The sequence below is a fragment of the Kumtagia sp. genome (genome assembly GCF_059502445.1).
Genome location: NZ_JCACER010000076.1, coordinates 114,026 through 171,287, shown reverse-complemented (window position 1 = coordinate 171,287; position 57,262 = coordinate 114,026). Strand labels below are relative to the sequence as shown.

Sequence of the window (57,262 nt, the reverse complement as noted above, 5' to 3'; positions counted from 1 at the left end):
ATCAGCCGATCGAGCATCTGGCGTCGCTGCGCGCCATTCCCGGATTGAAGGTCTACCGGCCGGCGGACAGCGTCGAGGCGCTGGAATGCTGGTACGACGCCGTCGCCGGCCAGTGCCCGAGCGTCATGGTGGTGGCCCGCCAGAAGGTGCCGCAGGTCAGACTCTCCTTGGCCGAAGGCATGCCGGCGCGGCGCGGCGCCTATCTGCTCGCCGGCGGCGCCGAGCGCGACCTCACGCTGCTCGCCTCCGGCTCGGAGGTCAGCCTGGCGCTGGAGACGCGCGAGCTGCTGGCCAAGCACGGCCTCGAGGCGGCGGTGGTGTCGATGCCCTGCTGGGAGGTCTTCGCCCGCCAGGACAGCGCCTACCAGGCCGCCGTGCTGGGGGATGCCCCGCGCTTCGCCATCGAGGCGGCGTCGCCGTTCGGCTGGGAACGCTACACCGGGCGCTCGGATCACATCTTCGGCATTTCTACCTTTGGCTTCTCGGCGCCGGGCGCGGTCGTCTATGGGCATTTCGGCTTGACGCCCTCGGCGATTTCCGAACAGATCCTCCGTCTCACCAGCACCAAGCTCAAGAAGGCGGTGTGATCATGGACACGGCCAATCTCGCGTCTGCCCAGGCGAGGAACGAAGGCATGCCGCTGCGCCTCGACCTCGTCGAGGACCAGCGCGCCAATCTGAGCGCCATCGAGCGCCGTGCCGCCACGTTGGCGCCGCGCCGCAGCGTCAAGAAGGAATGGCAGGCGGCGTGGCTGGTGCGCGCCATCGGTCTGATCGACCTGACCACGCTGTCGGGCGACGATACGCCGGAACGGGTGCGCCGCCTCTGCGCCAAGGCGCGCAACGCGCTGCGGCAGGACCTGGTCGAGGCCCTTGGGCTTTCCGGACCGGTGACGACGGGTGCGGTCTGCGTCTACCCGACCATGGTGTCGACGGCGGTGAAGGCGCTGGACGGTTCGGGTATTCCGGTGGCCTCGGTGGCGACCGGCTTTCCCGCCGGGCTGATGCCGCTGAAGCTGCGGCTGGAAGAAATCCGCTACTGCGTCGCGGAGGGCGCCGGCGAGATCGACATCGTCATCAACCGGGCGCTGGTGTTCGACCAGGACTGGCTGGGGCTTTACGACGAGGTGCGGCAGATGCGCGAGGCCTGCGGCCCGGCGCATCTCAAGACAATCCTGGCGACCGGCGACCTGAAGACGCTGCGCAACGTGGCGCGCGCCTCCATGGTCTGCATGATGGCCGGCGCCGACTTCATCAAAACCTCGACCGGCAAGGAAGGCGTCAACGCCGTGCTGCCGGTCGGTCTGGTGATGACCCGCGCCATCCGCGCCTATGAGGAGGAGACCGGCGTCAGGGTCGGCTTCAAGCCGGCCGGCGGCATCTCCGGCGCCAAGGATGCGCTCACCTGGATGACGCTGATGAAGGAGGAGCTGGGCAATGCCTGGCTGAAGCCGGACCTGTTCCGCTTCGGCGCCAGCTCGCTGCTCGGCGACATAGAGCGTCAGATCGAGCATTTCGTCACTGGCCGCTATTCGGCGGCGATGCGCCACGCCGTGGCGTGAGGAGACCGGCCATGCCCTCCGTCAGCGAGATCCTTGAGACCATGGACTACGGCGTCGCGCCCGAACAGAACACCGAGGTCAAGGCGTGGCTCGCCGCGCATGCCGGCGGCTTCGGCCATTTCATCGGCGGCGCCTTCACCGCGCCGGCCGCCGGCGCCAGCTTCGAGGTGCTGAACCCGGCGACCGGCGCCGTGCTCGCGGCCTGCGCCGAAGGCTCGACGGCCGATGTCGATGCGGCGGTCGCCGCGGCGCGCAAGGCGCTTCCGGGCTGGTCGGGCCTGCCGGGCCATGTGCGCGCCCGCCACCTCTACGCCATCGCCAGGCTGATCCAGAAGCGCGAGCGCTTCTTCTCCGTGCTGGAGACCATGGACAACGGCAAGCCGATCCGCGAGAGCCGCGACATCGACGTGCCGCTGGTCGTCCGCCATTTCTACCACCATGCCGGCTGGGCGGAACTGATCGAGACCGAGTTTCCCGGCATGGCTCCCGTCGGCGTCTGCGGCCAGATCATCCCGTGGAACTTCCCGCTGCTGATGCTGGCCTGGAAGGTGGCGCCGGCGCTCGCCGCCGGCAATACCGTGGTGCTGAAGCCGGCCGAGTTCACGCCGCTGACGGCGCTCGCCTTCGCGGAAATCTGCCGGGAGGCGGGCCTGCCCGCCGGCGTCGTCAACATCGTCACCGGCGCCGGCGAGACCGGCGCCGCAATCGCCGGTCATCGCGGCGTCGACAAAATCGCCTTCACCGGCTCGACCGAGGTCGGCCGCATCATCCGCGAGGCGACCGCCGGCACCGGCAAGAAGCTGTCGCTGGAGCTCGGCGGCAAGTCGCCCTTCATCGTCTTCGACGACGCCGACCTCGACAGCGCGGTGGAGGGCATCGTCGATGCCATCTGGTTCAACCAGGGGCAGGTGTGCTGCGCCGGCTCGCGGCTGATCGTCCAGGAAGGGATTGCCGCCCGCTTCCTCGCGAAACTCAAGGCGCGTGCCGAAAAACTGCGGGTCGGCGACCCGCTCGACAAATCGACCGACATCGGTGCCATCGTCGCCGAGGTGCAGCTGGAGCGCATCCGCGCGCTGGTCGAGGAAGGCCGGCGCGAGGGCAGCGAATGCTGGCAGGCGTCGGCGCCGCTGCCGGGGCAAGGCTTCTTCTTCCCGCCGACCATCTTCACGGCGCTGGCGCCGGCCTCGCGGCTCGCCCAGGAGGAGATTTTCGGGCCGGTGCTGGTCTCCATGACCTTCCGCACGCCGGAAGAGGCGGTGATGCTCGCCAACAATTCGCGATACGGGCTCGCCGCCTCGGCCTGGTCGGAGAACATCAACGTGGCGCTCGACGCGGCCGCGAAGCTGAAATGCGGCGTGGTGTGGGTGAACTCCACCAATCTGTTCGACGCCGCAGCCGGCTTCGGCGGCTATCGCGAGAGCGGTTTCGGCCGCGAGGGCGGGCGCGAGGGGCTTTACGAGTATCTCGTCGCCACGCCGGCCAAACGCACTCGCAAGGTCACTCCGACCGTCCAGCCGGACTTCTCCGCAGCGCCGGCTGCCGGCCAGGTGGCGGAGAACGATGTCGTGCGGCTCGATCGCACTGCAAAGCTCTATATCGGTGGCAAGCAGGCGCGGCCGGATTCCGGCTACAGCTACGCGGTGCGCACCGCCGACGGGCGGCTGGTCTCGCAGGCCGGGCTCGGCAACCGCAAGGACATCCGCAACGCCGTCGAGGCCGCGAACAAGGCGACGGGATGGGGCGGCAATTCCGGCCACAACCGCGCGCAGGTGCTGTTCTATCTCGCCGAGAACCTGGAGGCGCGCAGCGCCGAGTTTTCAGCCCGCATCGACAGCCTGACCGGCGTGGGCGCGGAAGCCGCGGCCGAGGAGGTGCGGCTCTCGATCCAGCGCCTCACCTATTACGCCGCGCAGGCCGACAAATATGACGGCCAGGTGCACTCCACCCGCGCCCGCCACGTCACGCTCGCCATGAACGAGCCGTGGGGCACGATCGGCATTTTGTGCCCGGACGAGGCGCCGCTGCTCGGCTTCGTGTCGCTGGTGGCGCCGGCGATCGCCATGGGCAACCGCTGCATAGTCGGTCCCTCGCAAATCCATCCGCTGGTCGCCACCGACCTCTACCAGGTGCTCGACACCAGCGACGTGCCGGGCGGCGTGGTCAACATCGTCACCGGCGAGCGCGATCTGCTGGCGAAGACGCTGGCCGAGCACGACGAGGTGGCGGCGCTCTGGTATGTCGGCACGCCGGAGGGCGCCGCACTCGTGGAGAAGGGCTCGAGCGGCAATCTCAAGGCGACCTGGGCGGTCGACCAGACTGCCATCGACTGGCGCGACGGCAGCCAGGGTTTCGGCAGGGCGTTCCTGCGCCGCGCGACACAGGTCAAGAACATCTGGATTCCCTACGGGGACTGAGTGGCTGGAAAACCGGTTGAAGTCTCGTTCGCCCGACAAGGAATCCGGTCGCTAAAACAGGATTTTCTGATAAGCACCTGACGGGACACTTGAAGCACGTCGACGTTGTCGACGACATTTTCTACCGGTGAGCCGATGTATCTCGGGATCGATCTCGGAACCTCCGCCGTCAAGGTCGTGCTGGTCGACGACGCGCAGACGATCACAGGCTCGGCCGAGGAAGCGCTGGCGCCGGCTCGGCCAAAGCCGTCCTGGTCGGAGGACGATCCGGATTCCTGGATCGCCGCGGTGGAGCGCGCGCTCTACCGCCTGCGCGCCGAGCATCCGGCCGCCGTTGCGGCGACGCGCGCCATCGGCCTGTCCGGCCAGATGCATGGAGCGCTGCTGCTCGACGCGGGTGACCGGCCGCTGCGTCCGGCGATCCTGTGGAACGACGGCCGCGCGGCGGCTGAGGCGGCCGAGCTCGCCGCTCATTCGGCCGCTCTCAACCGCCGGCTCGGCGTCGCCGCAATGGCCGGCTTCACCGCGCCGAAGATCGTCTGGCTCGCCCGCCACGAGCCGCAGGTGCTGGCGAAGACCCGCCGGCTGCTGCTGCCCAAGGATTTCGTCCGCCTGCATCTGTCGGGCGACTTCGTTACCGACGTCTCGGACGCCGCCGGCACCTGGCTGCTCGATCAGCAGGCGCGGCGCTGGGACCACGAGGCGGGGGCGCTGTGCGGCGTCGATCCGGCCTGGCTGCCGCCGATTCTCGAATCGCCGGCACCGGCCGGCCGGCTGCGCTCCGGGCTCGCCCGCCGCTGGGGCATGCGCGACGACGTGGTGATCGCAGCGGGTGCCGGCGACGTGGCGGCCGGCGGCCTCAGCATCGGCGCGATCCGGCCGGGCGATGCCTTCATCTCGCTCGGCACCTCGGCGCAGTTTTTCACCGTCGCTTCGGCGCACCAGCCCGACCCGGAGCGGGCGGTCCACGCCTTCTGCCACGCCCTGCCGGCCACCTGGTTCCGCATGGCGGCGCTGCTCAACGGCGCCAGCGTGCTCGCCGCCGCGGCGCAATGGACCGGTGGGGCGGACATCGGCGGGTTGCTGGAAGAGACGGAGAAGACATTTACCGGCCCGTCGCCGCTGCTGGCGCTGCCCTACCTGTCGGGCGAGCGCACGCCGCACAACCGGCCCGACCTGCGCGGTGCGATCATCGGACTGGACGCAACGACGCGACCGACCGACATCGTGCAGGCAATGCTGGAGGCGGTCGCCTTCAGCCTGGCCGATGCGCTCGATGTGTTGCGCGGCGCCGGCTCCACCGTTGAAACCGCTGGATTGATCGGAGGAGGGGCACGCTCCACCTTCTGGGCGAAGCTGATCGCGTCGGCCACCGGCGTCGAGCTGGTGAAATACGAGGCCTCCGACCGCGGCCCGGCCTATGGCGCCGCACGCCTGGCGCGGCTGTCCGTCAGCGGCGAGGACGCATCATCCGTTGCCGTGGTGCCGCCGATCGAGCGCATCGTAAAGCCCGAGGCGGCGCTGGCCGATGCCTATCAAGGCCGGCTCGAGGCGTTTCGCTCGCTCTATCGGGCGCTTGCGCCGGAGTTTTCGCGTCAGTCCTGACCGCCGCACAAGGCAGACGCCGTCTCCGCGTCGGTGCCGAGCGCGTTGACGATCCTGCCGCGCATGGCGGCGCGGATCGCCGGCACCTTTTCGGTGCCGAGCGCCACGGCGATGCGGAAGGCGACGTTGGAGAGCGCGTCGAGCGACAGCGAAAGCGTGCGCGCCTCTACGTCCGAATGCAGCACCTGACCGTCGGCGTTGTAGAAGCGGCCGCAGATCGAGCCGACGGCGCCGCCGGCGATCATCTGCTGCAGCCGCTCGTCGGTGAACAGACCGTGCCGGAAGGTGGACGTGCCGGGCATCATGGCGCCGATGCCGACGACGGCGATCGACAGGCGGTCGATCAGCTCGAACACGTCGCGTACGCCGGAGGTGGAGCGCAGCGCCTCGGCCGCCTCGGCGGTATCGACCACCGCCGGCACCGGCAACACCCAGGCCCGCGCGCCGATGCGTCGCGCCAGCGTGCGGCAGACCTCGCCGGTCTGGCTCGCCTCCTCGGCCCGGCCGATGCCGCCGATCAGCGTCACCACCGACAGGTTTTCGGCGCGGATGAGCCGGCCGGCCGCGGCGACGCCGGCTACCGTCTCGCCATTCGAAACGCCGATGACCGTGTCGTTGATCACCAGATCCTCGATGCCGCGGAAGACGGCATTGCCGAGCAGTTGCACGATGGCGCCGTCGTTGGGGCGCCGATCGACGACGATCGCCGTGGCGAGGCCGAAGCGCTGCATCAGCCGCGCCTCCAGCTCCTTGTTGCGGAAGGCGCGGGTGGCGACGCGGATCTCGACGATGCCGAGCTCCATGGCGAGCTTGAGATAGCGGCTGACCGTCGCTTCGGACATGCCGAGGCTGCGCGCGATCTCGTTCTGCGCCATGCCGTTCTCGTAGCGCATCTGCGCCACGCTGATCAGTGCCTGCTCGTGCGGCTTGGGTCTCGACATGGATCCCCCGATGGCTTCAACAGGGGCGGCACGGTTACGAGCGCCCGCCGCGAATAGACATCGGCGCGCCATGACAAGCAATGAATTTCGTTAAGCCGGGTTAAGGAACTTTGTTCCTTAATGGTCCATGCCGGCGCCGGCGGAACCGCCGGCGCCGGCATGGGCAGAGATCATCCGTGCTCGATATAGACGGTCTGCGTCTCCATGTATTCGTAGAAGCCGTGCTTGCCGTCGGCGCCGCCGATGCCGGACTTCTTGCGGCCGGCGTGAAAGCCCTGATAGGCCTCGCCGTTCTCGCGGTTGACGTAGGTCTCGCCGAACTGCAGGGCGCGCGTCACCCGCATCGCCTTGCCGAGGTCGCGCGTGTATAGCGAGGAGGTGAGGCCGTACTCTGTGTCGTTGGCGTGGTGCACCGCCTCCTCGGCGCTGTCGACCACCGCGATCGGCGCGACGGGCCCGAAAATCTCCTTGCGCATGATCTCCATGTCGGGGCGGCAGTCGGTCAGCACCGTCGGCTCGTAGTGATGGCCGCGGTTGCGCTCGGCGACCTTGCCCCCCAATGCCACCTTGGCCCCGTCGCTCTTGGCGCGCTCGACCATGCCGGCGACCTTGTCGAGCTGCGTGGCGTTGACCAGCGGTCCCATGTCGAGGCCGCTCTCGGCAAGGGGATCGCCGTAGCGGACCTTGCCCATCGAGGCGACGAACTTTTCGGTGAAGGCATCCGCCACCTGCCGCTCGACGAAGATGCGCTCGGCGCAGTTGCAGACCTGGCCGGTGTTGTTGATGCGCGACTGGGTGATCGCCCTGACCGCGAGGTCGAGGTCGGCGTCGGCGAGCACGATCGCAGGCGCCTTGCCGCCGAGTTCGAGATTGACGCGGGTGAGGTTCTTCGCCGCCGCCTGCATGATCGCCGTGCCGGTCGGCACCGAGCCGGTGAAGGAGACCAGGTCGATGCCGGGTTGGCCGCTGAGTGTGGCGCCGGTGGTGCGGCCGCGGCCGCTGACGAGGTTGAACACGCCGGCCGGCAGGCCGGCCCGACTGGCGAGCTCGGCGAAGATGAAGGCGTTGAGCGGGGTCTCCTCGCTCGGCTTGATGACGATGGTGTTGCCTGCGACCAGCGCCGGAGCCAGCTTTCTGCCGATCAGGTAGAACGGAAAGTTCCACGGCAGGATGCCGGCGACCACGCCGATCGGTACGCGATGCAGGAAGATGCTCTCGCCCTTGCGATCGCTGGCGATGATCTCGCCCTCGATGCGGCGCGCCCACTCGGCCATGTAGTCCATGAGCCCGGCCATGCCGAGCACCTCGCCGCGAGCGAGATCGAGGATCTTGCCCTGCTCGCGCGAGATGGTCTCGGCGAGCGTATCGACGTTGGCGCGGATCTTTTCGGCGATCGCCTTGACGTAGCCTGCCCGCTCGATCGCCGGCAGGGCCGCCCAGGCCGGCTGCGCCTTGCGCGCGGCGGCGATCGCCTCGTCCACGGTGGCGTTCGACGCCTCCGGCACCTCGGCGATGCGCTCGCCGGTCGCAGGGTTGAACACCTCGATGCGCTCGTTTCTGTCGTCGACGAAGCGTCCGTCGATGAAATGCTGGAAGGTGGCCATGTTCGTCCTCCTCTTTCGGGATCTCGGTCAGGCGGCGCCGATGCGGGCCACGATCTTGCCGGTCACTTGGCGGCGGCGCAGCCGCCACAGCGCGTCGGGAATGTCGGCGAGGCCGATCACCTCCTCCACCATCGGGTCGAGCTTTCCGGCGGCGAGCCGCGCCATCAGGTCGTCGCCGATGACCTTGAAGTCGCGCTGCGTCGGCAGGTGGCCGGCGAAATAAGCACCGCCGAACGCCACCTCATGCACGGAGGCGGCGTAGGTGTAGGACGGGACGTCGGTCATCACCGGCAGCGGGTCGATCGAGACGAGATGGCCGTTGTAGTGGATGAAGGCGAGCGACTTCCGTGCATCGCCGGGATTGGCAACCTCCAGCACCACGTCGACGCCGTAGCCGCCTTCGGTCTCGGCGCGTACCTTGGACAGAAGATCGGCGTCGCGGTAGTCGAAGACGATGTCGGCGCCGAGCTCGCGCACGGTCGCGTGGTGTTCCGGCTTGGCGAGCGCGATAACCTTGGCGCCGGCCTGTCGGGCGAGCTGGACGGCAAAACCGCCTACGCCGCCATTGGCGCCCTGGACGAGGATGGTCTGGCCGGCCTCCAGCCGCGCCTTGCGGAATAGCGCCTGGTAGGCGGTGTAGCCGGCGCAGGGGATCGCCGCTGCGTCGGTGAAGGAGACGTTTTCGGGCAGGCGGCTGGTCACATGCACCGGTGCGATGCAGAACTCGGCGAAGACGCCGGGCCTCCACAGATTGTGGTGCAGCACGGCGCGGTCGCCGACGCTCCAGCCATCGACACCGGGCCCGACCGCGTCGACCACGCCGGCGGCATCCAGCCCGAGCACATGCGGAAATGTCCATTCCGGCTTGTTGTCGACGGCGACCTTCCAGTCGACCGGATTGATCGACGCCGCCTCGACGCGCAGCCGGAGTTCGCCCGGGCCGGGCGAGGGGACGGGTATGTCGGCAAGCTTGACGGATTCCAGTCCGCCGCCGGCCTCGGGAACGACGATTGCTTTCATGACGTCCTCACGTGATCAGATAGCCGCCGTCGATGACGAGCACGGCGCCGGTGACGAAGCTGGCGAGCGGCGACGACAGGAAGAGTGTCCCGCCGGCGAGTTCGGACGGCTCGCCCCAGCGCTTCATCGCCGTCCGGCCAGTGATCTGAGCGTCGCGGACGGGGTCTTCCCTGAGCGCCCGGGTCAGCGGCGTGGCGATCCAGCCCGGCGCGATGGCATTCACCCGGATGCCGTCCCCGGCATAGGCAATGGCGAGCGATTTCGTGAGCTGCGCGATGCCGCCCTTGGAGGCCGAATAGCCGGGAACCAGCCCGCCGCCGAAGAAGGAGAGCATCGAGGCGGTGTTGACGATGGTGCCTCCGCTCTCCGCCAGCCGGGGCCTTGCTGCCGCGCAGATGCGCATGGAGCCGTTGAGGTTGATGTCGACGACATCGGCGAAGACGTCAGGTTCCAGCTCTTCGCCGCGGCGGATCACGCCGGCGCAGTTGACGACATGGTCGAGCCGCGGCAGGGATGCGACGAGGTCGACGACGGCCTTGCCGTCGCGCACGTCGAGTTTTGCGAACCGCGCCCGAGTCAGGCCGGGCACCTTCTTCGCCGATTCGATCTCGCCGTCGGTGACGCCGGTCGCCAGCACCTCGGCGCCGAGCGCAAGAAAGGCCTCGGCGATCGCCGCGCCGATGCCCGACGTACCGCCGGTCACCAGCACCTGCCGGCCGTCGAACAGCCCCGGCCTCAGATAGTCGGCGGCGCTGCGGAAAATGTCAGCGGATGAACTGGTCGACATAGTCCGCGCCCAATCCAATTTTGCTGTAGTGGTCCCGGCACATGTCGATCTTGGTGAACACGTCCTCGAAGCCGAGCGGTTCGCCATAGGCGTCGACGTAGTACATGATGCCGTTGACCTGGAAGTAGGTGATCATCTCCTCGACGTCGTCGGGGACGACCAGCGTGTGCGTCTCGCCCGGCGGCTCGAACACATAGCCGCCTTCCTCCGCCACCCAGTCGTGCTCGAGATAGTGCCAGCGGCCCTTGAGCACGAAGCCGTGCACGGCCTGCGGGTGGCGGTGGCGGCTGAGCACGCCCGACTTGCGGACCTTGAGCAGGTTCATCCAGTAGCCTTGCGAGCGATTGAGGCAGAGCGGGCGGAACCAGACGTTCTCGCCCTGCGGCACCCAGACGCGCTCGTCGGTGGGGATGGCGTCCGGGATGACGATGTCCGGTAGCGTCTCCTTCGGCATCGGATGCTGGTAGGGCATGCGCGGATTGGGATCGATCTTCATCGGAGGCATGGATGTGGCTCCTAGGCTGACTGCAAGAACGGCTGCGCCGCCTTGCCCGGAGCGGCAGCTGGCCGCCGGGCGCGACCGGTGACGAACTCAACCGCCTTGTCGGCAATCACCAGCACGGCGGCGTTGGTATTGCCGCTGACGATTGACGGCATCACCGAGGCATCGGCGACGCGCAGTCTTTCAACGCCACGGACTTTCAGGTCGGTGGTGACAACGGCGTTCGCATCGTCCTCGCGGCCCATGCGGCAGGTGCCGACGGGATGGTAGACGGTTTTCACGAAGCGCTTGGCATGGGCCGCGAGGTCTTCATCGCTGACCTTGTCCGGGCCCGGAAACACTTCGCCCGCGATCATCGAGCGCAGCGGCTCCTGAGCGAGAATCTCGCGGGCGCGGCGCACGCCGCCGATCGACAGCCGCAGGTCCTCCGGATCGGCGAAATAGTTGGGATCGATCAGCGGCTGCTCGCCGGGATCGGCCGACGCCAGCCGGATCGAGCCGCGCGAGCGCGGCCGCGCCACGCAGGAGTTCAGCGTGATGCCAAAACTCGCCTTCTGGTCGGTGTGGTCCTTGTCCAGGTAGACGCTGGGCACGCAGAACTGCTGGATTTTGGGCGCGCCGGAAAGGTCGTCCGGGTCGAAGAAGGCGCCGGCCTCGACGCCGTTGGAGGTTACCGGCCCGGTGCCGTTCAGCAGGTATTCGAGACCGTTGCGAATCTGCTTCCATCCGCGGTCATGGCCGAAATAGCCGTAGGGGCCGTTGCACAGCGCCACCACCGGCGTCTCGGTGTGGTCCTGGAAATTGGCGCCGACGCCGGGCAGGTCGACCAGGGTGCGGATGCCATGCTCCGCCAGATGATCGGCTGGCCCGATGCCGGACAGCATCAGCACTTTCGGAGTGGCGATGGCGCCGGCCGCCAGGATGACTTCCGCGCCGCAGCGGGCCTCGCGGAGCGCGCCGTTGTCGACGTAGCGCACGCCGGTGGCACGGCCGTTCTCGACGATCACCGAATGCACCAGGCAATCGGTCTTCACTTCGACGCGGCCGGTCTGCATCGCCGGCCGCAGGAAGGCGTCGACCGCCGAGCAGCGTTTTCCGCCGCGAACGTTGACCTGATAGGCGCCGACGCCGCGCTGGGTGACGCCGTTGAAGTCGCCATTGTGCGGCAGGCCTGCCGCCTGCGCCGCCAGCACGAAGGCGCGCGACAGTTCGGAGATGTGCCTGAGGTCCGAGACCTTCCACGGGCCGCCGACGCCGTGGAAACGGTCGTTGAGGCGGTCATTGTCCTCCATGCCGGTGAAATAGGGCAGAAGCGCCTCGTAGCTCCACTGGTCGTCGCCGGTCGTCTCGGCCCAGCCCTCGTAGTCAGCCGGCTGGCCGCGCATATAAACCATGGCGTTCACCGACGAGCCGCCGCCGAGCACGCGGCCCTGCGGCACGATCGGCGTGCGCCCGCCGAGCCGCTGCTGCGGCACCGACTTGTAGAACCACATGTATTTCTCGACGCCGAGCAGCTTGACGAAGCCGGCCGGCATGCGGATCAGCGGGTTTTTGTCGCTCGGGCCCGCCTCGATCACCAGCACACGCGCGCCATGCTCGCCGGCGAGCTTGCCGGCGACGATACATCCCGCCGTGCCGCCACCGACGATGATGTAGTCGCGACTCATGCGGCGAGGTCCTCGAACTTCCGCGCCTCGCTGCGCGGAAAGAGCAGCAGGTGCTCGGGGTCGATGGAGACCGTCACCGTCTCGCCGCGCCTCGGCGTGACCGTGGGATGTGCGACCAGCGTGAAGCGCGTGCCGCCGACATCGACGAAGATCAGATTCTGGTCCTGCAATTCTTCGGTCACGAACACCTTGCCCTGCAGCGTCAGCGGGCTGGTGTCGCCGAGCGACAGGAAATGCGGCCGGATCGCCGCCAGGCCTTCGCCGCCGATGCGCTCGGCCGCTTTGGAAAGCCGTTCCGGCAGGGCGAGGCGCTGTCCCTCGAAGCTGACGGTCCAGCCGCCGGTGCCGTTCTCGACATGGCAGTCGACAAAATTGATAGGCGGCTCGCCGACGAAGCCGGCGACGAAGGCATTGCGCGGCCTGGCATAGACCTCGTCCGGTGTCGCCATCTGCTGGATCTCGCCGTCGCTCATCACCATCACCCGGTCGGCCAGCGCCAGCGCCTCCTCCTGGTCGTGGGTGACGTAGATCATCGTATAGTTGAATTCCTGATGCAGGCTCTTGATGAAGCGGCGCATGCGGTAGCGCTGGCGCGTGTCGAGGTGCGAGATCGGCTCGTCGAGCAGAAACACAGCCGGCTTCCGCACCAGCGCGCGGGCGAGGCCGACGCGCTGCGCCTGGCCCGACGACAGGCCTTGCGGCTTCTGCGCAAGCAGCGCCGTCAACTCCATCTTCCCGGCGATGTCGCGCACCCGCCGGTCGATCTCGGCGCCTTCCATACCGGCGGCGCGCAGCGGGAAGGCGATGTTCTCGTAGATCGAGATGGTCGGATAGAGCGCGTAGGATTCGAACGACATCGCCACGTTGCGGTCGCGGGCGCGCACATCGTTGATCCTCTTGCCGTCGAAATAGATGGCGCCCTCGCTGATCGGCTCCAGGCCGGCGATCATGCGCATGGTCGAGGATTTGCCGCAGCCCGACGGCCCGAGGATGGCGACGAACTCGCCGTCGGCGATCTCGAAGTCGATGCCGTGGACGGCTTTCACCGCACCGTAGCGCTTGACGAGGTTTTCGGCCCGGATCGAAGCCATGGTTCTTCTCCTCAGGCGGACGGCGCGGCGTGGACGACGGCGCGCGCGTTCTGGAACAGGTGGACGGCGTCGCGCGGGAAGGCGATCGCCACCGTCTCGCCGACCGAGAGCCGCCTGCCGGTCGGGAAAGACACGGAGACCTGGTCCGAACCGATGCCGACCAGCGCGATCTTCACGTAGCCGAGGTTCTCGATGACATCGACGCGGCCGCGCAGCGTGCCGGGGTCGCCCGCCTCGGCCAGCCGCACCTCGTTGGAGCGGAAGCCGACCTGGATGGTCGAGCCCGGCTCGTCGCGCAGGCCGGCGACCGCATCGGTGGCGAGGGCGGCGACCGGCATGCCGTCCGGCGTCACGAAGGCGACGCGGTCGCCGCCGCGCCGTGGCTCGACCGAGATGAAGCTCATCGGCGGGTCGCCGACGAAGGAAGCGACGAAGGCGTTGGCCGGGCGATGGTAGAGGTCGGCCGGCGTGCCGATCTGCTCGATGCGGCCGGAATTCAGCACGGCGACGCGGTCGCCGAGCGCCAGAGCCTCGCGCGACGAGGTGGTGGTGAACACGACCGTCGCCGACAGGTCCTCGGCCAGCGCCTTCAGTTCGGCGCGGATCTTGTGGCGCAGCTTTGCGTCGAGATGGCCGACCGGCTCGTCCAAGAGATAGATGTCGGCCGGCCGGATGATGGCGCGGCCGAGCGCCACGCGCTGCCGCTGGCCGCCCGACAGGAAGCCCGGCCGCCGGTCGAGCAGGTGGCCGATGCCGAGGATGCCGGAGATGCGCTTGACGCGCTGGTCGATGTCGGCGCGGCTCATGCCGCGCGCATGCAGCGGAAACGCCAGATTCTCGCCGACGCTGATATGCGAATAGAGCGCGTAGTTCTCGAAGGCCATCGCCGCGTCGCGTTTTTCCGGCGGCACGTGCATGATGGACTCGCCGTCGCGCAGCACGTCGCCGCTGGTCGGCCTGGCGATGCCGGCGAGGATGTTGAGGATCGTGCTTTTTCCCGCGCCGGCCGGGCCGTAGATCACCAGGAACTCGCGATCTCGCACGGTGAGGTCGATCTTGCGCAGCGCCACCTTGGACAGGCCGTAGCGCTTGTGGACGCTCTTCAGTTCATACATCAGATCTGCTCCTCGACGAGGGCCCGGACCTCGGCCTCGGCACGCGCCCGCTCGGCCACGGCGCGGCGGCGCGCCCTGAGGAAGAAGGCGACGGCTATGGCGACGGCCACGACGTTCATGACGACCACGGAGGTCGACTGGCTGGAGAAAAGGCCTTCGATCAGGCCGAGCCAGACGTAGACGATGCCGACATAGAGCAGGAGGGCGCGGAAACCGGCGTCCCAGGCTTGGCTGAAGCTCATGACGTCACCCCCTCACCGCGCCGAAGGTCAGGCCGCGCACCATGTAGCGCTGCATGGCGAGCACGAAGACCATCATCGGCAGGACGCTGATCGTGGCGGCGGCCGCGACCGGGCCCCACAAAATGCCCTGCAGCGTGAAGAAGGATTCGACGCCGACCGTCACCGTGCTCGCCGCCTTGCGGGTGAGGATGTAAGCGAACAGGAACTCGTTCCAGCAGAAGATCAGCGTGAACACACCGGTCACCGCTATGCCGGGAGCGGCCAGCGGGAACACCACCTTGCGCAGCACCTTCAGCCGCGACAGTCCGTCGAGCCGGGCGGAGTGCTCGAGCTCGCGCGGGATGTCCTGAAAGAAGGAGACCAGCAACCAGATGGCGAAGGGCAGGTTGAACATCGTGTAGGAGATGATCAGCGCGCCCGGCTGGTCGAGGCCAATGCCGAGGAAGCGGCCGGCGCCGGTCTTGCCGATATCCCGGAAGATCAGGAAGTAGGGCAGGATGACGGCGATCGCCGGAAACATTTTTGTCGACAGGATGAAGAACAGGATGTGCCCGTCGCCGACATTGTAGCGGGCGAAGCTGTAGGCGGCGAGCGAGCCGGCGACGACAACCAGAATCGTCGACGCTACGGAGATGAACAGCGTATTCTTGATGTAGAACAGGAAGTTCTTGTCGTAGATGGCGTGATAGTAGTTTTCGAGCGTCGGCGTGAACAGGAAGCGCGGCGGCGACACCATGATGTCGGCGGCCGGCTTGAACGAGGTCACGATCATCCAGAAGATCGGGAAGACGATGAAGCCGAGCACCAGCACGATGAGGCCGTAGCGCAGGGCTTCCTTGGCGAAGCTGGAATCGCGTTGCAGCATGGTCTGTCCTCAGCCTTCGGACGCACGGTTCGAGAATTGCTTGAGCAGCGGGGTCAGCGCGAACAGGCTGGCGACGAGCATGGCGTAGAGGAAGAAGATCGCCATGGTCGAGGCATAGTCCATCCGGAACAGTTTCAGCCCGGTGCGGTAGAGATAGAAGGTCATGGATTCGGTGACCGTGCCCGGTCCACCGCGCGTTAGTACCGCGACCGCGTCGTAGAGGCGGACGCTGTCGATGGTGCGCAGCACCAGCACCAGGAACAGCACCGGCTTCAGCATCGGGAAGGTCAGCGTGCGCAGCACCCGGAAGGTGCTGGCGCCGTCGAGCTCGGCCGCCTCGAACGGCTCCTTCGGCAGCGCCTGCAGCCCGGCCAGCGCGATCAGCGCGACGAAGGGCGTCCACTGCCAGACGTCGAACAGCACCACCGACCACAGCGCGATCGTGTAGTCGCCGAGCCAGTTGGGCTGCGGCAGGTGCAACAGGCCGAGGAAGTAGTTTATGAGGCCGAACTGGGTGTCGTAGAGATAGCGCCAGAACAGGCCAGTGACCGCCGCGGAAGTGGCGAGCGGCAGCACCATCAGGCTGCGGATGATGCCCTTGCCCCTGGTGGCGCTGTGGATGAGGAAGGCGATGGCGATGCCGAGCACCATCTCCAGGATTACGGCGGCCAGCGTGAACTTCACCGTCACTCCGACCGATGCCCAGAAGGCGCGGTCGGCAAGCACCCGACGGTAGTTATCGAGCCCGACGAAATCGCCGATGCCGCCGCGCGTCAGGTCGGCAAAGCGGAACGAGACGTTGAGCGCATAGACCAGCGGCAGCAGCGCGAAGACCAGGATCACCGCCATGGCCGGGGCGATCAGCAGGATCGAGAACCACCGGTCGGAGATGACGGCGCCCGACGCGCGCCTCTGCTGCGGCAGGGAAACGGATAGTGACTGCGACATGACGTTCGTCCCGTGACGGAAGCTGCCGCGCGGCCAGGGTGTACGCCTGGCCGCGCGATCGGGGAGGTGCGGGCTTACTTGCCGATCGGGCAGGGGCCGCCGCAGATTTGGTCGACGCTCTCGGCGAGCTGCTCGGCCGCCTGGCGCGCGTCAATCTGGCCGGCCGCCGCCGCCTGCAGCGGGATCTGCATGGTGTTGTAGATCTTGGCGCCGAAGGGCGTGTCGAAGAGGTTCGAGCGGAAACCCTTCATCGAATCGAAGATGGTGAGCAGCGTGGAGAAGTGGCCCGTCTTGGTCCGGTTGGCCGGATCGGCGAACTGCGGGTCGGACAGCACGCTCATCAGCGTCGAGGTGCCGCCAGCCTTGGCGAACTCCACCTGCGCGTCATGGCCGCCGATATAGGCGACGAAGTCCATTGCTTCCTTCGGATGCGCCGAGCTTGCCGACACGGCGAGCAGGAAGCCGCCGATATAGGCCTTCTTCTCCGGCGCCTCGGCCACACCCATCCTGGCGCCGGGCACGCTGGTCTCGGTCTGCACGGCGTTCGGCCACTGGTCGAGGAAGAAGCTGTAGGTCTGGGCGATCTGGCCGTCCTTCATCTGGTTCATGACGCCGTCATAGGTAACGGTCAGCGCCGCCGGCGGCGCGAATTTCAGCAGCGCCAGATAGTCGTTCATCGCCTTCTCGACCGCGTCGACCGGCACCTTGCCGTCGTCCGTCAGCCAGTCGGAACCCTGCGACCACAGCACGCCCGACATCTCGTCCTGGATTTCCGGGAACGGGCCCGCCATCATGCCGATGCCGTAGAAATCCTTGGTCAGCTCCTCGCCCTTCAGCTTGTCGCCCTTCTTGCGGGTGAAGAACTCGGCGACGTCGCGATGCTGTGCCCAGGTCGTAGGAGCGGCGAGATCGTAGCCGTACTTTGCCTTGAAGGCTTCCTTCTCGCCGGCATCCTCGAACAGGTCGGCGCGGTAGATGTAGCCGGCCGTGTAGGTGTAGTAGGGCAGGCCCCAGGTGTCGTTCTTGTACTGCGTCGTCAGCGCGGCCAGCGTCGGCGCGACGTCGTCGAGCTGCGCCTTCTTGTCGGCGAAATACTCGGTCATCGGCAGAATGAAGCCGTTTTCGGCGAATTCGGCCTTTTCGGAGGTCTCCAGCGTCACGACGTCGTAAGCGCCGGTCTCGCCGACCATCTCGATGACCTGCTTGTTGTAGAGCTGCGAGTTGTCGATGTTGACGACATTGACCTTGACGCAGTGCTTGGCCTCGAAGCCGGAGACCAGCTTGGCCATGGCGTCGGTGTAGAAGCCGGCTATCGTCGACCAGGTGATCGGCACGCGGTCGGCGTCGTTGCATTCCTGGGCCAATGCGGCCGGTGCCGTCGACGCCATGAAGGCGGCGGCGAGCAGGCTCTTCCTCAATAAGTTGGTCATTCTGGTTTCCTCCCTGGTGAAACGGCCGCGGCCTCCACGCCGCGTCCGGAAACGAAATACGATCTATCTATCTCCGCGGCACTTCCGGCTCCCCCGCCGATTACGCGGAAAGGCCGAGGAACTCGGCCGTGGTCAGGTCGATCGGGATGCCGTCGCGCAGGCGCTCGGCCTCCACCCGCCATTCGCGGTCGCCGGGCGCCAATACCTCGGCGCCGTCTCGGCCCGGCACGGCGCGAAGCGCCGCAAGATATGCAGCCATGCCGGCGGCAAAGACCTCCCGCCCGCCGAAGCGCGCAGGGTCGATGGCGAGAAAGAAATGGCCCATGTTGCGCGGGCTCGACATGTCGCCGCCGCCGATCATCGGGATCATGTCGTGGTCGAGCGCGGTGCCCTGCAGCACCGCCGACAGAACGGTGGCGACGCCGGCGAGCGCGGCGCCCTTGAAGCCGAAATCGGGTCCACCCAGCGGCAGCAGCATCTCCGCCGCTGCCGCATCGCGCGTGACGGCGCCGCCCGCCGCCGCGGCGACACCGTCGGGCAGCGTCGTGCCGAGGGTGCGGTAGAGCAGCACGCGGTTCATCGGGATTGAGGAGGTCGCCATGTCGAGCAGCCACGGCTTTTCGCCGCCGCTGGGTGCCGCGAAGGCCAGCGGATTGGTGCCGTGGAAGGGTTTTGCGCCGTTGAAGGGCGCTACCACCGAATCGGCATTGGTGGTGGCGAAGCCGATCATGCCGGCCTCGGTCGCGGCGAGCGCATAGGCGCCGGCAGCGCCGTAGTGGGAGGAGCGGATCGCGCCCACGGCGCCGACGCCGGTTTCGCGGGCGATCGCGATCGCTTCGGTCGTCGCGGCATAGGCGACGTGATGGCCGAGCCCGTCGTCGCCGTCGACGACCGCCGTGCTGGTGCCGGTATGCTTGACGCGGATCTGCGGCTGCCCGTTGACGCGGCCGCTGCGCAGCACGCGGTCGTAATGCATGACCAGGCGGGCGCCGTGACTGTCCACGCCGAGCCGGGAGGCATGCATCAAGGCGCGCACCGCCGCCTCGACGGAAGCGGGGCAGGCGCCCGCCGCGGCAAGCGCCGAGGCAAGGCTGTCGCGCAATCGGTCGGCTGGAACGAGAAGGCGGTTTGACATGGGAGGGCAGCCGCAGGGTTGATTGGGGTTGACTGAGATGTGGAGTATCATATCTGATATCTCAGTCAACACATTTGCAGAGCCGGCGAAATCGTGCAGATGTCGGACAGACCGGAGGGACAGATGCGCGTGCTGGAACGGGGACCGTCGCTGACCGATCAGGCAGCCCAGGAGATCCGGGCGCGGATCGTGCGCGGCGTCTTCCAACTCGGCGAGCCGCTGTCCGAGATCACACTTGCCAATGAACTGGGGGTGAGCAAGACGCCGGTGCGCGAGGCGCTCATGGAGCTGAAGCGTCAGGGGCTGGTCGAGGTGCATCCGCAGCGGGGCACCTTCGTGTTCGAAATGGATGCCACCCAGGTGCGCAAGCTCTCCGAGCTTCGGGCGATTCTGGAAACCGCTGCGCTGAAACTGGCGATCACCAACGATGCGCCCGGCCTGCGCACCCGCTGGCAGCGCATCGTCGAGGAGATGCGCGCCGCGCTGGCGCAAGCCGACGCCGAGCGCTACCGCACCCTTGACGGCGAATTCCATCGCGTGATGTTCGAGCTTGCCGGAAATCCCTACCTGCTCGAGGCATTCGACCTGATCGCCTTCCGCGTGCAGGCGCTGCGCAACCGCCTGTCGCTCGATCCGACGCTCAACAGCACCTCCTTCGACGAGCATGTCGCCCTGGCGGCCATGGTACCGGAAGGCGGAACGACCGATGCGATCGTCGCTCTGCTTGGCCGCCACATCGAGTGGACACGCGAGCACTATCTCATCGAACTGGCTGCCGCTGCGGAGACGGTGTCGCCGGCGCGGCAGAAGCAGCGTCGGCGCGCCGACGAGGCCTGAGCCGGGGCTCGGCAAGGTCCTGCACTGGCGCCGAACGTAGCGGCGTGCGCTGCCAAAAAGTATTTTTGCTACCATATTGGTCAAAATCCCGGCCCATCCTCCTGCCGAGTGCCGGCGCAATGCATGAACGGCGCTGGTTTTCTCATGGTTTTGCCATTGACAGCCGAAAGTCAAGGTAGTTTTATTACAAAATCGACGGTCGGATGCCGTCTGGACTGCGCGGCGGCAAACGTTGCGCGGGGAGGAGAAACGTGTACGCTGATTTGTTCAGGCTGGACGGCCGCGCGGCGCTTGTCACAGGCGGCAGCCGCGGCATCGGACTGGAATGCGCCCGGGCCCTCGGCGAGGCCGGGGCGAGGGTGGCGATCTCGGCCCGCTCGGCTGAAGAGGGCGAGGCCGCGGTGGCGGAGCTGGCCGCCGGCGGCATTGATGCCCGCTTCTTCCGGGCGGATCTGTCTTCGCCCGAGGCCGCGAAGACGCTGATCGAAGCTGCGGCCGCGCATCTCGGCCGGCTCGACATCCTCGTCAACAATGCCGGCATCGCCCGTCACGGCGAGAGCCTCGGCTTCGATCCCGCCGTCTGGCGCGAGGTCATCGACACCAATCTGTCCGGCCTGTTCTGGTGCTGCCAGGCGGCGATCGCCGGCATGCTGGCCGCCGATCATGGCGGCTCGATCGTCAATGTCGGCTCGATCTCCGGCTTCATCAGCAACGTGCCGCAGCACCAGACCGCCTACAATGCCAGCAAGGCCGGCGTGCACATGGTGACCAAGTCGCTTGCCGGCGAGTTCGCCGAGCGCGGCATCCGCGTCAACGCCGTGGCGCCGGGCTACATCGAGACGAAGATGACGCGCGGCGGCCTCGACAATCCGGAATGGGCAAAGGTCTGGCTCGGGATGACGCCGATGAAGCGGGTCGGCCGGCCAAGCGAGATCGCGGCCGCCGTGCTTTTCCTCGCCTCCGACGCCGCCAGCTACATGACCGGCTCCATCCTCACCATCGACGGCGGCTACACGCTGCGCTGACGGACTTCATCGACGTTCGGAAATTTCAGGGAGATCATCATGGCACGGGCTTTCGGCGGGCCAGGCAAATACATTCAGCGTGCGGGCGAGATCGACCGTCTGGCCGCCTATCTCGAGCCGCTCGGCACGAGCGCGCTGTTCCTGATCGACGGCGCGCTGTTCGACAGCCTGAGCAAGCGCATCGCCGACAGCCTCGGCTCCGGGATGGAAGCGCATTTCGAGCGCTTTGGAGGCGAGTGCAGCACGCCCGAGATCGACCGGATAAGCGCCATCGCACGCGACCGGAAGAGCCAGGTCCTGGTCGGCGTCGGCGGCGGCAAGACCATCGACACGGCGAAGATCGCGGCGGTGGCCAACGGCGCCCGCATCGTCATCGTGCCGACCATCGCTTCCACCGATGCGCCCTGCAGCGCGATCGCCGTGCGCTACAGCGAACACGGCATCTACGAGGAGGCGATCAAGCTGCCGCGCAATCCCGATGTCGTGGTCGTCGATTCGGCGTTGGTCGCCGCGGCCCCCGCTCGCTTCCTGGTCGCCGGTATCGGCGATGCGCTCTCCACCTTCTTCGAGGCGCGCTCCAACCTCGAATCGCGCACCGACAATTACGTCGCCGGCGGCTTCCCGGCGCCGCAGGCCGGCATGGCGATCGCCCGGCACTGCCATGAGGTGCTGATGCGCGATGCCGTCAGGGCCAAGATCGCCGTCGAGGCCGGGCTGCTCACCACTGCCGTCGAGAACATCATCGAGGCCAACACGCTGCTCAGCGGCCTCGGCTTCGAGAATTGCGGCTGCTCGGCAGCCCACGGCATCCATGACGGCCTCACCATCCTCGATGAGGTGCACGGCTTCTTCCACGGCGAGAAGGTGGCCTTCGGCACACTCTGCCTGCTCATGCTGGAGAATCGCGACCGCGACGAGATCGCCGCCATGATCCGATTCTGCCGCTCTGTCGGCCTGCCCACCACGCTCGCCGACCTGAAGATCACCGAGGACGTACGCGCCAAGATCGAGCGCGTCGCCGAGGCGGCGCTACGCCCGGGCAACATCATCTACGCCACGCCGGTCGAGCTCAGCGTCCCGATCGTGCGCGACGCGATCCTGGCGCTCGACGCGTTTTCGCGTTCGCTCGACTGAAGGGCCGTGGATCGCATCGCATGACCAAAAAACCGCTTGTCATGATCACCGGCGCCAGCGCCGGCATCGGCCAGGAGACGGCGCGCGTCTTCTCCGCCGCCGGTTATCCGCTGCTGCTGATTGCGCGCCGTGCGGCCCTGATCGAAACGATGGGCCTGCCCGACACGCTGGCGGTCGAAGCCGACGTGCGCGACCACGCCGCGATCGCCGCGGCGATCGAGCAGGGCGAGAAACAATTCGGGCCGGTCGACTGCCTCATCAACAATGCCGGCATCTCGCGGCTCGCCCGCCTCGACGAGCAGGATCCGGAGCAGTGGCGCGACCTGATCGACATCAACTGCATCGGCGTGCTCAACGGCATGCACGCCGTCGCTCCGGGCATGAAGGCGCGGCGACGCGGTACCATCATCAATCTCTCCTCGATCGCCGGCCGAAAGGTCTATCCGCATCACGACGTCTATGGCGGCACCAAGCATTTCGTCCACGCCGTCACGGAAGGCATGCGGCAGACCATGTCGGGCTATGACGTGCGCGTCATGGTGATCTCGCCGGGCGTGACCAAGTCGGAGATCGACAAGACGATCACGCACAGGAACGCCTACGAGTTCTGGAACAAGGGCCGCGAGGCGATGGACGGCGGCATCGACGCCAACCATGTCGCCCGCACCATGCTGTTCGCCTACGAGCTGCCGCAAAACGTCATCCTGCAGGAGATGACGATCACCCACACACGCCAGGAATTTTGAGCAGGATCGATGTTATGAGCGAGGCCAATCCCGACCTCCTGGATTTTTCCGGCAGAACCGTACTGGTGACCGGCGCCGCCACCGGCATCGGCCGGGGGATCGCCGAAGCCTTTTCGGCACGCGGCGCACGCGTAGCGCTTACGGACCGCGATCCGAAGGTGATCGAAGTCGCGTCGGTACTGGGCGCAAAGCATCTCGGCCATGTCGTCGACGTCACCGACGAGGCCGGCGTCGAGGCGGCGGTGGCCGCGGTGGACAAGGCCTTCGGCCGGATCGACATCCTGGTGAACAATGCCGGCATCGGCCCGCTCGCACCGGCCGAAAGCTATCCGACGGCGGACTGGGACCGCACGCTGCGCGTCAATCTCAAGGGCGCCTTCCTGGTGGCGCGCGCGGTCGCGCCGGGCATGCTCGAGCGCGGCTTCGGCCGCGTCGTCAACATGGCCTCGCAGGCTTCGGTCATCGGCATCGAAGGCCATGTCGCCTACTGTGCCAGCAAGGCCGGCATCGTCGGCATGACCAACTGCATGGCGCTGGAATGGGGCCCGCGCGGCGTCACCGTCAACGCGGTGTCGCCGACCGTGGTGGAAACCGAGCTCGGCCTCAGCGGCTGGGCCGGCGAGAAGGGGGATCGGGCGCGCGCCGCGATCCCGACGCGGCGCTTCGCCAGGCCGTGGGAAATCGCCGCCGCGGTCCTCTATTTGGCCAGCGACGCAGCCGCTATGGTCAACGGATCGAACCTCGTCATCGACGGCGGCTACACTATTGCATGACGATTGCTTTTGGTAGCTAGGCTACAGAGTTTGAGGCTGCTGAATTGCCGACAGGCCGCCTTTGTCGAGGAAGTGGCAGAAGACCATCATGAAATCTGCGTGCGTCGTCTGGAGCGAATTGCCGGATTGGAGTAACGCTACAGAATCTGTACGATCCATGAATATATGGGGTGAAGTTTGACGACCTATTTCGAACCCGTCGGCTGCGCGATCGACCTCGCCACCGGCGCCATGTCCAACGCGACGGGCCAATACAAGAAGCATTTTCGCGATCTCGATGGGCTTTATGGCGACGCCGCCGCCTTCGAGGCGATGCGCGCAGAATGGAACGACCGCGTCGTCTACGACGTGTCGGAGTTCCGTCCCCGCGAAACCGCCGGCGACCTGATCTTCGGCGTCACCCGCATGTCGCCCGGAAAAGTCGGCGACGAGTTCTTCGTCACGCGCGGCCATATCCACCGCAACGCCGACCGGCCGGAAATCTATTACGGCCAGAAGGGCAGGGGACTGATGCTGCTGGAATCGCCGGCCGGCGATGTCCGCGTCGTGCCGGTCGAGCCGCTGACCGTCTGCTATGTGCCGCCCTTCTGGATCCACCGTTCCGTCAACGTCGGGGGCGAGGATCTGGTGATGATGTTCTGCTATCCCTCCGATTCCGGCCAGGACTACGAGATCATCGCCCGTTCCGGCGGCATGCGCACCCGCATCGTCGACGACGGCGCGGGCGGCTGGAAACAGGTCGAGAATCCCGCGTGGCGGCGGCGCGACGCCGCAACCATCGCTGCCCTTCATGCAACCAGGCCTGCAACGGTGTCCGCATGAGCGAAGCCTTCGAAAAGGCGGCGTCCCTCGGCGTGGTCCCGGTGATCGCGATCGAACGCGCCGGCGACGCGGTGGCATTGGCCGATGCCCTGCTTGAGGGCGGACTGCCGATCGCCGAGATTACCTTCCGCACGCAAGCCGCCGCCGAGGTCATCGCGACGCTCGCCGACAAGCGTCCGGAACTGCTGGTCGGCGCCGGCACGGTGCTGACGCCCGAAGCGCTCCACGCGGCGATAAACGCCGGCGCGCGCTTCGGCCTGGCGCCCGGCTTCGACGCCGAGATCGTCGAGGCGGCGCAGGCGAAAGACTTCGCCTTCGCGCCCGGAATCGCCACGCCGTCCGACCTGTCGGCGGCGGCGCGACGCGATGTGGAGCTGGCAAAATTCTTCCCGGCGGCCGCAGCCGGCGGCCCCGCCATGCTGGACGCCATCAGCGCGCCTTTCGCCCATCTCGGCATGCGCTTCATCCCGACCGGCGGGATCGGCGAGGACAGCATGGGCGAGTGGCTCAAGCTGAAGAGCGTCGCGGCCATTGGCGGGACGTGGATCGCCAGGAAGGACGATATTAGCGGCGGCCGCTGGAAGGATATCGCCGACAAGGCGCGCCGCGCCGTCGCCTGTGCCAGGGAAATCCGGGAGGGCGGCCGATGACCCGCTACCAGCCGGCGACCGTGCCGACCTTCTATTTCATCGGCGTGACGACGGGAAAAAGCTCGATCATGCGGGTGTTCCCGGCCTGGGCAAGACATCTCGGGCTGGGCGACGCGGTCATCAAGGGGATGGACTTTCCGCTGCACGCCGACCCGGCCGCCTATCGCGAGGCCGTCGCCTTCATCAAGGATGATCCGCTGTCGCTCGGCGCGCTGGTCACCACCCACAAGATCGACCTGTTCAAGGCGGCGCGTGACCTGTTCGACGTGATCGATCCGCATGCGACGCTGATGGGAGAGACGAGTTGCCTGTCGAAGCGCGAAGGCAGGCTGGTCTGCCACGCCAAGGATCCGATCTCCTCCGGACTCGCCATCGACGGTTTTCTGCGCCCCGGCTACTTCGCCGAGACCGGCGCCGAGGTCATGTCGATGGGTGCCGGCGGCTCGACCATCGCGCTCACCTGGCATCTGATGCGCAGGGAGCGCGGCGCCGACGTGCCGTCGCGTATCGTCGTGACCAACCGCTCGCAACCGCGGCTCGACGAGATCGCCCATATCCATGCCGGGCTCGGCTCCTCCGTGCCGGTCGAATACGTGCTCGCCGACCGGCCGGAGCTAAATGACCGTGCCATGGCCGGCCTGAAGCCGGACTCGCTGGTGATCAATGCCACCGGCCTGGGTAAAGACGCGCCGGGCTCGCCGATCACCGATGCCGGCGCCTTTCCGGAGCGCGGCATCGCCTGGGACCTGAACTATCGCGGCGATCTCGTCTTCCTCGACCAGGCGCGGCGCCAGCAGGCGGCGCGCGGGCTGCAGATGGAGGATGGCTGGACCTATTTCATCCATGGCTGGACGCAGGTCATCGCGGAAGTCTTCGACATCGCGATCCCGACCTCCGGCGCTGCCTTCGACGAGATCTCGCGGATCGCCGTCGAGGCCGCCAAGGGGTGACATCGTGGATCGCGTCCTCGTCACGCCGCGCTCGCTGAGCCAGGACCCACCGCCGGAACTCGGACCGTTGGCCGAGGCCGGATTCGAGTTGGTCTTTCCGGCGCCCGGCCGCCTGCCGGGCGAGGCGGAGTTGCTGGACCTGGTTCCCGGCTGCGTCGGCTGGCTGGCGGGCGTCGAGCCGGTGTCGCCGCGGGTGGTTGCGGCCGCCGACCGGCTGCGCGCCATCAGCCGCAACGGCACCGGCGTCGACAACCTGCCGCTCGGCGAACTCGAGCGACGCGGCATCCGGGTGCTGCGCGCCGAGGGCGCCAATTCGGTGGGCGTCGCGGAACTGACCATCGGGCTCATGCTGGCCGTGCTCCGCCAGATTCCCGCGACCGATGCAGGCATCAAGGCCGGGCAATGGCCGCGGCTGCGTGGTGCCGAGGTTGCCGGACGCACCGTCGGGCTGGTCGGCTGCGGCGCCATCGGCCGCCATGTCGCGCGCGTCGTCTCGACCATGGGCGCTGACGTCATCGCTTACGATCCGTTCCGGCCGCAATTCGACATTCCCGGCCCGTTCGCCTGGGCGGCAGAGGCCGGCGACGTCTTTGCCGGCGCGGATATCGTGACGCTGCATTGCCCAGCCACCCCGGACGGGCGGCCGCTGGTCGATGCGGAACGGCTTGGCCGGATGCGGCGGGGATCGGTGCTGATCAACACCGCGCGGGCCGCGCTGATCGACGAGGACGCCGTCCGCACGGCACTCGACAGCGGTCGGCTCGGCGGCTACGCGACCGACGTCTTCGACCCGGAGCCGCCACTGCCGGGCAGCCTCGCCGCGCATCCGCGCGTCGTGGCGACCAGCCATATCGGCGGGCTGACCAGCGAGAGCGTCGCCAAGGCGACGCGGATCGCCGTCACCAACCTGCTTCAGGCGCTGCGCGCCGAGCCGGTCGCATGACGACGCTTGTGGCGGAACCCTTCGACGGCTCTCTGGCGCAGCGGCTCGCCGGGCAGGAGGTTGCTGACGCCTGCTTCTATTGGCTCGGCCAGGCCGGTTTTCTCCTGGCTTTCGCCGGCCGGCGCATCCTGATCGATCCCTATCTTTCCGACAGTCTTGCCGAAAAGTACCGCGGCAAGGCGTTTTCGCACGAGCGCATGATGCCTGCACCCATCTCGACGGCCGAGCTTGGCAAGGTCGATGTCGTGCTGGTGACGCATCACCATACCGACCACATGGACCCGGCGACGCTTGCACCGATCGCCGCCGCCAATCCGGATTGCCGTTTCGTCGTTCCGCGCGCCTCGCTCGACGAGGCGCAGCGCCGTATCGGCGTCGGCCACGAGCGGCTGATCGCGCTCGACGCCGGCGAAGGCGTCGCTCCCTTCGACGGCTGCCGGGTCACCGCGATCTGCGCGGCGCATGAGACGCTGGAGCGCAGCGCCGAAGGCTGGCACCGCTTTCTTGGTTATGTTCTCGAGCTTGGCGCGGCAAAACTCTACCATTCCGGCGACACGATCCCTTTCGACGGTCTCGTCGAGGAGGTGGAGGCGCATGCGCCGGATATCGCCCTGCTGCCGGTCAACGGGCGTCGCGCCGAACTGACCGCGGCGGGCATCGCCGGCAACCTGACGCTTTCCGAGGCGATCGACCTCGCCGGCGCCATCGGCGCCGGGCACATGATCGGCCACCACTACGGCATGTTCGTCTTCAACACGGCGCTGCCCGAGGTGATCGACCAGGCTGCGGCGGCCCATACTTGCCGGCCGCAAATCCATAGGGCACGAACAGGAGTGGAATACCGAATTTCTTAGCCGAATCTCCTGAACTCCGAGGGCGACGATGCCTCCCAAACCAAGAATATCCAGCCCGATCAACGGTAGCGACAACATCCTCGAGGTGGCGCGCACCAAGCGCGACGAGCTGCGCAAGTCCGATCGCAAGGTCTGCGACGTCGTGCTTGCCGATCCCAAGCGCATCCTTAACGCCACCGTCGCCGAGACCGCGGAATGGGCCGACGTCAGCCAGCCGACCGTGATCCGCTTCTGCACGTCGATCGGCTGCCAGGGCTATCAGGATTTCAAGCTGCGGCTGGCCCAGAGCCTTGCGCTCGGCACGCCCGCCACCCACTCCGTCATCCTCGACACCGACAGCCCGACCGCCGTCGCCGAGAAGATCTTCGACTACGCTATCACCAGCCTCGACTGGGTGCGCAACCACATCGATCCCCATTCGATCGCGCAGGCGGTCGAAATCCTCGACAAGGCCAACCGCATCGAGTTCTTCGGCTTCGGCGCCTCCGGCATCGTGGCGCGCGACGCGCAGCAGAAATTCCCGCTGTTCGGCGTCCCCTGCGGGGCCGAGATCGATTCGCACCAGCAGGTGATGGTCGTGTCGATGCTGAAGCCGGGCGACGTGGTGGTCGCCATCTCCAACACCGGCGCCACCCGCTCCATCATCGAGGCGGCGCGGCTGGCACGCGAGCGCGGCTGCCAGGTGATCGGCCTCGTCGGCATGAACGGCCCGCTCACCGACCACTGCGACGTGGTTATCCTGGTCGAGACGCTGGAGAACACCAACATCTACACGCCGACCATCTCGCGCATCGCGGCGCTGACCGTCATCGACATCCTGTCGACGGCGATCGCGCTGAGGCGCGGCGACGAGCACATCGAGCGCTTCACCCGCATGAAGCGCCACCTCAGCTATCTCAGGACGACGGAACGGATATGAGCGATGATCGTGTACTCTAGGTACAAACCCTGGAGGGGAGGTGCCGGCTCGTTGGTAGCGCGAAGCCTGAATCAGTCAGTACCGCGCCGGAATCGTTGACATATCTGTAGCATTGCTACAAAAATCACGCATTGGCCTGCCGGCCAGTAACGCCAGGGAGTGAGGCGTGTCCACATCCATCCGACCGGGCCTGCCGGCTCATCTCGAAGCCCGCAATCTCGCCGCGCTGATCGACATCAGCGCCGTCCAGGCGTTTCACCGGGAAGAGGACGTGCGCGAGCTGGCGCGCATCGCCGCCGAGCACGGCTTCATCGCCGCGCATGTCCTGCCGCATTTCGTGCCGCTGCTGCGCTCGCTGCTGCCGCGCGGCGGCGCCACCATGATCGGCGGTCCCGTTGGCTTCCCCTCCGGCGGCCACACCACCCGCACCAAGGCAGCCGAGGCCGTCGGCCTCGTCGTCGATGGGGCGGAAGAGGTCGACATGATGATCAATGTCGGCCGGCTGAAGTCGGGTGACCTCGCCTATGTCGAGGCCGACATCCGCGCCGTGGTCGAGGCGATCGCTCCGGTGCCGCTGAAGGTCATCCTGGAACTCGCGCATCTGACCGACGAGGAAATCCGTGCCGGAGCCAAGATCGTCGCCGGCAGCGGCGCGGCCTTCGTCAAGACCGGTACCGGCTGGACGCCCAGTGCCACCACGCCCGAAAATATCCGCCTCATCGTCGACACGGTCGGCGATGCCGTGGAGGTGAAGGCGTCCGGCGGCATCCGCAGCCTCGAGACAATCGCCGACATGGTCCGTCTCGGCGTCACCCGCTTCGGCATCAACACAAAAGTCGCGGTCGATCTGGTCCGCCAGTGCGCCGCCTTGCCGGGCGGCCGCCTGGAGATCGCCGGCGTCGCGGCCTGAGCACGTTTCGGGCGGAAGGAAAGAGCATGTCGAGGACCGTTGCGGCATTCGATCTGGGAACCGGCGGGGTCAAGGCCGCCATCTTCCGCCCGGACGGAAGCTGCGTGACCGAACGAATCGTCTCCTACCAGACCTTCTACCCGTCGCCGTCGCGCCATGAGCAGCGCCCGCTCGACTGGTGGAATGCCGTCGTCGAAAGCCTGAAAGCGCTGCTCGCGGAGCCGGGAGTCGACGCGGCTTCGATCGGCGCCATCGCGCTGTCCGGCCACAGCCTCGGCTGCGTGCCGCTGTCGGAAAGCGGCGAGCTTCTGCAGGACTCTGTGCCGATCTGGTCGGACGGCCGGGCGGAAGCGGAGGCCGAAACATTCTTTGAATCGGTCGACCGCTCCGCCTGGTATCACACGACCGGCAACGGCTTTCCGGCACCGCTCTATACGCTTTTCAAGATCCTCTGGCTGCGCCGCAACGCGCCCGACGTCTTTGCCCGCACGCGCTGGATCGTCGGCACCAAGGATTTCATCAACTATCGGCTCACCGGTCGCATCGCCACCGACCAGTCCTATGCCTCGGGCACCGGCGTCTATGATCTGAGGGCAGGGCGCTATTCCGCCGAACTGCTCTCTGCCGCCGGGCTCGACGAAAATCTGCTGCCGGAGATATTGACCTCCACCGACGTCGTCGGCGAGGTGCTGCCGGAGATTGCTCGCGAACTCGGCCTGCCGTCGGATGTGAAGGTGGTTGCGGGCGGCGTCGACAACAGCTGCATGGCGCTCGGCGCCTCCACCTTCGGCGAGGGCGACGCCTTCAGCTCGATGGGTTCGTCGAGCTGGCTCACCGTGTCGTCAGCCGAGCCGCTGCTCGACAACGTGGTGAGACCCTATGCCTTCGCCCATGTGGTGCCGGGCATGTTCATCTCGGCCACGTCGATCTTCTCCTCGGGCACCAGCGTCAACTGGGTGCGTGAGAATCTCATGGCCGATATCGAGGCCCGCGCAATCGTGGAAGGCCGCGACGTGCACGAGGCGTTGACCGAACTGGCGCTTGCCGCGCCGTGCGGCGCTCGGGGGCTGCTGTTCGTCCCGACGTTGGGCGGTGGTACCAGTTTCGAGGGCGGGCCCGCGGTGCGAGGCGGATTCGTCGGCCTCGACCTGCAGCACGGCCGCGCCGACATCATGCGCGCGACCCTGGAAGGCATCGCGCTCGGCCTGCGCGTGGCGTTAGACGAATTGCGGCGCATGACGCCGATCCGCGATGAGATGATCATGGTCGGCGGCGGAGCGCGTAGCGCCGTTTGGCGTCATATTTTTGCGGATGTCTTCGGCTGCACGATCCTGAAAACCGGCGTAGATCAGCAAGCGGCAGCGCTCGGCGCGGCCGGGCTGGCTCTGGTCGGCATGGGCGCCTGGCCGGACTTCGAGCCGATCCGCGGCCTGCATGTCGCCGAGGACCGCACCCGGCCGGACGTCGAGGCGGCGCCGATCTACGAGGCCGCACTGACCGCCTACCGGCTTGCCGCGCGCCAGCAGGCCGAATTGTCGGGGCCACTGTCGGCGCTGCGCGGTGTCGCGGTAGGGGACGGAAAGGAGGAGGCATGACCACTGATCTGCTGCTTGCCGTCGACGTCGGGACCGGCAGCGTGCGCGCCGCGCTGGTCGACATGCAGGGAAAAATCCTCGAAATCGCCGCGCGCGAGCACGACCAGATCGTGCCGGCCTTCGGCTGGGCCGAGCAGCGTCCCGCCGACTGGTGGGAAGGCGCGCGCTTCAGCATTGCAGCCGTGCTCGACCGGGTCGACAATGCGCGCGAGCGCATCGCCGCGGTCTGCGTCTGCGGGCAGATGCACGGCGTCGTGCTGCTCGATGCCAATGGCGCGCTGACGCGCGAGACAGCGCCGCTGTGGAACGACAAGCGCTCGATCGACCTGGTGCGGCGCTTCGAGGAAGAAAACGAGCCCGACAGCTATCTCGCCGAAAGCGGCAACACGCCGACGCCGGCCTGGCCGGGCTTCAAGCTGCAGTGGCTGCGCGACAACGAGGCGGAGGCCTATCGGCGGAGCGCCGTCATGCTGATGCCGAAGGACTACGTCAACTACCGGCTGACCGGCGAGATCGCCATGGATACCGGCGACGCTTCCTGCTCTTTCCTGATGAACCCCGAGAGGCGCGACTGGTCGCAGCCCATCATCGACCGCATGGGGCTCGACCGCGCAAAGCTGCCGCCCATCCGCGATCCCCTCGAGATCATCGGCGCGGTAACCGAAACGGCGGCCGGCGAGACCGGATTGCGCGCCGGCACGCCGGTGCTGGTCGGCGGAGCCGACTATCCCGTCGCCATCCTAGGCTCCGGCGTCTGTAGGCCCGGCGTCGGCTCCGACAGCACCGGCACCGGCGCGATCGTCACCACGATCGCGGAAAAGCCACTGCTCGATCCGGAAATCTCCAACGTCGCGACGATCGAAGGCAACTGGGCGCCTTTCGTGCTCCTGGAGACCGGCGGCGACGGCATGCGCTGGGCGCGCCGCGCCTTCCACGACCGAAAACTCTCCTATGACGAGATCGTGGCGCGCGCGGCAACCGCGCCGGCCGGCTCGGACGCGCTGTTCTTCCTGCCTTTCCTCACCGGCGAGCGGTTGGGAAAACACCGCAACGCCCGTGCCCAGTTCTTCGGCCTTGGCGCCGCTCACGGCATGGAGCACCTGCACCGGTCCATCCTTGAAGGCATCGCCTTCGCCGTGGCACGCCACATCCGCATCATGGAAACAGCGTCGGGCAAGCTGCTGGAGCGTGTCGTGGCCGCAGGCGGCGGCGCGCGGACAAAACTCTGGCTGCAGATCAAGGCGAGCATCTACGGCATTCCGATTCTCGTTCCGAAGGAGCCGGAATGCGGCATCGTCGGCTGCGCTGCCATGGCGGCCACCGCCATCGGCCGCTTCGGCCGGGTGGAGCAGGCGGCCGAAAACTTCGTCGGCTATGCCGAGGAGATTCTCCCCGATCCGCGCTGGGTCGAGACCTATCGGCTGATGCAGCCGGTCTTCGACAAGCTCTACCACCACAGCCAGGCGCTTTACGACGACATCGATGCGCTCACCGCCACGACGCGCATCGCCGCGGACTAAGCCGCCCACATTCAAAGACCCGCACGTGTTCAGGAGGAAATCATGCAGGACATCATCGACAGCTTCCGCCCCGGCCTGTTCGCGGGCAAGGCCATCCTCGTCACCGGCGGGTCGAGCGGCATCGGCCTGGCGATCGCGCAAGGTTTTGCCCGCCTCGGCGGTTCGGTGATCGCGCTGGGCAGTTCCGAGCAGAAGCTGTCGGCCGAGCGCGCCAAGGCCGAGAACAAGGGCATCCGCTTCGAGCGCGTCGACGTGCGCGATCCCGCCGCCATCAAGCGCTTCGTCGCCGGTCTCGACAAGTTGGACGTGCTGGTGAACGGCGCCGGCATCGCACGGCCGGAGGCCGAGTTCGAAGACGACACCTATATCGAGGTCATCGACGTCAACCTGAACAGTCAGATGCGCTTCGCCATGGCGGCGCTGCCGCTGCTGAAGGCTTCGCGCGGCTCGATCATCAACATCGCCTCGATGCTGAGCTATGTCAGCGACCCGCTGGTGCCGGCCTACGGCGCCAGCAAGACCGGCGTGCTCGGCCTTACCCGCCATCTCGCCCATGCCTTCGGCCCGGACGGCATCCGCGTCAACGCCATCTCGCCCGGCTACCACAAGACCGACATGACCAAGGGCCTGTGGACCGATCCCGTACCGGCCGAGAAGATCGCGGCGCGCTCGGCACTCAAGCGCTGGGGCACGGTCGACGACCTGGTCGGCACCGCGTTGTTCCTGTCCTCGCCGGCCGCGGCCTTCATCACCGGCACCGACCTGCCGGTGGACGGCGGCTTCGTCGTCGGCGGTTTCTAGCCGGAGAAGCGGGGTGCCGGCTCGACCCGGCACCCCCTGCGGCCGTCGCACGCCGGTCAGGATCATGGCGACGTCGCGTGACACCGTCCCGTTCCGGATCGTGTAGCTATACTACAGAAGCTTGCGGCAGCCCGGTAATCAAAGGCCGGACCGGAAATTGTCGACGCATTCTCGATGACCAGCGGACCGGGCCCGTCGGGCGCCAATCCGATTATATGAAATTCATTCCATGATAAGCATTTGTCCAGAATTACTAGGTAGCCGTCCGAAACCAAAAAGAAAATTCTTTCGTTTTCTTGGAGCCGTCTCCGAGGGATGCCGCCTGCGCCTGGCGCGGCCTGCCTGGCACGGTCATGGATAATCGGGTCACCGCAAAGAATGTAGTTGAATTACAAAAATGCCCTGTTAGCATCCAAAAGAAGGCGCCCATGGAGGAGCGCCGGTTGATGCGTGCCCGGCTGCCGCCGGTCTCGCTTTGGGAGGCAATCCATGAGGAAACATCTTTCGAAACTGACATCGCTGGCTGCCTCGACCGCGCTGGCGCTCGGTCTTTCGGCGGCGGTCCTGCCGGCTTCGGCTCAGGACGCCCCGGTCGACGTCACCATCGGCTGGGTGCCGCCGGACATCACCGGCGTCTTCAAGACGGCCACCAACTTCTTCGAGCTGGCCGCCAAGGACGCCAACCAGCACGGCTTCAACGTGCAGGTGCTCACCCGCTCGCCCACCAGCCCGACGGCCTTCGCCGAGCAGGTCAGCATCATCGAGGACATGATCCAGCGCGGCGTCGACGTCATCGCCGTCTCGCCGGCCGAGGTGGCGACCGTCAAGCCGGCGCTCATCCGCGCCCGCGAAGCCGGCATCCCGGTCATCGTCGTCAACCTGCTCGAGCCGATCGAAGGCGTCGACGTCTCTTCTTATATAGGCTTCGACAACACCCAGGGCGCCGAGGTCAGTGCCTATTCGGTGGTCGACTATTTCGGCGGGCCGGGCGTGCTGGGTGCTGGGGAGAAGGTAGAGGTCCAGCCGGAGACCTATCTCGACCTCGCCTTCTGGAAGGATCTCGCGTCAAAAATGTCCGACGAGGACAAGGCCAAGATCAAGGCGCGCGGCGCCATCATCGAAGGCGTCGCCGGCGGCTTCTTCTCCACAGCCCGCCTCAACGGTTTTCGCGAGGTGCTGAAGCAGTTCCCGGGCATCGAGATCGTCGGCAACACCTGCGCCGGCGACTGGAACCGCGAGAAGGGCACGCGCTGCGCCGAGGACATCCTGCAGGCCAATCCGGGCAATCTCGACTTCATCTGGGCGGCGTCCAACGAGATGGGTCTCGGCGCCATGCTGGTGGCCGGCTCGCAGGGACGGCTGGAAACGGTCGAGGACGGCGCCACCGTCGGCGATGCCAAGGTTGCGATCTTCACCAACGACGTGACGCCGGAATCGGTGGACCGCATCGCCGAAGGCAAGATGATCGCCGAGACGACGCATGGCTTCGCCGACTGGGGCTGGTTCGGCACCAAGTTCGCGGTCGAACTCGCCTGCGGCATCGAGGTCGACAAGACTTTCGATATCCGCCCGCGCACCGTCTACCAGGTGAATGCCCGCAACTTCTATCCCGATCCCAAGCTCGAGGCGATCGACTGGGCGGCGATCAAGACGAACTGCAAGAAGGGCGGCTGAGCCCACTCCCAGGACGGGCGGGGTGGAACCATCCGCTCCGCCTGACCGCACGCAGACCGGCAGGCATTCGCATCGGCGCCCCTCCGGCGGCGGCCGATGCGTTCCTGTTGCCGCAGGATCGGGACGAGGACGTGAGCGACCATAAGATACTCTTGAAGCTCGACAGGATCGAGAAGCGCTTTCCGGGCGTGCTTGCGCTGAAATCGATCTCGCTCGACGTCCGCGCCGGCGAGGTGCAGGTGCTGCTCGGCGAGAACGGCGCCGGCAAGTCGACGCTGATGAAGATTCTTGCCGGCGAGTACCAGGCGACCGGCGGCACGATCACGATCGGCGACCGCACCGTGTCGACGCTTACCCCGGAACTCGCAGCCGAACTCGGCATCGGCCTCGTCCATCAGGAACTCAGCCTGGTGCCGGCGCTGAGCGTCACCGAGAATATCTTTCTCGGCCGCATGCCGCGCGGTCCGCTCGGCAAGATCGACTGGGGCAAGGCGCATGCCGAGGCGCGGCGCGCGTTGGCGGCGCTCGGCGTTACCATCGATCCGGCCACCGAGGTGCGCCGTCTGGAAGTGGCCGAGCAGCAGCTGGTCGAGATCACCCGCGTGCTGGAGCGCGGGCCGCGCATCCTCCTGCTCGACGAGCCGACATCGGCGCTGTCCGACGGCGAGCGCAGCCGTCTGTTCGACGTCATCCGCCGGCTCAAACAGCGCGGCCACGGCATGATCTACATCTCCCACCACCTCTCCGAGATCCCGATGATCGCGGACCGCGTCACCGTGCTGCGTGACGGTATCGTCATTGACACGCTGCCGGCCGACAAGGCCGACGAGGAGACGGTGATCGGCATGATGGTCGGCCACAGCCTCGCCGACCAGTTCCCCAAGGTGAAGGTGGAGCGCGGCAAGCCGACGCTCTCGGTCGACCGGCTTGCTTCCGGCAAGACGCTGAAGGACATTTCCTTCAACCTGCATCGCGGCGAGATTCTGGGCGTCTACGGCCTGATGGGGGCAGGGCAGGCGGAGATCGCCGCAGCACTCTTCGGCCTGCAGGATCTGAAGTCCGGCACGATAGAGGTCGACGGCCGGCCGGTGCATTTCCGCTATTCCTCCGACGCGATCGCCGCCGGTCTCGGCCTGATCTCGCGCGACCGCCGCCAGAGTCTCGTGCCGATGCAGCCGGTCGGGCCCAATCTCAGCCTGTCCTGGCTTTCCGGCCGCAGTCTGCTGTCGCGGCTGGATCTCAAGCGCGAGCGCACGGAGAGCGAGCGCTACGTCAGGGAGCTGCGCGTGCGGCCGGCCTCGCTGGCGCACCGGCTGATGTTCTTCAGCGGCGGCAACCAGCAGAAGGTGATCCTCGCGCGCTGGATGTCGAGCGGCGCCAAAATCCTCATCTTCGACGAGCCGACGCGCGGCATCGATGTCGGCGCCAAGGCCGAGGTGTTCGCGCTGATGAGCCGGCTTGTGGCGGACGGTGCTTCCATCCTGATGATATCGTCGGAGCTCAACGAGCTGATCGGCATGGCCGACCGCGTGCTGGTGATGCGGCACGGGCGGCTATCGGCGGAACTGCCGCGGGAACAATTGTCGCAGGAGAACCTGCTGCGGCACGCAAGTTAGAAAAAGGTGTCGGATATGACTGAACAGACCGGAGTGGCGAAGGTCGGCGCGGCGGCGTCTGCCGAAACAGCCGTATCGCGCAGGGCGAACATCAGGCAGGTGCTCTTCCAGGCCGGCCCGCTGATCGCGCTGGTGCTCTTGATGGCATTCCTGTCGCTCGCCACTTCCAATTTCCTGACGGTCGACAACCTGTCGAACGTGGCGCGCCAGACCGCCTTCGTAGCCATCCTCGCGGTCGGCCAGACCTTCGTCATCCTGACCGGCGGCATCGATCTCTCCGTCGCCGCGGTGGCGGCGCTGTCGGCGTCGATCGCCGCGGTGCTGCTGACCGCGCCGCTGGTGCTGTTCGGTGTCGACATCGGCTTCCTGCCGCCGGTCCTTGCGATCGTTGTCGGGCTCGGCATCGGCTTTGTCGCCGGCGCCTTCAACGGCTGGGTCATCGCCACCTTCAAGATCCCGGACTTCATCGCCACGCTCGGTACCATGACCATCTTTCGCGGCATGGCGCTGCTGGTCACCGACGGCCTGCCGGTGCCCTCCTTCGATTCTGGTCGCCAGCTTCCCGAGACGCTGATCTGGGTCGGCGGCGGCAAGCTGTTCGGCCTGCCAGTCAGCGCGCTGCTGGCGCTGCTCTGCGGCGCGGTGGCCTGGTACATCCTGCGCTACACGGCGCTCGGCCGCAGCATTTATGCCGTCGGCGGCAACCGCGAGGCGGCGCGCGCCTCCGGTATCAGCATCGCCCGCACCAAGATCCTTACCTATGCGATCTCCGGCCTGCTTGCGGCGATCGGCGGCATCATCCTGGTCGGACGGCTGAACTCGGCCAACGCGCTGATGGCCGAAGGCGAGGAACTGCGCTCCATCGCCTCCGTCGTCATCGGCGGCACCAACCTGTTCGGCGGCGAGGGCGGCGTCATCGGGTCGATCGTCGGCGCGGCCATCATCGGCGTGCTCGGCAACGGCCTCAACCTGCTCGACGTCAGCCCGTTCTGGCAGCGCATCGCCCAGGGCGTGGTCATTGTGGTGGTGGTGATCTTCGACCAGTGGCGCCGCCGCAGCCTGACGCGGAGCTGAACTGGCGGGTTCCGCCGCTGGACGGGAGTTGCGGACGGCCCTGCCATATGGAGCGTATTCGAGGTCGCTGTCGCTCGGCAGCCGACTCGCTGCGCCGAGGGGTATGCCGGTCACGGATGAGTGGCGGCGCAGCAATCCTGAACAGGACCAGCAACACTGCTCAGCCAGCATTTCGTGCCTTCCAGCGAGTGCCGGGTTGCATTTGCATTGGATCGCGTTCGTAAAAGTTGTACCGGATAGTCTTCCATCTGATCGAAATCAATTCTTGATCGGGCGTTCGGCAGCGCGGAAGCACGCCGACAATGATTCTGACGGTTCCGCGCCGCTTTCGTGTTCCGCCGACCGAATCGCCCCGAAAAGGGCAACGGAACAGGCTCCAGCATCGCCGGTGCCCTCCGCGATGCCCGCAAGATTAATGAAAGGTTTCCGTGGGGGTGCAAATCGTGTCCTTTGTGCCACAGCGCCGGGAGATCGCGCCGCAGCGGGGGCGCTTCCGGCAAGATCACGATTGAACGGGGGAAGGTGATGGGTAATCTTGCATCGGAAGGGGCGAGCGATCGTGTCTTATTTGACTAGGGGACGGGGCGGAAACGCTTCTTTCGGCGAAGAAGACCCAGACCTACGATTAAACTTTTTGACTGGAGGTCAGAAAATGAACATCAAGAGCCTGCTTCTCGGCTCGGCTGCGGCCCTCGTCGCAGTCTCCGGCGCCAAGGCGGCCGATGCCGTCGTCGTCGCCGAGCCGGAGCCGATGGAATATGTGCGCGTCTGCGACGTGTACGGCACCGGCTTCTTCTACATGCCCGGCACCGAGACCTGCCTAAAGGTCAGCGGCTACGTCCGTGTCGACATCCGCGGCGGCGACTTCTTCGCGAAGGCCAGCAATGATTCCTTCGTCGACGAAGACAACGATATCCACATCAAGGATACCTACAACAACCGCGCCCGCTTCCAGCTGCGCGTCGATGCTCGCTCGGAGACCGAGCTCGGCACGCTGCGTTCCTACGCCGCCATCAACTTTAACTACCAGGCCAATGACGGCGCCACTTTCGTGGAGAATGCCGACGGCCGGTTCGTCCGGGACGGCATCTATGACAACGATGATGGCCTCGGCATCGAGCATGCCTATATCGAGCTCGGCGGCTTCCGCATCGGTAAGACGGACTCCTACTTCTCGACCTTCACCGACTATTCGTCGGGCGTGCTGAACGACGGTATCGTTCCCTACGGTCCGTTCGCGACGCTGCAGATCGCGTACACCTACACCGGCGCGAATGGTTTCTCGGCCGGTATCGCCCTGGAGCAGGGCGACGAGGACGAGGGCTTCGACGGCGCTGGCATCACCGAGGACTACGCTCCTTATGTGGTCGGCGGCGTGTCGCTGACGCAGGGCTGGGGCAAGATCGGCGTCGTCGCCGGCTGGGATACCTGGCAGGAACAGGTTGCGGTCAAGGGTCGCCTCGACGTCAACATCACCGAGACCGCTTCGGTCTTCGTGATGGGCGCCTGGGACTCCGGCGGCGACAGGGACGAAAGCCCGACCGACAACGGCAGCAACTGGTACGCTCCGTGGCAGGGCGACTGGGCCATCTGGGGCGGCACGGCGATCAAGTTCAACGAGAAGGCGACCTTCAACGCCGAAGTCGGCTACGACGACTGGGAGAACTTCTCGGTTGCCGCGAACATCGCCTACGAGCTGGTTCCGGGCTTCACCATCACCCCGGAAGTCGTCTATGCCGACAATTTCGACCTGGACGACTCCGACGCTTGGGGCGTGAACGTTCGCTTCCAGCGCAACTTCTGATCCGCCGGCAACGGTTGGATATCGAAACCCGGCGGGCAACCGCCGGGTTTTTTGTTGTGCCGGACAGCGGGCTTTTCCGCATCGGGGTTCGGAAGCCGGCCACGGGTGACGGCACCATCGGGCTCCAGGCGGTATTGCTGTCGGGGTAGCGCTTTCCTTGTAGGCGCCCTTCTTCAGGCAACGATGTCGTGGGTGGCTTGTCCGAACGCGAAAGTGGTGCGGGAAAGGATTTTGCCCGCCGCTTCACCCCGCTTGGCTTGCGACAGCACGCGATAACCGGCGGCAACGCGACTGGCCCGCGCCGATTCGAGAGCGAACGGCACACCAACCAGGCGTACCGGATTACGCTCCCAGCATCAGCACCGTACAGGAATCGCCTTGGTCCGCCGCCGGGGCGAACGGGGCCCGCACGATCAGCCCGCCCGAGTCGGCGAAGATGCGCAACATCGACGAATCCTGCACAGAGAACGGCGTCGCAATGAGCGCGCCGTCCTTCATCGCGATCCGTGCGCGCACATAGTCCTGCCGCAGATCGTTGGCGGTCATCGGAGCGCCAAGCACGGCAGGCCGCAGGTTCGGCTCATGCTGCCGGCCGCCGAGAGCTGCAACCAGCGGTTTCAGGAAGAGCTGCGAGCAGACCAGGCTCGCCACTGGATTGCCGGGCATGCCGAGGAAACGCATGTCGTCGCGCCGGCCGAACATCAGCGGCTTTCCCGGTCGCATGGCAATCTTCCAGAAGTCGAGCGTCACGCCCTGGCTGCCGAGCACCTCGTGCACCAGGTCGTGGTCACCGACCGAGGCGCCGCCCAGCGTGACGACCACGTCGGTGCCGGCCTTCGTCGCATCCGCCAGCCGCTCGGCGATGGCGGCGCGATCGTCGCCGACGATGCCGAGGTCGAGCACGCGCGCGCCGGCGGCCGAAGCGATCGCGGCGACGCCATAGGCGTTGGAGGCGATGATCTGGTCCGGCCCCGGCTCGCTGCCCGGGAGTAGCAATTCGTCTCCGGTGGCGATGATCGCGACCAGCGGACGGGTGACGATGTCGAGCGTCGCGTGATTGGCGGCGGCGGCAAGCGACAGCGCCGCCGGGTCGAGCACGCGGCCGGCCTCGAGCAGCACGTCGCCGGCCGAAAAATCGAGGCCGCGCCGCCTGATGTGGCGGCCGGCCGCGACCGTTTCGAAAACCTCGATGCCGCCGTCGAGCCGGCGGGCATTCTCCTGGATGACGATGGTGTCGGCACCTGCCGGCAGCGGCGCTCCGGTCAGGATGCGCACGGCCTGTCCGGCGCCGACTTCTCCGGAAAAGCCGCGCCCGGCGGCGGCGGTGCCGATCACCGCCAGCCGCACCGGAACCGAGGCGACGTCGGCGGCGCGCACCGCATAGCCGTCCATGGCGGAAGCGTCGAAGGGCGGCTGCGTGCGCAATGCTTTGAGCGCCGCCGCCAGCACCCGTCCGGCCGCGTCGGAGAGCGCGACCCGTTCCGCCGGCCGCGCCACGGCGCCGTCGAGCAGAAGCCGCAAAGCCTCGTCGACCGGCAGCAGCACCATCTCAGCCTGCCGCCCTGTAGTCGCCGGAGGTGCCGCCGGTCTTCTCGACCAGCCGGATGCCGGTGATAACCATCTCCCGATCCACCGCCTTGGCCATGTCGTATATCGTCAGGCACGCGACCGAGGCCGCCGTCAGCGCTTCCATCTCGACACCGGTCTTGCCGGTGACGCGGGCGAGCGCGGAGACGCGCAGTCCGGGCAGAGCCGGATCCTCGACGATATCGACGGCGACCTTGGTCAGCAGCAGCGGATGGCAGAGCGGGATCAACTCGTGCGTGCGCTTTGCCGCCATGATGCCGGCGATGCGCGCCGTGCCGATCACATCGCCCTTCTTGGCGTTGCCGGCCATGATCATAGTCAGCGTTTCCGGCCGCATGGTCACGCTGCCTTCGGCGCGCGCCGTGCGCACGGTCTCGTCCTTGCTGCCGACATCGACCATGTCGGCCTGTCCGTCGCGGCCGAGATGGGTGAGGTTGGTCTTGTGCCCGGCCATCTCAGCCGAGTCCCACCGCCGCGGCCGCCTCGCCGTAGAGCAGCGCGCGGGTCGCCTGCGCCACGTCCGGCCGCCGCATCAGGCTTTCGCCGACGAGAAACGTCTCGACGCCGGCGCGCGCCAGCCTGCGGCAGTCGTCATGCGAGAAGATGCCGCTTTCGCCGACCAGCAGCCTGTCGCTGGGCACCAGATTGGCAAGCCGCTCGGAGACGGCGAGGTCGACGGCAAAACTGCGCAGGTCGCGGTTGTTGATGCCGATCAGCGGCGAGGCCAACCTGAGCGCCCGCTCGATCTCCGCCTCGTCATGGACCTCGATCAGCGCGTCCATGCCGAGTTCCAGCGCCGCGTCCTCGATCGCCTTGGCGGTGTCGTCGTCGACCGCCGCCAGCACGATCAGCACGGCGTCGGCGCCCCATGCGCGCGCCTCGTAGACCTGATAGGGATCATACATGAAGTCCTTGCGCAAGGCAGGCAGGGCGGTCGCCGCCCGCGCCCGGGTAAGATACTCCGGCGCGCCCTGGAAGGACGGGCCGTCGGTCAGCACCGACAGGCAGGCGGCCCCCCCGGCCTCGTAGGCGCGCGCCAGCGCGGGCGGGTCGAAATCGGGCCGGATCAGGCCGCGCGACGGGCTCGCCTTCTTGATCTCGGCGATCAGCGCATAGCTGCCGCCACGGCGTTTTGCCCTCAGCGCGGCGGCGAAGCCGCGCACCGGGTCGGCATCGCGCGCGGCGGCTGTCACCTCGGCGATCGGCCGGAGGCGCTTCGCCTCGGCGATCTCGACACGCTTGTACTCTTCGATCCTGCGCAGAATGTCGGCCACGGGCACTTATCCGTTTGAAACCACGACCAGCCGGTCGAGTACGCTTGCCGCACGCCCCTGGTCGATCGAGGCGATGGCGAGCTTGACGCCTTCGCCGAGATCGGCCGCCTTGCCGGCGACCACAAGGCCGGCGCCGGCATTCATCAGCACCGTGTCGCGATAGGCGCCGGGCCTGCCCTCCAGCGTCGCCCGCAGGGCGGCGGCGTTGAAGGCGGCGTCGCCGCCGCGCAGATCCTCGCGACTGTGGCGCGCAAGGCCAAATTGTTCGGGTTGAAGGGTGAAGCTGCGCACCTTGCCATTGGCAAGCTCCGCCACGCTGGTCTCCCCCGTCGTGGTGATCTCGTCGAGCCCGTCGCCATGCGCCACCCAGGCACGCTCGGCGCCGAGCGTCCTCAGCGTCTCGGCCACCGGGCCGATCCAGTCCGGCGAGAACACGCCGATCATCTGGCGGCGCACGCCGGCTGGGTTGGACAGCGGGCCGAGCAGGTTGAAGATGGTGCGCGTGCCGAGCTCGGCCCTGACCGGGCCGACATGGCGCATCGCCGGATGGTGCGACGGCGCGAACATGAAGCCGACGCCCGCCTCGTTGATGCAGGCCGAGATCGCCTCCGGCGGCAGGTCGATCTTGATGCCGAGCGCGATCAGCACGTCCGCGGCGCCTGTCTGCGAGGAGAGGCCGCGATTGCCGTGCTTGGCGACCGGCACGCCGGCTCCGGCGATGACGAAGGCGGAGGCGGTGGAAATGTTGACGCTGTGCGAATTGTCGCCGCCGGTGCCGACGATGTCGATCGCGTCTTCCGGCGCCTCGACCGTCAGCATCTTCTCGCGCATCGTGGCGACGGCGCCGGAGATTTCCGGCACCTGCTCGCCGCGCACCCTGAGCGCCATCAGGAAGGCGCCGATCTGCCCCGGCGTCGCCTCGCCCGACATGATGATGTCGAAGGCGTCCTTCGCTTCCTCGAAGGAAAGCACCGCGCCGGACGCTACCTTGGCGATGTGGGGCTTCAGCGTGCTCATCGTCAGAAAGCCAGGGCCCGCGTCATCGCAGCCTGGTCGACGCGCACCGGATACTCGCCCTCCAGCCGCGCGACCAGCTGGTCGAGCATGTCGTTGACGAGACCGGTGGAATAATTCCGGCGCTCCGCCTCGGGAACGGCATCGGGACCGGAGGCGGCCGGCTCGAACACTTCCGTCACCTGGAAGAGGATACGGGCATCGCCGGCCGGCGCGGCGAAGGCGCCGGATCCGCCCTGTGCCACGTCGAATGCCGCTTCGACGCCGGCGCTGCCGAAGTCGGCGTCGTCGGCTCCGCGCTTCAACCCGCGCTTGGTCTGCTTCTCCAGCGCGAGCTCGCCGGCGATGGTGTCGAACGGGGTTCCGTCCTTGAGCCGCTTCTCCAGTTCCGCCACCTTGTCGGAAAGCCGCTTGTCGGTCTCTGCGGCCGTCCAGTCGGCAATGACCTTGTCCTTCACTTCGTCCAGCGCGCGGTCGCGTGCCGGGGTGATCCCCTGCACCTCGTAGAACACATAACCGTCCGAGCCGATGTTGATCGCCTGGTTCTCGACGCCGACTTCCGTGTCGAAGGCGCCGCGCAGCAGCTCGCTCGACGCCGGCAGATCTGCCAGGACCGTGCCGTCAGGACGCCGGCCTGTCTGGTCCACGGCGTCGATGGTGACGACGGCGAGCTTCAGCTTGGACGCGGCTTCCGCCAGCGTCTCGCCGCCGGCGCGTGCATCCTCGTAGGAATCGTGCACGTCGAGCAGCACGCGGTGCGCCTCGCCGAGCGCGAGATCCTTGCGGATCTCCGGCGCGACGTCTTCATAGGACCTGACCGTCTCCGGGTTGATCGCCGTGACACGCACGAGCACGGCGCCGAAGCTGCCGTCGACGACGGGGCTGACCTCGTTGGCACCGAGAGTAAAGGCGGCCTCCGCCACCGCGCGGTCAGGCACCCGATCCTTGGCGAGCGTGCCGAGGTGAACGTCAGCGAGCGTCTTGCCCTGAGCCTCGACGACCTTGTCGAACGGCGTGCCGCCCTGCAGGGCGGCGGCGGCCTCGTCGGCCGCGGTCCGCGACGGGAAGACCAATTGCTCGATCGTGCGCGTCTCGGCCGTGGTGTAGCGGGCCTTGTTCTTCTCGTAGTCGGCGCGCACCTGCTCGTCCGAGATTGCGCTTTCGTCGGCTATGTCCTCCGGCTCCAGCTTGACATAGGCGATCTTGCGGTATTCCGGCGCGGCATACTGCTGCTTGCGCTCGTCGAACCAGGCCGACAGCGCCGCGTCGTCGGGGGCCGGGACCGGTCCGACCGTCGACCTCGGCAACGACAGGTAGTCGACGGTGCGGTCCTCGCCGCTGTAGAGCGCGAGGGCGCGCAGGAAGGCGTCGGGCGCCTTCATGCCTTCGGCGACAGCGTCGATGATCTGCTCGCGCACGGCTTCCTGGGCGCGGTTGGTGAGATAGTCCTCCGGACGCATGCCGACCTCGCGCAGCACGTAGTCGAACTGCTGGCGGCTGAACCTGCCGTCCGGGCCCTGGAAGGCGGGATCCTCGGCGGTGAGGGCGGCGATCCGATCCTTGGACAGGCCGAGCCCGAGCTTGCGCGCCTGCTCGCTGAGCAGCGCCCCGGAAACGAGCTGCGACAGCACCAGATTGTCGACGCCGAGCGCCGTCGCCTGCTCGCGCGTCAGCCGCTGGCCGAAGCGCTGCGACAGCAGGCCGAGCTGCCGGTCATAGGCGAGGCGGTACTCGTTCGGGGAAACCGACGTGGCGCCGGCCGTCACCACCGAGTTGCCGCCGATGCCGTTGCCGATCTGGCCCGAGATGCCCCACACCGCGAAGCTCAACACCAGAAGGAGAAGCAGCAGCTTGGCGATCCAGGTACCGGCCGCGGTTCGCAGTGTTTCGAGCATGAAGAGGTCCGTTGCAATCCGTGAATGAAGGGCAATAACGCCCCCGGCGGCAAGTGTCGATTGCTTTGTGGCTTGTTTTTGATAGGGAAGGCCGGGTTCGAGAGGAGACGGGGATGACGCCAGGAATTCGGCCGCTTGTCGCAGGCAACTGGAAGATGAACGGAACGGCGGCCTCGCTCGCCGAGTTGCGCTCGATCGGCCACGGTTTTCTGGGCAGCCTGGAGGCGGAAGCCGAGGCGCTGGTCTGCGTGCCCGCCACTCTGCTGACGCGCGCCGTCGCCGCGCTCGATGGCATGCCGGTAAGGGCGGGAGGGCAGGATTGCCACCCGCTGGAAAGCGGTGCCCATACCGGGGACATTTCCGCCGAGATGCTCAAGGACGCCGGTGCCGGCCATGTCATCGTCGGCCACTCGGAACGCCGCGCCGACCATGGCGAGAGCGACGCGGCCGTCCATGCCAAGGCGGAAGCCGCGTGGCGCGCCGGGCTCATCGCCGTCATCTGCATCGGCGAGACGAGGGCCGAGCGCGAATCGGAGAGGACGATGGCGGTGCTGTCGCGCCAGATCGCCGGTTCGGTGCCCGCCGCCGCGACACATGCCAACACGATCATAGCCTACGAGCCTGTCTGGGCGATCGGCACGGGCCTGACGCCGACCCCGGAGGACGTGGCTGAGGCGCATGCCCATATCCGCGCCGAGCTTGCCGCCCGCATCGGCGAGGAGGCCAGGCGCACGCGCATCCTCTATGGCGGGTCGGTCAAGCCATCGAACGCCAAGGAGTTGCTGTCGATCGACAATGTCGACGGCGCGCTGGTCGGCGGCGCCAGCCTGAAGGCCAAGGATTTTCTCGGTATCGCCGAGGCGTATCTGACGTTCTAGGTTGCGACGCAAGCCGTCAAAGGTCATCCCCGGTTGGCGCCTGTCCGTGCCGGCAGGAGCGTCTGCGTCCGGAAGTGACGGGCACAGTGCACGACGCCGCTTGAAAACGGACCGCCGTCATCCGGCGCTGTCGAGCGACACTGTCGTGTACCGGAAGTGACGGTTTCCGACGCGGTAACCCGCTGACTTTGCGGACGTTCTGCTCGCCGCGGCGATATTTCGTGCCTTTCCGCGGCAATGATCATGCGCCAGACCGGGCGACTCAGCTATCTTGCCGGGCAATCGGCCTGCAGGAACCGGAGCCGGTGATCCCGCAGCCGAAGCGTCAGCCCCACAGACAGAACCATTCGATTCAAAGAGACGATCTCCAAATCCCTTCGCCGGAACGGCCCGTTAACCATTGGTTAACCATGGTGCCTTTAGGGATCGTAACAACGGAAAATTAACCGAGATGACCAGACCCCTAACAGACACGCGTCCGATCCGCCTCAAGGGCCGATCCTTCCTGGCGCTCATGCTCGCGCCGGAGCTGCCGCTGGACGGCTGGCTGGCCCGGCTCGACGATCTGGCGGCGCGGTCCGCGGGATTTTTTCTGGGGCGGCCGGTCGTCCTCGACATCGACGGCCTCGACGTCAGCCGCCAGCAGCTGGCGGAGCTGATCCGCGCGCTCGGCGAGCGCAACGTCTGGATCATGGGTGTGGAAGGAGCTCGCCCCTCGCAGCTCGGCCCGGGCATGCCGCCGGCCATGAAGGGCGGCAGGCCGGCTCCCGACTTCGAGGCGCCGGAAGCCGCGGCCGAACCGCGCGCGGCGGACCGGGCCGGGCCCGCGGAGCCTGCGTCGTCCGCCGAAATCCAGGCGATCCGGCCGATGCAGTCGATCATCATCCGCGAGCCGGTGCGCTCCGGGCAGTCGGTCATCTTCCCCGAGGGCGACGTCACCATCGTCGGCTCGGTCGCCTCGGGCGCCGAGATCGTCGCCGGCGGCTCGATCCATGTCTACGGGACATTGCGGGGCCGGGCTTTGGCCGGTTCGGTCGGCAACGCGTCGGCGCGCATCTTCTGCCGGAAGCTGGAAGCCGAGCTGCTGGCCATCGACGGCCTCTACAAGACCGCCGAGGACATGGACCGCAAGCTGCGCGGCCAGGCCGTGCAGTTCTGGCTGGAAGGCGATGCGATCATGGCGGAACCCCTAAACTGAACCGGCAAAAGACCGGGCGACAGGAGAGCGAGATGGCGAAAGTAATCGTGGTTACATCGGGCAAGGGCGGCGTCGGCAAGACGACATCGACCGCCGCCCTCGGCGCAGCGCTGGCACAGCGCAACGAGAAGACCGTCGTCGTCGATTTCGACGTCGGCCTGCGCAATCTCGACCTCGTCATGGGGGCGGAGCGCCGGGTCGTCTACGACCTGGTCAACGTCATCCAGGGCGACGCGAAACTGCCGCAGGCGCTGATCCGCGACAAGAGGCTGGAGACGCTGCACCTGCTGCCGGCCTCGCAGACGCGCGACAAGGACAATCTGACCGCCGAGGGCGTCGAGCGGGTGATCGGCGAGTTGAAGCAGTCCTTCGACTGGATCATCTGCGATAGCCCCGCCGGCATCGAGCGCGGCGCCACGCTGGCGATGCGCCATGCCGACGTCGCCGTGGTGGTCACCAATCCGGAAGTCTCGTCGGTGCGCGATTCCGACCGCATCATCGGCCTGCTCGATTCCAAGACCGCTCGGGCCGAGCGCGGCGACCGGGTGGAGAAACATCTGCTGCTCACCCGCTACGACGCCGCCCGCGCCGAGCGCGGCGACATGCTGAAGGTCGAGGACGTGCTGGAGATCCTGTCGATCCCGCTGCTCGGCATCATCCCCGAAAGCATGGACGTGCTGCGCGCCTCCAACGTCGGCACGCCGGTGACGCTGGCCGACAGCCGCAGCGCGCCGGCGCTCGCATATCTCGACGCGGCGCGCCGTCTCGCCGGCGAGACGCTGCCGGTCACCATCCCCGGCGAGAAGCGCGGCCTGTTCAGCAAGATCTTTGGACGGAGGGCGGCATGAGCCTATTCAACTTCTTCGCCAAGAAGACCTCGGCGCCGACCGCCCGCGAGCGGCTGCAGGTGCTGCTCGCCCACGAGCGCGCGACCGTCGGCCATTCCGACCTGGTGGCGCAGCTGCGCGAGGAGATTCTGGCCGTCATCGCCAAGCATGTGCAGATCGACCGCGACAAGGTGGTCGTCAAGATGGACCGCGGCGACAAGGTGTCGACGCTCGAGGTCGACATCGAGATCCCGCTGAACGCGGGCGTGCGGGCCGCCTGACGGCGCCCGCTCCGGGGGGCAAGAGACCACAAGACCGAGAAGGAGACGAGACATGACCCGTGGCGCACTTCTGACGCGGCTCCAGGAGCTCCAGCGGATGCCGAAATTCCAGAACCGCGACATCTGCACCATCAGCGCGGTGCTTTCCAAGGAAGCGCTGGCGAAGCATGTCGAGGTGTGCGAGGCGGCCGCCGGCGTTTCCCACGCGGTGCCGCGCGAGACGGCCGCCTGAGGCGAGGCCGGTTGCCGGCGCGCGGTCCTGACGACACACCGCAGTCGCCGGTCGCCCCCCTCTCCGGCCTTTCGGGCCACCCGCTCCCCGTCGATCGCTACCGCATTCACACTTCTCGGCCACCGGTTTTGAACCGCGTTTCGTTTTGCCTATGCCTTGCAGCTTCGTCGCCGAAGCCTGTTGAGATCGGACGACCTCATTCTGGCACATTCGATGCCGTCGGGCGCCGTCCAACCCAACAGGCCTCGGAGGTGGTGATAGCAAAGTCTCCCCGGAATTTATCGCCTGCCGATACCAACCTGTCTCGATCGCACGGTGAGATGTGTGAATCCGGTAGCCGTGAAGGACGGGGAGAGGGGGCGTTCGCGCAGCAGCCAAGCGCTCTCCCGGGAAATGCGATCGATCGATGGCTTGAAGCGCGTGACAAGCACCCCCTCTTCCCGTCTCAGGTCAGACCCTTGGTCAGCTCCAGCGCCTGGCGTTCGAACAGCCGGCGGTAGATGCCGCCGTCGCGGCGGATCAGCGCCTCGTGGCTGCCTTCCTCGGCGATGCGGCCGGCGTCGAACACCAGCAGCCGGTCGAGCGCCCTGACCGTCGACAGCCGGTGCGCGATGACCAGCGTCGTGCGCCCGACCATCAGCCGCTCCATCGCCTGCTGGATCAGCACCTCCGATTCCGAATCGAGGCTGGACGTCGCCTCGTCGAGGATCAGGATCGGCGCGTCGGCCAGAAAGGCGCGGGCGATCGCCACGCGCTGGCGCTCGCCGCCCGACAGTTTTACGCCGCGCTCGCCCACCAGCGTGCCGTAGCCTTTCGGCAGGCGCGCAATGAAGTCGTGCGCGCTGGCAAGCTTCGCCGCCGCCTCGATCTCCGCCTGCGTGGCGCCGGGGCGCGCATAGGCGATGTTTTCCGCCAGCGAGCGGTGGAACAGGATCGGCTCCTGCTGGACGATGGCGATCTGGTTGCGCAGCGACGACTGCGTGACCTCGGCGATGTCCTGCCCGTCGATGACGATGCGGCCGGCGTTCAGGTCGTAAAGCCGCTGGATCAGCTTGACGAATGTGGTCTTGCCGGAGCCGGAATGGCCGACCAGCCCGACCCGCTCGCCGGCGGGAATCGTCACCGAGAAATCCCTGTACAGCGGCAGCCGGTGGTTGCCGTAGTGGAAGGTGACGTTCTCGAAGTCGATGCGGCCCGCGCCGATGCGGATCGGCTTGGCGCCGGGCCTGTCGACGATGCCGAGCGGCTGGTCGTGGATGTCGACCAGTTCCTCCATGTCGTTCACCGAGCGCTGCACGTTGCGCACATGCATGCCGACGTCGCGCAGATAGCCCTGCAGCACGAAGAAGGCGGTGAGCACGAAGGCGACGTCGCCGGCACTCGCCTGGCCGCGCGACCACAGGATGAGCGTGAAGCCCACCACGGCGGCCCTGAGCACCAGCAGCGTGACGCCCTGCGCCGTGCCGCTCCAGGTGCCGCGCACCCAGGTGCGGTCGGTGCGCAGCCGCCATTTGTCGACGATCTTCGCCAGCCGCCGGTCCTCGCGCTCCTCGGCGCCAAAACCCTTGACCACCGCGTTGCAGCTGACCGCGTCGGCGAGCGCACCGCCCAGCCTGGTGTCCCAGCTGTTGGCGAGGCTCGCCGCCGGCGCGACATAGCCCAGCGTCAGCGACACGGTGACGGCGATGTAGACGATCGAGCCGACGGCGACGATCAGCCCCATCAGCGGCCAGTACCAGCCGAGCAGCAGGGTCGAGCCGACCAGCATGACCAGCGACGGCAGCAGCGCCACCAGGATGGTGTCGTTGAGCAGGTCGAGCGCCCACAGGCCGCGCGTCACCTTGCGCACGGTCGAGCCGGCAAAGCTGTTGGCGTGCCAGTCGGTCGAAAAACGCTGGACGCGATGAAAGGCGTCGGCGGCGATGTCCGACATCATCTTCAGCGTGAGCGCGATGATGCCCATGAAGGCGATGTGGCGGAAGACGACGGCGCCGAACGCCAGCGCGATCAGCGTCGAGAAGGCGGCGACGGCCGCATTCCAGGCGACGACGTCGCCGGCTGCACCTTGCGCGATGGCGTCGACCAGCCGCCCGGAATAGAGCGGGGTCAGCACGTCGGCCAGCGTGGCGACCAGCACCGCGCCGACGATCACGGCGAGCCGGAACGGCTGGCGGCGCCAGTGGTCGGCGGTGAAGGAGAAAACGCTGCGGAAGGCGCCGCCGCGCAGATCGATCTTGAAACGAGCCATGAACTTGCCCGGACAAAGCGTCCGGTCCCAGCAATCGGTCGGAAATGAAAACGCCGCGACAGACGAAACGTCGGGAAGCGGCTACGGTACGAATGCGCGCCGGCCGAGCCGGGGCGGCGGACGGGCGAGCGGGACGCCGGTCCTGCGGCTATCCGTTGCCCGAAAAGCCTCGCGGCCTCCCGGGCGGGCAGCCGGGACCTAAGCCTCGCGGCCTCGCGTGATGCAAGATACTGTCATTCGTACCCTCCCATACGGGATTGAGGGAGGGACGCCTATAAAGGAGAATGGCCGCGCCGCCAAGCCGGGTGCAGCGAAAAAACCGGCGGTGGCACAACGAATGCTGCCGGTAGTCGGGGCCGGGCGCCTTGGGCCATCGGGCTCGGGTCGGCATGCAAGGCGGCGTCGTAACCGGCCGTTAAGCAAGATCGGGCGAGATGGAGCGACCCAAGGAATCGCCCAATGTGGACACGCCAGTACCGCCCCCGCAAGACCGGCCGCCTGATCGTGCCGGCGCTGGCGGCGGTCGTGCTCTCCTATTTCGGCTACCACGTCTATCACGGCGAGTTCGGCATCAACTCCAAGGACCAGCTGCGCGCCCGCGCCACGGTGCTGCAGGCGCAGCTCGACAGGACGCGCTCGGAGCGCGTGGCGCTTGAGGGCAAGGTGCGCATGCTGCGCGACGGCAGCATCGACAAGGACATGCTGGACGAGCAGGCCCGCCGGGCGCTCAACCTGTCGCATGCCGACGAGGTGACGATCATGCTGCCGTCGCAAGCGAATTAACTCGAATCCAGTTAATTTGCTATACAGATAGAAAATACAATCGGTTAAGCAAAATACGGCCTCGTATTTTCATGCCAGCCATGCATTTTTTCAGCATGGCCGAAGGCTGCGCCGCGTGCTAGCCTCATCGCAAAGTGAGGGGGCTGCAAGGGCTCCCGGCATGTCCGCAAGAGACGATTCCCAGGGAGCGATGCATGGCCCAAGCCGCCAGGAAATCGTCCGCCAAGACAAGGGCGGACGGGAAATCCCAGCCACACCCGACGGCGCCGAAGCCGGCGGACTTCACCAAGGAGCAGGAACTCGCCGCCTATCGCGGCATGCTTCTGATCCGGCGCTTCGAGGAGAAGGCCGGCCAGCTCTACGGCATGGGTTTCATCGGCGGCTTCTGCCATCTCTACATCGGCCAGGAAGCGGTGGTCACCGGCCTCAAGATGGCGATGGCCGACGGCGACCAGATGATCACCGCCTATCGCGACCACGGCCACATGCTGGCCATGGAGATGTCGCCGCGCGGCGTGATGGCCGAGCTGACGGGGCGGCGGGGCGGCTATTCCAAGGGGAAGGGCGGCTCCATGCACATGTTCTCCAAGGAGAAGAATTTTTACGGCGGCCACGGCATCGTCGGAGCTCAGGTGTCGCTCGGCACCGGGCTTGCCTTCGCCAACCGCTACCGCGACAACGGCGCGGTGTCGCTGACCTTCTTCGGCGACGGCGCGGCCAACCAGGGCCAGGTCTACGAGAGCTTCAACATGGCCTCGCTGTGGAAGCTGCCGGTCATCTACGTCATCGAGAACAACCGCTACGCCATGGGCACGTCGGTGGCGCGCTCGTCGGCCGAGACGGATTTCTCGCAGCGCGGCGCCTCCTTCCGCATTCCCGGCATCCAGGTCGACGGCATGGACGTGCGCGCGGTCAAGTCGGCCGGCGAGCTGGCGCTCGAGCACTGCCGCACCGGCAAGGGGCCGATCATCCTGGAAATGCTGACCTACCGCTATCGCGGCCACTCCATGTCGGACCCGGCGAAATACCGGACCAAGGAGGAGGTGCAGAAGATGCGCTCCGAGCATGACCCGATCGAGCAGGTCAAGGCGCGCGTCATCGACAAGAAGTGGGCGAGCGAGGACGAGCTGAAGGCGATCGACAAGGAGGTGCGCGACATCGTCGCCGACTCGGCCGACTTCGCCCAGACCGATCCCGAGCCGGATGCGTCCGAACTCTGGACCGACATCGTACACTGAGGGAGGCCGGACATGCCGATCGAAATTCTGATGCCCGCCCTCTCGCCGACCATGGAAGAGGGCAATCTCGCCAAATGGCTGAAAAGCGAAGGCGACAAGGTGACCGCCGGCGACGTGATCGCCGAGATCGAGACCGACAAGGCGACCATGGAGGTCGAGGCGGTCGATGAGGGCACGCTCGGAAAGATTCTGATTCCCGCTGGCAGCGAGGGCGTGAAGGTCAACACGCCGATCGCCGTGCTGCTGCAGGACGGCGAGAGCGCCGCCGACATCGGCAAGAACGGTGCGGCGCCGCCGCAGGCGAAGCCCGCGGATGCCGATACGCCGAAGCAGGCCGCGGATGACGCCGGCGGCAAGGCGCGTCAGTCCGCCGAGGAGCCGACGGCGAACAAGGATGCGGCCAAGGTTCCGGCCGCGCCGAAGGCGGAAGCCGCGGCCGATCCGGACATTCCCGCCGGCACCGAGATGGTGTCGACCACCGTGCGCGAGGCGCTGCGCGACGCCATGGCGGAGGAGATGCGCCGCGACCAGGACGTCTTCGTCATGGGCGAGGAGGTCGCCGAGTACCAGGGCGCCTACAAGATCACGCAGGGCCTGCTGCAGGAGTTCGGCCCGCGCCGCGTGGTCGACACGCCGATCACCGAGCACGGCTTTGCCGGCGTCGGCGTGGGTGCCGCGATGGCCGGGCTGAAGCCGATCGTCGAGTTCATGACCTTCAACTTCGCCATGCAGGCGATCGACCAGATCGTCAATTCGGCGGCAAAGACGCTCTATATGTCGGGCGGCCAGATGGGCGCGCCGATCGTTTTTCGCGGGCCGAACGGCGCCGCGGCGCGCGTCGCCGCCCAGCACAGCCAGGACTATGCCGCCTGGTACAGCCACATTCCCGGCCTGAAGGTGATCCAGCCCTACACGGCGGCCGACGCCAAGGGCTTGCTCAAGGCGGCGATCCGCGACCCCAACCCGGTCATCTTCCTCGAGAACGAGATTCTTTACGGCCATTCCTTCGACGTGCCGAAGCTCGACGATTTCGTGCTGCCGATCGGCAAGGCGCGCATCCACAAGGCGGGCAAGGACGTGACGCTGGTCTCGTGGGGCATCGGCATGACTTATGCGGTGAAGGCCGAGGCGGAACTGGCCAAGCTCGGCATCGACGTCGAGATCGTCGACTTGCGCACCATCCGCCCGATGGACCTCGACACGGTCATCGCCTCGGTGAAGAAGACCAACCGGCTGGTCGTGGTCGAGGAGGGATATCCGCAGTCGTCGGTGGGCGATTTCATCGCCAACCAGGTGTCGCAGCGCGCCTTCGACTTCCTCGACGCGCCGGTGATCACCATTGCCGGCAAGGACGTGCCGATGCCTTATGCGGCAAACCTCGAGAAGCTGGCGCTGCCGAATGTCGGCGAGGTGATCGAGGCGGTGAAGGCGGTGACGTATCGGGGGTAGCGAGCGTGACTGATCTGCGGGAGGACTCAGATCATTCGTGGGACTTGTTGGACGCGGGCGGCGAATCGCTCGGAACCGTGGTCTTTCGCGAAGCGAATTTCCCCGCATGGATTTGTAACTTCGAGCCGACGGCTCGGTTCGAAGCTTATCGTGCATATTTCGCGCGGCACGCAACCGCGGTCGCCCAACAGGAGCACGAGTATCTCTTGCGTCACGACGAGGAGTTCGAATCCAAAGGGTTCTGCTTCCGATCCAGGCTGGATGCCTCCTTGCCGAACTCTGCAATGATGGAGATTTTCGATCTCGAAGCGTGTGAAAATCTCTTATCTTTCAGACCTAGCGACGAGTATTTTGATGCGTATGAGCGACTTAATATAAGGCGCGAGATTGCCAGATGACCAAAACGAGCGGCCGCCCCGCCACCTACGCCGACCTAGAAGCGGTTCCGTCGCATCTGGTAGCGGAGATCATCGACGGCGAGTTGATGACGCATCCGAGGCCGTCGTTCCGACATGGTGGTTCGGCGACGGCCTTGAACATTCGATTGGGAGCGGCGTTCCAATTCAAGGATTTTGGTGGCCCGGGCGGTTGGCTATTCATTGTCGAACCCGAACTCAAGTTGGGCTCCAACGTTCTCGTACCGGACATAGCAGGCTGGCGCCGCGAACGACTCTCGGGCTATCCGGATACAAACCGCTCCACAATCGCGCCCGACTGGGTCTGCGAGGTTCTGTCGGCTTCCACGGAACGCCGCGACCGCACGGTGAAGACACGTCTCTACGCGGAGGCGGGCATTGGACATCTGTGGATCGTCGATCCGAGGCAGCAACTGCTTGAAGTCTTTACCCTGTTGGAGCGACAGTGGCTCCTGGAGGGAAGTTGGACCTCGGGCGACATCGTGAGCGCGCCTCCCTTCGAAGCGATATCCCTTTCTCTCGCCGACCTATGGCCGTTAGACCAGCCGCTCGGCTTCAATGAAGACCCGCAAGCCCTCTACGCCGGAGACCGCTGACCATGCCGATCAACATCACCATGCCGGCCCTGTCGCCCACTATGGAGGAGGGCAACCTTTCCAAGTGGCTGGTCAAGGAGGGCGACAAGGTCGCACCCGGCGACGTGATCGCCGAGATCGAGACCGACAAGGCGACGATGGAGGTCGAGGCGGTCGACGAGGGCACGGTCGCCAAGATCGTGGTGCCGGCCGGCACGGAGGGCGTCAAGGTCAATGCGCTGATCGCCGTTCTGGCCGGCGAGGGCGAGGACGCGAGCGCGGCCGCCAAGGGCGGCGATGCGCCTGCCGCCAAGGCCGAGACGAAGCAGGAGAAAGCGCCAACCTCCCCCTCGGAGGGGGGAGGTCGCGCCGAAGGCGCGGGTGGGGGTGAAAAGGCATCTCAGCCCCCCACCCCGGCGGTTGCGCCGCCGACCCTCCCCACGTCGGGGGAGGGTAAGCCTGCTGCGAACGGCCATGCCGCCGGCGAGCGCATCTTCGCCTCGCCGCTGGCCCGCCGCGTCGCCAAGGAAGCCGGCATCGACCTTTCGGACGTTTCCGGCTCCGGCCCGCACGGCCGTGTGGTCAAGGCGGATGTGGACGCGGCGGTCGCCGGCGGCGCGAAGGCGCCTGCCGGCAAGGCTGCCGAAACCGCCGCCCCCAAGCAGGCTCCGGCGCAGGCGCCGAAACCGATGTCGGACGAGGCGGTGCTGAAGCTGTTCGAGGAAAGCTCCTACGAACTCATCCCGCACGACAACATGCGCAAGACCATCGCGCGCCGGCTGGTCGAGGCGAAAAGCACCATCCCGCATTTCTACCTGACGCTGGACTGCGAACTCGATGCGCTGCTCAAGCTGCGCGGCGAGCTGAACGCGGCCGCACCGGTGAAGAAGACCGACAAGGGCGAGGTGCCCGCCTACAAGCTGTCGGTCAACGACATGGTGATCAAGGCGCTGGCGCTGGCGCTGATCGAGGTGCCGGACGCCAACGTCTCCTGGACCGAAGGCGCCATGGTCAAGCACAGCCATGCCGACGTCGGCGTGGCGGTGTCGATCCCCGGCGGGCTGATCACGCCGATCATCCGCAAGGCCGACCAGAAGACGCTGTCGGTCATCGCCAACGAGATGAAGGATCTGGCCGGCCGCGCCAGGAACCGCAAGCTGAAGCCGGAGGAATACCAGGGCGGCACGACCGCCGTGTCCAATCTCGGCATGTTCGGCATCAAGGATTTTTCGGCCGTCATCAACCCGCCGCACGCCACCATCCTGGCGGTCGGCGCCGGCGAGCAGCGGGCGGTAGTGAAGAACGGCGAGGTCAAGGTGGCGACCGTCATGTCGGTGACGCTGTCCACCGACCATCGGGCGGTCGACGGCGCGCTCGGCGCCGAACTGCTCGGCGCCTTCAAACGCTACATCGAGAATCCGATCGGCATGCTGGTTTGAGGAGATGCAGGGGACAGTTTATTTTTTTCGGCCCGCGCGACCTCTGAACCGTCGCGACCCTTCCGCCGAAAGCAGGTAAACTGTCCGCGGCTGCGGAGCCAGGGATGTCCAGGACGGACATCTACACTCCGGCAACTGAGGAGGGAGTAATGGCTACCGGTGAACAGGTTCAACGGCTGAAATCTTCCTGGATTTGGCTCGCCATCCTGGGTGTCATATCGCTGATCGGCGGCGTGCTGGCGCTCGCCAACCCCTTCGCCGCGACCTTCGCGGCCGTTCTGCTGGCGGGCTGGACGTTCCTTCTGTTCGGTATCCTGCAGATCATCCAGGCCTTCAGCGTGAAGGACTGGCCGG

General features: G+C 66.9%; 54 protein-coding genes (2 of these 54 cut by a window edge). 35 read left to right on the top strand and 19 right to left on the bottom strand.

Features of this window, described 5'->3' with window-relative positions; translation table 11 throughout:
• The 4 genes from tkt to xylB all read left to right on the top strand — a co-directional run.
• A protein-coding gene (tkt, locus tag AC5JDC_RS20615; RefSeq protein ID WP_495844157.1) for a transketolase crosses the window boundary here: on the top strand, positions 1-587 show its end. Its footprint begins 1,423 nt before the window's first position; 587 of the gene's 2,010 nt are visible here — the last part of the coding sequence; its start codon lies off the left edge, out of view; its stop codon occupies positions 585-587.
• Between the two features lie 2 nt (positions 588-589).
• On the top strand, positions 590-1,561 hold the full coding sequence (deoC, locus tag AC5JDC_RS20610; RefSeq protein WP_495844155.1) for a deoxyribose-phosphate aldolase: 972 nt from the start codon (positions 590-592) through the stop codon (positions 1,559-1,561).
• Between the two features lie 11 nt (positions 1,562-1,572).
• Positions 1,573-3,975, top strand: a complete 2,403-nt coding sequence (locus AC5JDC_RS20605; protein ID WP_495844153.1) for an aldehyde dehydrogenase family protein — start codon at positions 1,573-1,575, stop codon at positions 3,973-3,975.
• A 135-nt stretch (positions 3,976-4,110) separates the two neighbouring features.
• Entirely contained in the window at positions 4,111-5,580 is a 1,470-nt protein-coding gene (gene xylB, locus AC5JDC_RS20600; protein ID WP_495844151.1) for a xylulokinase, read from the top strand.
• Here xylB and AC5JDC_RS20595 read toward each other — a convergent pair.
• The 13 genes from AC5JDC_RS20595 to AC5JDC_RS20535 form a co-directional block, all read right to left on the bottom strand.
• Complete coding sequence (locus AC5JDC_RS20595; RefSeq protein ID WP_495844149.1) at positions 5,571-6,521, bottom strand: sugar-binding transcriptional regulator; 951 nt, start codon at positions 6,519-6,521, stop codon at positions 5,571-5,573. The genes xylB and AC5JDC_RS20595 overlap by 10 nt on opposite strands.
• 170 nt (positions 6,522-6,691) lie before the next feature.
• Complete coding sequence (gene aldA / locus AC5JDC_RS20590) at positions 6,692-8,125, bottom strand: aldehyde dehydrogenase (protein WP_495844147.1); 1,434 nt, start codon at positions 8,123-8,125, stop codon at positions 6,692-6,694.
• Between the two features lie 27 nt (positions 8,126-8,152).
• Positions 8,153-9,145: a zinc-binding dehydrogenase gene (locus AC5JDC_RS20585; protein WP_495844145.1), complete on the bottom strand. Its 993-nt coding sequence runs from the start codon at positions 9,143-9,145 to the stop codon at positions 8,153-8,155.
• Positions 9,146-9,152: 7 nt separating this feature from the next.
• Entirely contained in the window at positions 9,153-9,932 is a 780-nt protein-coding gene (locus tag AC5JDC_RS20580) for an SDR family NAD(P)-dependent oxidoreductase (RefSeq protein WP_495844143.1), read from the bottom strand.
• Positions 9,910-10,437, bottom strand: coding sequence for a 2,4'-dihydroxyacetophenone dioxygenase family protein (locus AC5JDC_RS20575; RefSeq protein ID WP_495844141.1), 528 nt, complete (start codon positions 10,435-10,437; stop codon positions 9,910-9,912). The genes AC5JDC_RS20580 and AC5JDC_RS20575 overlap by 23 nt, the downstream gene beginning before the upstream one ends.
• Before the next feature lie 11 nt (positions 10,438-10,448).
• Complete coding sequence (locus tag AC5JDC_RS20570; protein ID WP_495844139.1) at positions 10,449-12,101, bottom strand: GMC family oxidoreductase; 1,653 nt, start codon at positions 12,099-12,101, stop codon at positions 10,449-10,451.
• Positions 12,098-13,192: an ABC transporter ATP-binding protein gene (locus tag AC5JDC_RS20565; RefSeq protein WP_495844137.1), complete on the bottom strand. Its 1,095-nt coding sequence runs from the start codon at positions 13,190-13,192 to the stop codon at positions 12,098-12,100. Before AC5JDC_RS20565 ends, AC5JDC_RS20570 begins: the two co-directional genes overlap by 4 nt.
• Positions 13,193-13,203: 11 nt before the next feature.
• Positions 13,204-14,307, bottom strand: coding sequence for an ABC transporter ATP-binding protein (locus AC5JDC_RS20560; RefSeq protein ID WP_495844135.1), 1,104 nt, complete (start codon positions 14,305-14,307; stop codon positions 13,204-13,206).
• Entirely contained in the window at positions 14,307-14,549 is a 243-nt protein-coding gene (locus AC5JDC_RS20555; protein WP_495844133.1) for a hypothetical protein, read from the bottom strand. The genes AC5JDC_RS20560 and AC5JDC_RS20555 overlap by 1 nt, the downstream gene beginning before the upstream one ends.
• Before the next feature lie 4 nt (positions 14,550-14,553).
• Positions 14,554-15,414 carry a carbohydrate ABC transporter permease gene (locus AC5JDC_RS20550; RefSeq protein WP_495844131.1) on the bottom strand — a complete coding sequence of 287 codons (861 nt, stop codon included), beginning with the start codon at positions 15,412-15,414 and terminating at the stop codon, positions 14,554-14,556.
• Between the two features lie 9 nt (positions 15,415-15,423).
• Positions 15,424-16,362 (bottom strand): carbohydrate ABC transporter permease, encoded by a 939-nt coding sequence (locus tag AC5JDC_RS20545; protein WP_495844130.1) that lies wholly within the window; start codon positions 16,360-16,362, stop codon positions 15,424-15,426.
• A gap of 74 nt (positions 16,363-16,436) precedes the next feature.
• On the bottom strand, positions 16,437-17,792 hold the full coding sequence (locus AC5JDC_RS20540) for an ABC transporter substrate-binding protein (RefSeq protein ID WP_495844128.1): 1,356 nt from the start codon (positions 17,790-17,792) through the stop codon (positions 16,437-16,439).
• A 100-nt stretch (positions 17,793-17,892) separates the two neighbouring features.
• Positions 17,893-18,927: an Ldh family oxidoreductase gene (locus tag AC5JDC_RS20535; protein ID WP_495844126.1), complete on the bottom strand. Its 1,035-nt coding sequence runs from the start codon at positions 18,925-18,927 to the stop codon at positions 17,893-17,895.
• Between the two features lie 99 nt (positions 18,928-19,026).
• Between AC5JDC_RS20535 and AC5JDC_RS20530 the strand changes: the two genes are divergently transcribed.
• The 19 genes from AC5JDC_RS20530 (at position 19,027) to AC5JDC_RS20440 (ending at position 39,574) form a co-directional block, all read left to right on the top strand.
• A complete protein-coding gene (locus tag AC5JDC_RS20530) occupies positions 19,027-19,764 on the top strand; it encodes a GntR family transcriptional regulator (RefSeq protein WP_495844124.1) in 738 nt (245 codons plus the stop codon).
• A gap of 251 nt (positions 19,765-20,015) precedes the next feature.
• On the top strand, positions 20,016-20,789 hold the full coding sequence (locus AC5JDC_RS20525; RefSeq protein WP_495844122.1) for an SDR family NAD(P)-dependent oxidoreductase: 774 nt from the start codon (positions 20,016-20,018) through the stop codon (positions 20,787-20,789).
• A 39-nt stretch (positions 20,790-20,828) separates the two neighbouring features.
• Complete coding sequence (locus tag AC5JDC_RS20520) at positions 20,829-21,923, top strand: glycerol dehydrogenase (protein ID WP_495844121.1); 1,095 nt, start codon at positions 20,829-20,831, stop codon at positions 21,921-21,923.
• A 20-nt stretch (positions 21,924-21,943) separates the two neighbouring features.
• A complete protein-coding gene (locus AC5JDC_RS20515; RefSeq protein ID WP_495844119.1) occupies positions 21,944-22,669 on the top strand; it encodes an SDR family oxidoreductase in 726 nt (241 codons plus the stop codon).
• 14 nt (positions 22,670-22,683) lie between these two features.
• A complete protein-coding gene (locus AC5JDC_RS20510) occupies positions 22,684-23,442 on the top strand; it encodes an SDR family oxidoreductase (protein ID WP_495844117.1) in 759 nt (252 codons plus the stop codon).
• 177 nt (positions 23,443-23,619) lie between these two features.
• On the top strand, positions 23,620-24,264 hold the full coding sequence (locus tag AC5JDC_RS20505; RefSeq protein WP_495844115.1) for a glucose-6-phosphate isomerase: 645 nt from the start codon (positions 23,620-23,622) through the stop codon (positions 24,262-24,264).
• Positions 24,261-24,914 carry a bifunctional 4-hydroxy-2-oxoglutarate aldolase/2-dehydro-3-deoxy-phosphogluconate aldolase gene (gene eda, locus AC5JDC_RS20500; RefSeq protein WP_495844113.1) on the top strand — a complete coding sequence of 218 codons (654 nt, stop codon included), beginning with the start codon at positions 24,261-24,263 and terminating at the stop codon, positions 24,912-24,914. Before AC5JDC_RS20505 ends, eda begins: the two co-directional genes overlap by 4 nt.
• Positions 24,911-25,864 (top strand): shikimate dehydrogenase family protein, encoded by a 954-nt coding sequence (locus AC5JDC_RS20495; RefSeq protein ID WP_495844111.1) that lies wholly within the window; start codon positions 24,911-24,913, stop codon positions 25,862-25,864. The genes eda and AC5JDC_RS20495 overlap by 4 nt, the downstream gene beginning before the upstream one ends.
• 4 nt (positions 25,865-25,868) lie before the next feature.
• The gene (locus tag AC5JDC_RS20490; protein WP_495844110.1) at positions 25,869-26,807 is read left to right on the top strand and encodes a phosphoglycerate dehydrogenase; all 939 of its coding nucleotides are present in this window, start codon (positions 25,869-25,871) and stop codon (positions 26,805-26,807) included.
• On the top strand, positions 26,804-27,661 hold the full coding sequence (locus tag AC5JDC_RS20485) for an MBL fold metallo-hydrolase (protein WP_495844108.1): 858 nt from the start codon (positions 26,804-26,806) through the stop codon (positions 27,659-27,661). Before AC5JDC_RS20490 ends, AC5JDC_RS20485 begins: the two co-directional genes overlap by 4 nt.
• A gap of 28 nt (positions 27,662-27,689) precedes the next feature.
• A complete protein-coding gene (locus tag AC5JDC_RS20480; RefSeq protein ID WP_106771823.1) occupies positions 27,690-28,580 on the top strand; it encodes an SIS domain-containing protein in 891 nt (296 codons plus the stop codon).
• 166 nt (positions 28,581-28,746) lie between these two features.
• A complete protein-coding gene (gene deoC / locus AC5JDC_RS20475; protein ID WP_106771822.1) occupies positions 28,747-29,490 on the top strand; it encodes a deoxyribose-phosphate aldolase in 744 nt (247 codons plus the stop codon).
• A gap of 26 nt (positions 29,491-29,516) precedes the next feature.
• The gene (locus AC5JDC_RS20470; RefSeq protein ID WP_495844105.1) at positions 29,517-31,085 is read left to right on the top strand and encodes a xylulokinase; all 1,569 of its coding nucleotides are present in this window, start codon (positions 29,517-29,519) and stop codon (positions 31,083-31,085) included.
• On the top strand, positions 31,082-32,605 hold the full coding sequence (locus tag AC5JDC_RS20465) for a xylulokinase (RefSeq protein WP_495844103.1): 1,524 nt from the start codon (positions 31,082-31,084) through the stop codon (positions 32,603-32,605). The genes AC5JDC_RS20470 and AC5JDC_RS20465 overlap by 4 nt, the downstream gene beginning before the upstream one ends.
• Positions 32,606-32,647: 42 nt before the next feature.
• Positions 32,648-33,406: an SDR family NAD(P)-dependent oxidoreductase gene (locus AC5JDC_RS20460; RefSeq protein WP_495844101.1), complete on the top strand. Its 759-nt coding sequence runs from the start codon at positions 32,648-32,650 to the stop codon at positions 33,404-33,406.
• Between the two features lie 489 nt (positions 33,407-33,895).
• On the top strand, positions 33,896-35,080 hold the full coding sequence (locus AC5JDC_RS20455) for a sugar ABC transporter substrate-binding protein (RefSeq protein ID WP_495844099.1): 1,185 nt from the start codon (positions 33,896-33,898) through the stop codon (positions 35,078-35,080).
• A gap of 131 nt (positions 35,081-35,211) precedes the next feature.
• On the top strand, positions 35,212-36,696 hold the full coding sequence (locus AC5JDC_RS20450; protein ID WP_495844097.1) for a sugar ABC transporter ATP-binding protein: 1,485 nt from the start codon (positions 35,212-35,214) through the stop codon (positions 36,694-36,696).
• A gap of 15 nt (positions 36,697-36,711) precedes the next feature.
• Entirely contained in the window at positions 36,712-37,770 is a 1,059-nt protein-coding gene (locus tag AC5JDC_RS20445) for an ABC transporter permease (RefSeq protein WP_106771817.1), read from the top strand.
• Positions 37,771-38,422: 652 nt separating this feature from the next.
• A complete protein-coding gene (locus tag AC5JDC_RS20440; RefSeq protein WP_495844095.1) occupies positions 38,423-39,574 on the top strand; it encodes a porin in 1,152 nt (383 codons plus the stop codon).
• 342 nt (positions 39,575-39,916) lie between these two features.
• Here the strand turns inward: AC5JDC_RS20440 and AC5JDC_RS20435 are convergent, their stop codons facing one another.
• From AC5JDC_RS20435 to AC5JDC_RS20415, 5 genes are read right to left on the bottom strand one after another with little or no spacing between them, the layout of a single operon-like run.
• On the bottom strand, positions 39,917-41,122 hold the full coding sequence (locus tag AC5JDC_RS20435) for a molybdopterin molybdotransferase MoeA (protein ID WP_495844093.1): 1,206 nt from the start codon (positions 41,120-41,122) through the stop codon (positions 39,917-39,919).
• A 1-nt stretch (position 41,123) separates the two neighbouring features.
• Positions 41,124-41,615, bottom strand: a complete 492-nt coding sequence (gene moaC / locus AC5JDC_RS20430; protein WP_495844091.1) for a cyclic pyranopterin monophosphate synthase MoaC — start codon at positions 41,613-41,615, stop codon at positions 41,124-41,126.
• Between the two features lies 1 nt (position 41,616).
• Positions 41,617-42,435 carry an indole-3-glycerol phosphate synthase TrpC gene (trpC, locus tag AC5JDC_RS20425; RefSeq protein ID WP_495844089.1) on the bottom strand — a complete coding sequence of 273 codons (819 nt, stop codon included), beginning with the start codon at positions 42,433-42,435 and terminating at the stop codon, positions 41,617-41,619.
• A gap of 6 nt (positions 42,436-42,441) precedes the next feature.
• Positions 42,442-43,452 carry an anthranilate phosphoribosyltransferase gene (gene trpD / locus AC5JDC_RS20420; RefSeq protein WP_495844087.1) on the bottom strand — a complete coding sequence of 337 codons (1,011 nt, stop codon included), beginning with the start codon at positions 43,450-43,452 and terminating at the stop codon, positions 42,442-42,444.
• Between the two features lie 2 nt (positions 43,453-43,454).
• Positions 43,455-45,344: a peptidylprolyl isomerase gene (locus AC5JDC_RS20415; protein WP_495844085.1), complete on the bottom strand. Its 1,890-nt coding sequence runs from the start codon at positions 45,342-45,344 to the stop codon at positions 43,455-43,457.
• Positions 45,345-45,457: 113 nt separating this feature from the next.
• Here AC5JDC_RS20415 and tpiA point away from each other — a divergent pair, with 113 nt between their 5' ends.
• From tpiA to AC5JDC_RS20390, 5 genes are all read left to right on the top strand, one after another.
• Positions 45,458-46,222, top strand: coding sequence for a triose-phosphate isomerase (gene tpiA / locus AC5JDC_RS20410; protein ID WP_495844083.1), 765 nt, complete (start codon positions 45,458-45,460; stop codon positions 46,220-46,222).
• Between the two features lie 451 nt (positions 46,223-46,673).
• Positions 46,674-47,420, top strand: a complete 747-nt coding sequence (gene minC, locus AC5JDC_RS20405) for a septum site-determining protein MinC (RefSeq protein ID WP_495844081.1) — start codon at positions 46,674-46,676, stop codon at positions 47,418-47,420.
• A 32-nt stretch (positions 47,421-47,452) separates the two neighbouring features.
• Entirely contained in the window at positions 47,453-48,268 is an 816-nt protein-coding gene (gene minD / locus AC5JDC_RS20400) for a septum site-determining protein MinD (RefSeq protein ID WP_106771808.1), read from the top strand.
• Positions 48,265-48,528 (top strand): cell division topological specificity factor MinE, encoded by a 264-nt coding sequence (gene minE, locus AC5JDC_RS20395; protein WP_106771807.1) that lies wholly within the window; start codon positions 48,265-48,267, stop codon positions 48,526-48,528. Before minD ends, minE begins: the two co-directional genes overlap by 4 nt.
• 52 nt (positions 48,529-48,580) lie before the next feature.
• A complete protein-coding gene (locus AC5JDC_RS20390) occupies positions 48,581-48,760 on the top strand; it encodes a hypothetical protein (protein WP_495844078.1) in 180 nt (59 codons plus the stop codon).
• A gap of 445 nt (positions 48,761-49,205) precedes the next feature.
• On the opposite strand, the gene AC5JDC_RS20385 is transcribed toward AC5JDC_RS20390, so the two are convergent.
• The gene (locus tag AC5JDC_RS20385) at positions 49,206-51,008 is read right to left on the bottom strand and encodes an ABC transporter ATP-binding protein (RefSeq protein WP_495844076.1); all 1,803 of its coding nucleotides are present in this window, start codon (positions 51,006-51,008) and stop codon (positions 49,206-49,208) included.
• A 459-nt stretch (positions 51,009-51,467) separates the two neighbouring features.
• Between AC5JDC_RS20385 and AC5JDC_RS20380 the strand changes: the two genes are divergently transcribed.
• The 7 genes from AC5JDC_RS20380 to AC5JDC_RS20350 all read left to right on the top strand — a co-directional run.
• A complete protein-coding gene (locus AC5JDC_RS20380; RefSeq protein ID WP_106771124.1) occupies positions 51,468-51,791 on the top strand; it encodes an FtsB family cell division protein in 324 nt (107 codons plus the stop codon).
• 194 nt (positions 51,792-51,985) lie between these two features.
• Entirely contained in the window at positions 51,986-53,029 is a 1,044-nt protein-coding gene (gene pdhA, locus AC5JDC_RS20375; RefSeq protein ID WP_495844074.1) for a pyruvate dehydrogenase (acetyl-transferring) E1 component subunit alpha, read from the top strand.
• Between the two features lie 12 nt (positions 53,030-53,041).
• Positions 53,042-54,478, top strand: a complete 1,437-nt coding sequence (locus tag AC5JDC_RS20370) for a pyruvate dehydrogenase complex E1 component subunit beta (protein ID WP_495844072.1) — start codon at positions 53,042-53,044, stop codon at positions 54,476-54,478.
• 5 nt (positions 54,479-54,483) lie between these two features.
• Positions 54,484-54,876 carry a hypothetical protein gene (locus AC5JDC_RS20365; RefSeq protein WP_495844070.1) on the top strand — a complete coding sequence of 131 codons (393 nt, stop codon included), beginning with the start codon at positions 54,484-54,486 and terminating at the stop codon, positions 54,874-54,876.
• A complete protein-coding gene (locus AC5JDC_RS20360) occupies positions 54,873-55,490 on the top strand; it encodes a Uma2 family endonuclease (protein WP_495844068.1) in 618 nt (205 codons plus the stop codon). Before AC5JDC_RS20365 ends, AC5JDC_RS20360 begins: the two co-directional genes overlap by 4 nt.
• A gap of 2 nt (positions 55,491-55,492) precedes the next feature.
• The gene (locus AC5JDC_RS20355) at positions 55,493-56,908 is read left to right on the top strand and encodes a pyruvate dehydrogenase complex dihydrolipoamide acetyltransferase (RefSeq protein WP_495844066.1); all 1,416 of its coding nucleotides are present in this window, start codon (positions 55,493-55,495) and stop codon (positions 56,906-56,908) included.
• Between the two features lie 149 nt (positions 56,909-57,057).
• Positions 57,058-57,262 carry the start of an HdeD family acid-resistance protein gene (locus AC5JDC_RS20350; RefSeq protein ID WP_106771118.1) on the top strand. 338 nt of this gene lie beyond the right edge of the window, so 205 of the gene's 543 nt are visible here — the first part of the coding sequence; it begins with the start codon at positions 57,058-57,060; its stop codon lies beyond the right edge, outside the window.

Coding starts and splice junctions, on each gene's coding strand:
- deoC (WP_495844155.1), top strand. CDS start 590: ATGGACACGGCCAATCTCGCGTCTGCCCAGGCGAGGAACGAAGGCATG.
- AC5JDC_RS20605 (WP_495844153.1), top strand. CDS start 1,573: ATGCCCTCCGTCAGCGAGATCCTTGAGACCATGGACTACGGCGTCGCG.
- xylB (WP_495844151.1), top strand. CDS start 4,111: ATGTATCTCGGGATCGATCTCGGAACCTCCGCCGTCAAGGTCGTGCTG.
- AC5JDC_RS20595 (WP_495844149.1), bottom strand. CDS start 6,521: ATGTCGAGACCCAAGCCGCACGAGCAGGCACTGATCAGCGTGGCGCAG.
- aldA (WP_495844147.1), bottom strand. CDS start 8,125: ATGGCCACCTTCCAGCATTTCATCGACGGACGCTTCGTCGACGACAGA.
- AC5JDC_RS20585 (WP_495844145.1), bottom strand. CDS start 9,145: ATGAAAGCAATCGTCGTTCCCGAGGCCGGCGGCGGACTGGAATCCGTC.
- AC5JDC_RS20580 (WP_495844143.1), bottom strand. CDS start 9,932: ATGTCGACCAGTTCATCCGCTGACATTTTCCGCAGCGCCGCCGACTAT.
- AC5JDC_RS20575 (WP_495844141.1), bottom strand. CDS start 10,437: ATGCCTCCGATGAAGATCGATCCCAATCCGCGCATGCCCTACCAGCAT.
- AC5JDC_RS20570 (WP_495844139.1), bottom strand. CDS start 12,101: ATGAGTCGCGACTACATCATCGTCGGTGGCGGCACGGCGGGATGTATC.
- AC5JDC_RS20565 (WP_495844137.1), bottom strand. CDS start 13,192: ATGGCTTCGATCCGGGCCGAAAACCTCGTCAAGCGCTACGGTGCGGTG.
- AC5JDC_RS20560 (WP_495844135.1), bottom strand. CDS start 14,307: ATGTATGAACTGAAGAGCGTCCACAAGCGCTACGGCCTGTCCAAGGTG.
- AC5JDC_RS20555 (WP_495844133.1), bottom strand. CDS start 14,549: ATGAGCTTCAGCCAAGCCTGGGACGCCGGTTTCCGCGCCCTCCTGCTC.
- AC5JDC_RS20550 (WP_495844131.1), bottom strand. CDS start 15,414: ATGCTGCAACGCGATTCCAGCTTCGCCAAGGAAGCCCTGCGCTACGGC.
- AC5JDC_RS20545 (WP_495844130.1), bottom strand. CDS start 16,362: ATGTCGCAGTCACTATCCGTTTCCCTGCCGCAGCAGAGGCGCGCGTCG.
- AC5JDC_RS20540 (WP_495844128.1), bottom strand. CDS start 17,792: ATGACCAACTTATTGAGGAAGAGCCTGCTCGCCGCCGCCTTCATGGCG.
- AC5JDC_RS20535 (WP_495844126.1), bottom strand. CDS start 18,927: ATGTCAAACCGCCTTCTCGTTCCAGCCGACCGATTGCGCGACAGCCTT.
- AC5JDC_RS20530 (WP_495844124.1), top strand. CDS start 19,027: ATGTCGGACAGACCGGAGGGACAGATGCGCGTGCTGGAACGGGGACCG.
- AC5JDC_RS20520 (WP_495844121.1), top strand. CDS start 20,829: ATGGCACGGGCTTTCGGCGGGCCAGGCAAATACATTCAGCGTGCGGGC.
- AC5JDC_RS20515 (WP_495844119.1), top strand. CDS start 21,944: ATGACCAAAAAACCGCTTGTCATGATCACCGGCGCCAGCGCCGGCATC.
- AC5JDC_RS20510 (WP_495844117.1), top strand. CDS start 22,684: ATGAGCGAGGCCAATCCCGACCTCCTGGATTTTTCCGGCAGAACCGTA.
- eda (WP_495844113.1), top strand. CDS start 24,261: ATGAGCGAAGCCTTCGAAAAGGCGGCGTCCCTCGGCGTGGTCCCGGTG.
- AC5JDC_RS20495 (WP_495844111.1), top strand. CDS start 24,911: ATGACCCGCTACCAGCCGGCGACCGTGCCGACCTTCTATTTCATCGGC.
- AC5JDC_RS20485 (WP_495844108.1), top strand. CDS start 26,804: ATGACGACGCTTGTGGCGGAACCCTTCGACGGCTCTCTGGCGCAGCGG.
- AC5JDC_RS20480 (WP_106771823.1), top strand. CDS start 27,690: ATGCCTCCCAAACCAAGAATATCCAGCCCGATCAACGGTAGCGACAAC.
- AC5JDC_RS20470 (WP_495844105.1), top strand. CDS start 29,517: ATGTCGAGGACCGTTGCGGCATTCGATCTGGGAACCGGCGGGGTCAAG.
- AC5JDC_RS20465 (WP_495844103.1), top strand. CDS start 31,082: ATGACCACTGATCTGCTGCTTGCCGTCGACGTCGGGACCGGCAGCGTG.
- AC5JDC_RS20460 (WP_495844101.1), top strand. CDS start 32,648: ATGCAGGACATCATCGACAGCTTCCGCCCCGGCCTGTTCGCGGGCAAG.
- AC5JDC_RS20455 (WP_495844099.1), top strand. CDS start 33,896: ATGAGGAAACATCTTTCGAAACTGACATCGCTGGCTGCCTCGACCGCG.
- AC5JDC_RS20445 (WP_106771817.1), top strand. CDS start 36,712: ATGACTGAACAGACCGGAGTGGCGAAGGTCGGCGCGGCGGCGTCTGCC.
- AC5JDC_RS20440 (WP_495844095.1), top strand. CDS start 38,423: ATGAACATCAAGAGCCTGCTTCTCGGCTCGGCTGCGGCCCTCGTCGCA.
- AC5JDC_RS20435 (WP_495844093.1), bottom strand. CDS start 41,122: ATGGTGCTGCTGCCGGTCGACGAGGCTTTGCGGCTTCTGCTCGACGGC.
- moaC (WP_495844091.1), bottom strand. CDS start 41,615: ATGGCCGGGCACAAGACCAACCTCACCCATCTCGGCCGCGACGGACAG.
- trpD (WP_495844087.1), bottom strand. CDS start 43,452: ATGAGCACGCTGAAGCCCCACATCGCCAAGGTAGCGTCCGGCGCGGTG.
- AC5JDC_RS20415 (WP_495844085.1), bottom strand. CDS start 45,344: ATGCTCGAAACACTGCGAACCGCGGCCGGTACCTGGATCGCCAAGCTG.
- tpiA (WP_495844083.1), top strand. CDS start 45,458: ATGACGCCAGGAATTCGGCCGCTTGTCGCAGGCAACTGGAAGATGAAC.
- minC (WP_495844081.1), top strand. CDS start 46,674: ATGACCAGACCCCTAACAGACACGCGTCCGATCCGCCTCAAGGGCCGA.
- minD (WP_106771808.1), top strand. CDS start 47,453: ATGGCGAAAGTAATCGTGGTTACATCGGGCAAGGGCGGCGTCGGCAAG.
- minE (WP_106771807.1), top strand. CDS start 48,265: ATGAGCCTATTCAACTTCTTCGCCAAGAAGACCTCGGCGCCGACCGCC.
- AC5JDC_RS20390 (WP_495844078.1), top strand. CDS start 48,581: ATGACCCGTGGCGCACTTCTGACGCGGCTCCAGGAGCTCCAGCGGATG.
- AC5JDC_RS20385 (WP_495844076.1), bottom strand. CDS start 51,008: ATGGCTCGTTTCAAGATCGATCTGCGCGGCGGCGCCTTCCGCAGCGTT.
- AC5JDC_RS20380 (WP_106771124.1), top strand. CDS start 51,468: ATGTGGACACGCCAGTACCGCCCCCGCAAGACCGGCCGCCTGATCGTG.
- pdhA (WP_495844074.1), top strand. CDS start 51,986: ATGGCCCAAGCCGCCAGGAAATCGTCCGCCAAGACAAGGGCGGACGGG.
- AC5JDC_RS20370 (WP_495844072.1), top strand. CDS start 53,042: ATGCCGATCGAAATTCTGATGCCCGCCCTCTCGCCGACCATGGAAGAG.
- AC5JDC_RS20360 (WP_495844068.1), top strand. CDS start 54,873: ATGACCAAAACGAGCGGCCGCCCCGCCACCTACGCCGACCTAGAAGCG.
- AC5JDC_RS20355 (WP_495844066.1), top strand. CDS start 55,493: ATGCCGATCAACATCACCATGCCGGCCCTGTCGCCCACTATGGAGGAG.